This is a genomic window from Carboxylicivirga litoralis, from assembly GCF_025499605.1.
GTDB lineage: Bacteria > Bacteroidota > Bacteroidia > Bacteroidales > Marinilabiliaceae > Carboxylicivirga > Carboxylicivirga litoralis.
In genome coordinates this window covers 173015-230685 of record NZ_JAFMVC010000004.1, presented here as the reverse complement: position 1 = coordinate 230685, position 57671 = coordinate 173015, and the positions used below count along the sequence as shown (strand labels likewise).

The following is a 57671-nucleotide window of genomic DNA, read 5'->3' as shown; positions in this document are numbered from 1 at the left end:
CCCCTGTCTCCTTTGCTTTAGGCGAACAAGCCATCAATAAAGAGGCCGCCACTAATGCTATGTAATATTTCATCTGTTTGTTGTTTTTGATTCATATTTATTCCCATCGCCTTTCAGGCACATGCCCACGGAACTGAAGGAGAATGAAATTTCTTTATTGCTTCCAAACAATGGTTGCCACAGCCTTAGCAGCCAGCTTCGTACTGGTTAATTGCTCACCCAATTCGATGTTGAATGACTGTTCGTTATCACTATCGTTCAATACAATAACAACAATTTCGTTATCCGGCGTCAGGTAAGCCACGTTGGGTAAACTACCAGGCATATTGGATTCTATTCGAACCGAGCCCGGACGTACGTACTTAGCAGCGTGTGCAATGATGTAATAGGCCGGGTTGCGCACTACATTATCACCATCAATGGTTAATGCACCTAAACACTCGGTACAGCCACCGTCGGTATGGGGCTCAAGAGCTGAGTTGGCAGCCAGGTTCCACTCCAACACATTGCGGCACCAGTTACGCGGCGCACCAATAATCAAATTTTTTGTATGCCAAGCCATGTCGTTACCAAAGCTACCAGGCGCGCCAATCCACTGTTCGGTAAAATACAAGCTCTTATCAGGGTGAGCGTTGTGCACCTGGCTCAGGTTACTGATATCACCTCCATATAAATGAAAGGCTGAACCATCGATGTATTGCTTGGCGTCGGCGTCATTCAGGATGGAAATCGGGTACTCTGGCTTATCAGCATTATGGTCGTAAACAATAATTTTGGTGCTGATATTAGCGGCCTTAAAAGCCGGTCCTAAAGCTGTTTTGATAAACTCGGCCTGGTCACTGGCCGGCATATACAAGCTTGGGTTATTACCCGGGTGCAAGGGTTCGTTCTGAATGGTGATAGCATCTATGATAATGCCTTCTTTCTGCATCTCCTGCACATATTTCACAAAATACTTCGCATAAGCCGGATAATACTCTTGCTTCAGCTCCCCCCCTTTAGTGGCTCCATTGGTTTTCATCCACGTAGGCGGCGACCATGGCGAGCCCAGGATTTTAATATCCGGATTAATGGCTAAAATTTCTTTAAGCACCGGTATCAGGTAATCTTTATCTGGTGCCAGCGAAAACTGTGTCATGTCCTCGTCTGTCTGTCCAACTGGCAGGTCGTTGTACGAAAAAGGAGCTGCATCTAAATCAGAAGCACCAATACTGATGCGTAAATAACTTACACCAATATTGTCATCTTCATCATTAAACAATTCGTATAAGAGCTGACTACGCTTGCTATCGCTCATATTTTTCAGATGCATGGCACTACCACCTGTTAAACTATAACCAAAACCATCCATCTCCTGGTATTTAGTCTCGGGAGTAATGGTTATTGTGGTATTGTTATTGGGTTCAACCGGATAGAATTGAATATCTTGTTCGTTAAACTTACTGGTACCATCATAGCTTGATAAACGCATTGTTATATCCATGACATCAGGCACAACTGGCGGTGGAGGCGGTGCTACACTGTCTTCTTTTTTGCATCGGGCTCCCATAAGTCCCAATACAGTGATTAATATAAGGGGAGTGATTAAACTTTTAATTTTTTGATTCATCTTCCTGCAGATTATTAATAAAGGAGCCCGGTGAAAGTTTGTTATACCGGACTCCCACAAAATCATTTATTGTGATACAAATTCATAGGTTCCGGTCGAGTAATCTGGTGCTACAGTGATTGTGACAGCATAATTACCATCGGTGGCGATATTTTTAAAGTTACTCCCCCCCTGGTTTGTCATCGTGCCACTCATCGCTGTTTCATCATCGGCTCCAAAGGATACATCCCAAGGCGAATTGAACTTCGACTCGTGCGTTGCAAATAATTCGGCTGACGCACTGAAGGTATACGGATGAACATAAGTCATCTCTATCTCATAACGCTCATCCCAACCTCCATCGGCATCATCGTCCCAATGGAATAATTTCATGTTGTAATAGTGCCATTTTAATTCGCCGGCGTTGACATCAATGGTAAAACCGTAAGCCTGATCGGTATTGGTATTAAAGGCAGCTTCTCCTTCGCTTAGTTCAACCGTCCCTTCTACTTTATCTCCGCTTCCTTCACCGTTAATTTCAGCAACACTATAATTGATTCCGCTGCCGTCAGCCTCGGTATTGATGCTTATTTGATCTGAGCTTTGTAAAGCCATGTAAGCCGTAGTGGTAAATACGCCATCGCCAACCATACTTAGTTCGTAGCTGTCGGTACCATTCACAAACATATACAAGCGTTGCTCAGGTGCTTTTTCCAGTTTCAAGGTATACTCCTCGCCTGTTAGTGTTAAAGTTACGGTATAAAACCCTGCTTCATCCTGCTGAAAATCATCAATAGCAATGTCGTTATTATTAGCAAAGTCTTCGCCAATCGCCTCATTGGCAGTGCCGGCTTTATGCTTGATGATACCTTCCCATCCATTATTAGCCCGAATGATAAAATTACCTGATTTAACAAAGCTAATATCTGATTGCCAAACTCCCAGCCCCTGGTATTCCAGGTCTTCATCGGCATCCCAGCCGTTTTCAAAAGGAGCACCTATAAGTGACAAAGCATTTAGCTTATAGAAACTGATACTCATGGCTTCAAAGTCAATATTGATACGATAGATACCTTCTTCATCAACCGTAATTGGCTGCCCGTCGCGCACGATGTTACCATCAGTATCCAATCCATAAGCGATGGCATTATCACTGCGGCCATTATAAATCATGAAGCCATCATTGGCAGTTAACTTGGTATATACCTCATATAACTTCAGTTTCTCACCAGCATTATTCTTCAGACGCATTAATTGGATGGCTTTGCTGGTATTATTGCCTACTTCTGTGGCAGCACCAGACAGAAACAGCTTATCATCATCGTAGCGGATGATGGTCATTTCATCATTGTCGGCTGATGTTTTTGATAAGCAGCTGGCCTCAACGCGCCATTGCAATGCTAATTCTTCATCCGGATTAAAACCTGCCATATACAAAGCATCATTCAATTCCAGGTTGGTGATGGTGGCGCTGGTGCTTTTACCACCTTCCAAGGCTTGAAAAGTAATGATTGGATGGCTTTCATCTTTTGCTTCCAATGAATCGATAACGACCGTATAATAAACTCCATAACGGGCCGATGAAACAGCGGCTTCCCAATTAAACACCACTTTTCCATGTGGATTGGACTGGTCGAGTTCTAATTTATTATCCTCATTCAAGGGTAATGCCGATGGAGCGCTTAGCTCCCAGTTACCTTCTGATTGCAAATTACTTTCTTCTTCGCAGGCATGAAGGGTGAGTATGGCCATTAATAGCCATATTATATGCTTATTTAATTTTTTCATGGTCGTCGTAATTTAGTTCGATGGATTAGGCGTTAAGTTGGGGTTTCTGTCCAGCTCCTGTTGAGGAATCGGCAGATAAATTTTATCGCTCGTCATATTGTAATCAATGGCTTGTCCATCGCGCAGATCAATTTCCACCAGGTTATTCATGGTTTCAACCACCACACCATAGCGCACCAAATCATCCCAGCGCTGAGCTTCCTGTGCCAATTCCAGGCGACGTTCCTTCAAAATGGTTTGACGCATCACTTCTTTAGAACTTTTCTGTTCAGCAGTTAAATCATCTAATGACACCCTATTACGGATGCGATTGACTTCATTAGCAGCTAATCCCAGCTCTCCTGTTTCATTAAGTGCTTCGGCCTTTAACAAAACAATATCACCATAGCGCAATAAGTATTGACGGTCGCCACTCGACCATCCGGCAGCATTTTTCCATTTGTAACTAAAGGCAACATTGTTGGGTTTAGGAGTATCGATTGTTGGTTCTTGAATGCCGTAATACTCATCAATCCATGCCACATTTTCGAACAGGATGGTGGCCTTTTTTCGAATCTCATCGCCTTCAGCATCAAAAGCAGCCACTAAATCTTTGGACGGTGTTACAAACTTGCGCCATTCATCACCACTGACAGATGGTGGTAGTAACATCTGAGGGCCCCAGTTACCATCAGAACCAGCTAACCACTGCACTTCTATGATGGACTCCTCATTGTTGTAGTGAGCACCATCGAATAAATGTGCGTAATCAATCAATTTGTAATTCGCAGCACTTTTGTCCACTTCGGCAATGCACTCCAACACTTTATTATACTCCGGTGTTGGCTTTTGTGCATAAGCCTTGGCCATCAATGCCCAGGCTGCACCTGTCGTGGCACGTGCTTTATTAACACTGGCATCGTTTCCATACGTATCGGGCAATAATTTTCTGGCTTCGTCTAAGTCCAAGATAATCTGTGCAAAAACCTCTTCAACTGTTGAGCGGGGAATATTAACACTTCCGGCATCGGTTGATTTGGTTGCTTCCAAAATGATGGGCACACCACCAAACAAATTAACCAGGTTGTAGTAATGGTAAGCTCTTAAAAACAAGGCTTCTCCAATAATTTCATTTTTACGGCTCTCAGTTAATAGGGGATCTGTCACTCCATGAACGCGTTCCATAACTATGTTAGCCTTTAAGATGGCGTTAAACATATTGCCCCAACTTTGATTCACTTTATCGTTAGTGGCAGAAATATCGAGATAATCCACTTCGTAAAACGAAGGGTTGTCACCACCAGCATAGTGGTTATCAGCGCGTACATCCTGAAATTGCACATTATTCCATACGTAGGCATCCGACTGGAATGATTCGTAGGTACCTGTTAAAGCAGCCTCAATCTGACTTAGCTTGTCGTAAGCACTGGCTGTTGTTTCTTCCGATATGGGTTCCAGTTCAAGGAAATCGTCACACGACCAGGCCGATAGTGCGATTAAACTTCCAATTATATATGTTGTAATCTTCATCGTAGTCCGTTTTTTGAATTAGAAAGTAACGTTCAATCCGAAAATAATATTTCGCGTTTGTGGATAGGTGCCGTAGTCGATACCCTGCATGGTATTAGAACCGCCAAAGGCATTTACTTCCGGGTCAAAACCTGAATAATCAGTTAGTGTCAGCAGGTTTTCGCCCGTAGCATACACGCGTACATTCGCTAAGTTTACTTTTGACAAAATGCTCTGTGGCAAATCGTAGCTTAGCGTGATGGTTTTAACACGCAAGTAAGAACCATCCTCGATAAAGCGCGTTGAAATACGTGAATTATCGGTATTGGCCCAACTGGCTTTAGGAACGTCAGTTATATCACCGGGCTGTCGCCAGCGTTTATTAACGGCCAATAACTGGTTTTTAGGATCCGTCATACCTTCCGAATCAATGCGGGTGGCATTCAACATGTCGTTACCATAAGCACCTTCTAAGAAAACAGTTAAGCCGATACCTTTATAGCTAACTGTATTGTTTAATCCATAGAAGAAATCAGGGTTGGCATTACCAATTATGGTGCGATCGTCAGCATCAGGCGTAAAGGTACTTTCACCATTTTTATCAACGTAGTAAGCATTACCGGTAGCTGGGTCAACACCGCCCCAAACGTAGCCATATAAGGTACCTAATGACTGGCCTTCTTCTAAGAGAATGGCTTCGCCCCTTCCTGCAATATTACCCATAGGCAGGCTTTCAACAACTAAATTGGTCACTTCATTTTCGTTAAATGAAATATTGAAGGTACTGCTCCACTTGACCTCTTTATCAATATTCACGGTATTCAGACTGAACTCCAGACCTTTATTTTCCAGGTTACCAATATTTTGCAAGGCCGCACTAAACCCGGTACTGGTAGGCAGCGGAGCATCTAACAATAAGTCACGTGTTTTTCGTAAATAGGCATCGGTTGTTAATTGAATACGCCCGTTTAACACACTCACATCCAAACCAATGTTTGTTTGCTCCGATTCTTCCCATTTCAGGCTGTTATTATCCATGGCATTCGGATATGTTCCCGGCATTAGGGTGCCACCTATTGGATAATTGTTAGAACCCACTGTACCATAATAAGCATAATTGCGAATTTGATCGTTACCAACAATACCCCAACCGGCGCGTATCTTCAGGTCGTTCAGAAAATCAAAGCCTTCCATAAAACCCTCGTGAGAGATGCGCCATCCGGCAGAAAACGATGGAAAATATCCCCAACGGTTATCATCACCAAAAACACTGGATGCATCGGCACGGAAGTTAGCGGTCAACAGGTACTTATCGTCGAAGGCATAATTGAGTCGGCTAATATACGATACATTAGACTTTTCAGACTTTGTATTACCAGCAGAGGCGATGATTGATCCGCCATTGGTTGTTTGAACACCATCACTGGCAAAGTTCTCAGTGGTGATGTAGGCATTCTCCCAAAGGTATTTCTGCACTACATTACCTGCTAATGCTTCAATATTATGCTTGCCCAACTTTTTATTATATGATAAAATATTTTCTGCCATCCAATAGTTGGAACGATCTGTATTGTTGGTGCCAATACCCTTCTTGGCACGTCCGTAGCTGGTACGATACGGGTCTAAGAAATAATCGTATATACCATTACTGTAATCCACACCAAAGTTCGATTTAAAACTAAAATGTTTTAAAAAGTCCACTTTCAGATAAAGGTTCCCTAAGAAACGCTCCTGACGGTATTCGCGGTCGGAACCATCGGTGCTGGCAACCGGGTTCTCCCAGTTTTGAAAAGGGTTGCTGGTGAAAGTACCGTCTTCATTATAAATATCGATGACAGATGGTGTGTTGATAACACCTGTAATCACACCGCCCTGGTTGATGGCGTTGTTATCATTTACGTCCACATCGCGGTATTTGGTATAGGCAATGCGAGTACCTATACTCAGCCAGTCATTGACCTCCTGATCGAGGTTCACTTTAAAGTTGGCACGATCCATTTCAGAACTTCTCACAGCACCAACCTGCTGCACCCAGCCGCCAGATACATAGTAACTGGTACTTTCACTTTTACCACTTAACGATAGCTGGTAGTTTTGCGACACACCTCGCTGAAAGATTTCATTCTGCCAGTCGGTGTTTTTATTATAGCGGTTCCAATCGGTCGATTGGCCCATCTCTGTCATCAAATCGCGGTACTGCTCACCATTTAAAACATCTAATGTATTCCACACTTCAGAGAAGCCAGTATAGGCATCTAATGTAACACGTGGTTTACCTGTTGTACCTTGCTTGGTGGTGATTAATACAACACCATTAGCCCCTTGTGCTCCATAGATAGCCGCTGATGAAGCATCTTTTAACACGGTCATGGTTTCGACATCAGCCGGGTTAATGGAGCGGGTATCGCTGGTTGGAATACCATCCACCACATATAAAGGCTCACTGCCTGCTGTAATTGAATTGGTACCACGCACACGAATGCTCAAGCCTTGCGACGGCTTACCTGAGCTGGATGCAACGCGTACACCTGCGGCACGTCCTTGTATTAATGAACCCAATTGTGTATTCGGTCGCGATTCGAGTTCATCAGCACCAACCAGCGCCACAGAACCGGTAATATCCTTTTTCTCCTGTGTACCATAACCCACGACAATCACTTCGTTTAGACCATGAACATCATCCTGCATCACTACATTGATAACAGTCTGGTCTGCAACGACAATTTCGTTAGATTTCATTCCTATAAAACTGAATACCAGGGTGCTTTCATTGTTGATTTCTCCTGTCAGGCTGTAATGTCCATCAATATCTGTGATGGTGCCATTGGTTGTGCCTTTAACACTAATTGATACACCCGGAATAGCCATTCCTTGCGGATCGGTCACCGTTCCTGTAATGGTTGAGTTTTGAGCCAATGCTGTAAATACAGAAAACATACTCATCAACATGAGCAATGGTAATCGATACAAAGCATTCTTGTCAAACTTGTAAAGATGTTTTTTCATTAAACTTGTTTTTTGTTATAACTTGAATTAATTCCGACTTTCCTGGGGAGGTGGCCGGAAATTTTTCGCGTCATAAAAAGACAAGTTTGAAAAATGAAAAGCGAAAGCGGGTAGTAAAAAAGTGGATTAAATTAGACAATAAAAAAGCCTATGACACTAACAATAAATGCAATAACACTTATGAAATTCCTAAAAAAAGTGGATGTTTTTGGATTGACAGATAGGCTAATTCTTCCACTTTTTAGTAAATACTGAAGGCTATAATTTATGATTTGACCGCATCAATTTTCATAATGTTCTGCTCAAATTCATCGCGATTGCCTTTGGCTTTATTTTTAATTTTCACCCTATAATTATAGATAGTGTTGACCGAGTAGCGCAAGAGTTTTGCAATTCGCGAGCTGTCGTTAATACCCAGGCGGATAAGGGCAAATACACGAAGTTCAGTATTCAACGATTCGTTACTTTTAAGGGTAATCTGCTCATTTTCTTCTAATAAGGCATTTACCTCTTCAACAAAATGGGGATAGATATGCAGGAATATCTCATCGAAATTGTGATAAAACTCCTTAACTTCCTGATCCATAAGCTTGCGCGACTTACTTTGTTTGAATAAGTCCTCAACCTTGCCCGCATTTATTTGCTTACCGATGCCCTTATTCAAAGCATCTAGTTTATCGATGTAGTTAGAACAGATACTTAGGAAATTGGCAATATAATGTTCCTTCACAAGGTTCGATTCGGACAACTCCTCGTTTAGAACATTAAGCGTCTGGTTTTTCTCTTTAAGGCTGTTATTTAAGCTCTTCAGTTGATCGTTAGCATTAACCAATTCGGACTGAGCCCGGTTAAGCGTCTTTAGTTGTCTGTATATGAAATATATGGCGATAAGTAAAAAACCTGACAGGCAACTAATAATAAATAGAAAAGAGCGTAACTTCTTTTTCTGTTTTTCAGCCCTCATTTGGTAGGCCTCATTGATAACCGGTAGAATATTTGATATAAGTGTAAAGCGCAGTCTCGAGTTATAAAAAGATGCATCTTCGTACGCAAATTTAATAAAGCGATAGGCGCGGTTTATATCTCCTTCTTTATGCAACAAGATTGCTAATGTTGTTAATGAAGCATTGTCCTTTACAGCCGATTCAATATCAGAAATGGCTGATAAAATTAGGTATTTCTTACGTGCCTCTGTATTTCCTTCCATTTCATAAAGCAAGGAGCGTTCAAAGGTCACCTGCGAATATTGCCTGGTGCCAGGTTGGGTCAATGCTAATCGCTTATTATTAATCTCCTCGCATTCTCTGAATAACCAGTTATCACGATACTTCTTTTCTTCTAACGCCAAATAATCCTCGCTTCCTTTCTCTAACAAAAGCCTTAATGAATCGGTATAGGTATTGGCAATGCTCCAATAGTTTTGCAGTTTATTGGGTATGGGACTATAAATGCCCAAATCGGTATATACCTTTATGTAGTCTTTAAAGTACGCGATCTGCAGCCGTTGTTCCAGCTCATTGGCTCTTACTTTATTGAGGTATTCAATCGCTTCAAAGTAACGCCCCGAGCTTGCCAATATTTGAGCAATTTTGAGCGTTGTTGCATTACTATATTCTTTGCTGCCTGTCGATTGAGCTAGTTGATGATTTATATGCAGATAATGTTGAGTTGAATCAAAATTAAAAGGTTCGTATTCTTCTATCAATTCATTTAATAAGTAATAACGCTGTTCTGCTGTCGTATTCTTCTTAACCACCCTACTTTTTAAATCCTCTATCCGACGGATGCGCATGGCGTCATAAGCACCTCGGTTTTGCATGGTTGTTTCCAACTCATTCATTAGAGAATCCAATTCGGATGACTGTGCAGACCAACAAACAATAGAAAAGCAAAAAAGGAGTAGATAGCGCATGGTATATTTTAATTACCCAAATATAGAGAAATAGCGAATAACCTAAAAGTTGTTACCTGAGATGCTAATAAAATCAGTTCATCGAATTACAGCAGCTCATCCTTTTAAATCTGAAACATGGAAAAAACCTATTCGGGCTTTTGGGGTAGGATATTGTTGGTTATGCGGCAGCTCCTAATGTTTGAGAGGCATTGGTTTAAAATAGGTAAAGGAGCTAAAACTTATGTTACGACGATTTTTTCTATGCTATTTTTTGTACGAGTAACTGGCTGATATAAATGTAGTGCCATTGGCAAGGGAAATGATGCCAATAATATATTGGAGCATTATCGCAAACCTCATAAAAAAACCAACAACCGCTTCTATTAACGGCTGTTGGTGTATTAAAATAATGCGAGTAAATCTGATTTATCACATGCCTCCAGGATGTCCTCCACTACCAATATTCTTACTTCTTTCAATCGATTGAAGCGCTAGATAATTATCGCCAAATCTCTTCAGATTTTCCATTTCTACATCGTACTGGTCTCCATGGCGTTCTTCATCTTCAACTAAAGCTTCAAATAGCTTTTTAGAAACAGAATCAGCATTAGCAGAACATTCATTAGCCCATAAATTATAGTCTGTGGCACTGCCTTCTTCCATTTCAACTGCCATTGCCAACATATCTTTTACTTCATGTATTTTCTGAACTTTCTGAGCGGCTTCCATTTCAACCTCACCCTTTAAAAACAAAATACGTTCAGCTAGTTGTTCAATATGAATCATTTCATCAATAGCAGTCTTTTTAAATAATCCTGCTAACAAATCATAACCTTGGTCGTCACATTGAAAGTGGAAGTACATATACTGATGCACAGCGGCCAATTCATCTCCAATTGCTTTGTTTAATAATTCAATACTTTTTTCCTTGTTCATATTATCTTGATTTATAAATTAATTCAGCACTTGTCAAATGTGCCTTTTATTTGCACTACAAACTCCCTGATATTAAATCCTTTAATTTGCTTATTCTTAAAATAGTTATTTAGCAGTAAATCCAGTTCTTCATCAACAAAATCCTCAATTATATCACACTCACTGCAATATAAGTGGTGGTGTTTGTCCATTATACCATCATAGCGCATCACGTCTCTGTCGGTTGTAACCCGCTTAATAATCTTTTTTTCGATGAAGGTATCAAGAACTTTATATACTGTTCCAGAAGCAATATTTGGATTACTCTTACGAATATATTCAATAATATTATCTGCTGTAGGGTGACCTCCTATTTTATAGATTGCATCCAATATTGCTATCCTTTGCGGAGTTACTTTCAGACTTTTATCCGATAATTTATTTCTAATTTCATCTATCGTATGTTCCATCTAAAGCATTCATTAAAACAGAGTAAAAGAGGGTGGCCAAAAATAAAGTTTCACGCTAAAAACGCAAAGGATTTCGCAAAGGACGAAAAATCTAGAATAGTACTATTCAGAACTTTGCGCTCTTTGTAATTTTCTTACTTTGCGCACTTTGCGAGAAATAGTAATGTTTTTTGGACACCCTCCTTTTAATGATTATTATTGAGTTAACCTAAGTCAAAGCGGTCTGCATTCATTACTTTCACCCATGCTTTCACAAAGTCGGTTACAAATTTTTCCTTATTGTCGTCCTGAGCATAAACTTCGGCATAAGCACGCAATATTGAATTAGAACCAAAAACCAAATCAACCCTGGTGGCTGTCCATTTCGTTTTTCCTGTTTTTCTTTCAACAATATTGTAAAGGTTTTCAGCAACCGGATGCCATGAGTATTGCATGTCTGTTAGATTCACAAAAAAGTCGTTGGTTAAAACACCTTCTTTGTCAGTAAATACACCATGCTTTGTACCTCCGTAATTAGTACCTAAAACGCGCATACCTCCAACTAAAACAGTCATTTCTGGTGCCGTTAAGCCCATTAATTGCGTTCTGTCAAGAAGCATTTCTTCCGGTTTAACTACATATTCTTTTTTCTGCCAGTTTCTAAAACCATCATGTAACGGCTCAAGAACTGAAAACGAATCTGCATCGGTCATGTCTGCCGTTGCATCACCGCGACCAGGTGAAAATGGAACTTTAATATTCACTCCTGCATCCTGGGCTGCTTTTTCAACCGCGGCACTACCTCCTAGCACTATCAAATCAGCAATGCTCACTTTTTTATTCAGTCCGGCTTGAATTTCAGCAAGTTTATTTAATACTTTATCCAAACGTTCAGGTTCGTTACCTACCCAATCTTTTTGCGGGGCAAGGCGGATTCTTGCTCCATTGGCACCACCTCTAAAATCCGAACCTCTGAAAGTTCTTGCACTATCCCATGCGGTATTAATTAGTTCTGTTGGCGTTAATCCACTATTCAGAAGTTTTGTTTTTAATTCATCAATTTCTGATTCTGAAAGGGAGTAATCTACTGCTGGAATTGGGTCTTGCCATATTAAATCTTCTTTCGGCACATCGGCTCCAAGATAACGGCTTCTGGGTCCTAAATCACGATGGGTAAGTTTAAACCAGGCTCTGGCAAATACCTCTTTAAAATATTCATGGTCTTTGTAAAAACGCTCTGCTATTTTTCGATATTCAGGGTCAACTTTTAAAGCCATATCTGCATCTGTCATGATCGGGTTTCGACGTACATTAGGAACATGGGCATCCATAGGTTTGTCTTCTTCCTTCATGTCAATTGGTTCCCACTGAGAAGCACCAGCAGGACTTTTTCTTATTTCCCATTCATAATCGAGCAATAAATGAAAATACGTCTGATTCCATTTATCGGGAGTTGTTGTCCAGGCACCTTCTATACCACTTGTTACCGTGTCTTCTGCAAATCCTTTCCCCTTAGGGTTTTTCCATCCGAACCCTTGCTCTTCCACATCAGCTGTTTCTGGGTCAGCCCCAAGCACTGATGCATCACCATTTCCGTGCGCTTTACCAACAGTATGCCCACCGGCAGTTAAGGCAACTGTTTCTTCATCGTTCATGGCCATTCTTGCAAAGGTGACACGAACATCATGAGCCGTTTTTAGTGGGTCTGGTTTACCATCAACGCCTTCAGGATTAACATAAATCAATCCCATCATTACAGCGGCAAGTGGATTTTCTAAATCTCGTTCACCAGAGTAGCGACTACCTTCACTTCCTGTTGGAGCTAACCATTCTTTTTCTGAGCCCCAATAGATATCTTTTTCCGGATGCCAAATATCTTCACGTCCACCCGCAAAACCGAATGTTTTGAATCCCATCGATTCATAAGCCATGTTTCCTGCTAAAATCATTAAATCGGCCCAGGAAAGCTTATTACCGTACTTTTTCTTAACCGGCCATAATAAACGACGAGCTTTATCAAGGTTTACATTGTCAGGCCAACTATTCAGCGGAGCAAATCGCTGGTTGCCAGTGTTGCTACCTCCACGGCCATCAGCCGTACGATAGGTTCCGGCACTGTGCCATGCCATACGAATCATTAAACCGCCATAATGTCCCCAATCGGCAGGCCACCATTCCTGGTTTTCTGTCATTAGTTTTCTGAGGTCGTTTTTCACCTCTTCCAAATCTAGTTTCTTAAATTCTTCCCGGTAGTTGAAGTTTTGACCAAGTGGATTGGTCTTCATGTCATGCTGGTGTAAGATGTCTAAATTTAGCGCCTTAGGCCACCAACTCATTACTGAACTATTGGTGTCGGTGTTTGCACCATGCATAACCGGGCATTTACCTTTTTTAGAATGATCTTTCATACTTAATTCTTATTGGTTATATAATTAACATTTTAGAGATGTCAATATTAAATTATCACTAAATAAGAACTGTTCTCATTTAGAAACAACTAAAGTTACGCAATGGTATTTTTGAAGTCAACAAAAACAATGGTTTTTGAACGGCGAGACGCTTTCTTTTTCACTACCAATGTGGCAAGGAGAAACAAAAGCAATGTATCAAAAACGAATAGCCATTTTTTAAGCCAAAAAGCCAAGAGAAACAACAATGTTTTCCTGGCTTTATCAATAAAGTATTCCTGGTCTATACTATATAAGTATCAGACTATTCAGGCATGTAAATAATCTCACCATTATCGAGTTGATAAGCTACCCCAACACGCTTTCCTTTATTGCCGGACGAACTGGATTCATCTGAAGCCTTGTAGGTATCAATCTTCTCTCCTTTTTTGGTAATGATTTCCATGTTTTCCTGTCCGGGATTTTTCACCATAGTAAAATCTTCTTTGGAAAACATCTCTGTCATCTTGTAACGAGCCACCAAAGCCACCATCAGTGCCAGGGCAAATACCATGGCCACATCAAACAGGTTGGAAACAGTGGCCATTGGGTCAATATCTTCTTCTTGTAAAAAACGTTTTGAACGACGCATGTTTTTATTCTTTAAATGCTAATAGCTACCAGCTAATGGCGCTTAGCTATTTTCAGCTTGGTATATAATATTATAAACTGGAAATTATAGGCAAATAGTTAGTAGCTAACTTTTTTTTAGTCCGCAGTCGAGAATTTGCTATAACAGCTTAACAATTACCCCCAACTCTTCCCTTTTCTCTCTCTTCTCACCTCTTCCTTCTGTCTTCTAACTACTTACTACTCTTCTTCAACAGCTCCACCACAAATTCCAGATTATTAATATCGGCAGCAAACCAGCGACGCTTAATCTGAAGGACAATAAATCCAACAGCTCCAATCAGCAAACCTATAACCGTTGTAGCAAAGGCCACCTGCATGTTACTGGCCATTGAAGCGATATCACCCGAGGCCAGACCAACCAGTGCCGGCCCCATCGGAATGAGCGTACCCATCAGGCCTAGTATGGGGCCTAGCTTGGCCAAAGTTTGTGCGCCAGCTAAATCCTTTTGGCACATGATTTCGAAATCATTCAATGCTTTATCGTAATACACCTCATCCGGCAAGCTTTTTAATAGCTTCTTTATATAAATTGAGCTGATCAACTTATCGGAGACGGGTACATTTTCAAGTTCAGACCTAACATTGTTATGAGTGAGTTCATCAAAAACCGAACGCATTTGTTTATTAAACTTCAGTTTCTGAATATACATGCTATAAAACGTACCAATCAATATTAAGGCACGCCCAAAAAACAGCAATAAGAGCACAATAACCGGCACCAATAATCCGGTTGAAATCCAATATAAAACTTTTGTTATTTCGTCCATTTGTTCATTTTGAAAGACAGAAAACTAAAGTATAAACCCAAGGTTCTGTCGTTTATTAATAATTCATTATAAATGCATGATTTGATCCTATCATTTAGCAACCTGCCTTTTTGCAAAACGTTTTAGTTTGATTCGATACCAGAATAAGCCTGAAATTATACCACCCAATGCAACAAACAGAAGCACTAACATTGGCAGTGCTGATAACTCCTGACCAGCCGAATGAATCGGTAAACGCAACATGACTACCGAAAGGATGATACCTCCTATTAACTGCAAAAGGTGTACAATAAATTTCATCTCCAGCTGCAGGTCAAACTCTGGTATCAGGGCTTTAAATCCCCACCCCAGTATGTATAGCACAACCATAGCGATGATAGCAACAATCAAGGCAACAGATTTAAAGTCTATACCATGCACCTGCAGAAAGAAAATACTTTCCAGGTAAAACAACGCAGGAAAGATGATAATGCCCGGTAAATAAATGGAATATCTAAAAAACTTTTTGACCGGTTCATTGTAATGCGCACGAATCAAAAATATACTGACTAATAGGCCGCCAACTGCCTCAATCACCTGCAACACTGTGAAATCCATCATCACACTCGAATTGGTAAGGGTAGCTCTAAATGTTTTATAACTCTGGTCGATGGCCAGATGATGCATAAAATAAACAAAGAGCGCCACGACAAACAGCCATCCCCAAAGCAACCAACGGTTTCGAAATAGTTGCAACTGTATGGCAAATGAGACAATGGCTAATATGAATAGTGTTATAACAATTGTTTGCATTTTATTTTGTTGATAGCTGATAACTAAGAGCCAGGCAGCTTGATTATATCTATTTTAAAGTAATAGTGCACGGCTCACGGTGAACAGTTCACCGTGCACTATACTTTACTTCCTTCGTCGTCGAATAAAAAAGATAATGAGAATAATAACTAGCAATGCAATACCACCAACGGTCTTCAAATCGAAGTTCATGGTCAGGTCTGTTTGCTCTTGCGGATTGATTTTTTCATCCTTTTTCAGCACCATATTTTCTTCCGAGGCTTCTTTTTTAGATTCCCGAACAGTATCAATCTCTTTGGAATAAGCCTGCTGTTGCTCAGCCGGTAATTGCTCACTAATAAATGAACGCAACTTGGCATTATCGCATACAAAACCACTACAACCAGCTTCGTGCTGTTCAACCAACCCGGCATGCAATTCACTCATGGCTTTGATTTGTTCGGCAGAGGCCTTCCACATGCCTTTACGAACTGTTTCCAGCATTACGGCAGTCATCTCCTGCAATGCATAAGGATTTTCTCTTTCGAAGAAATCATGCACACCCAGGTTCAGCTTATCTTCAACATACACATCGTACAAATCATTCCACAGGCGCTCTTCCACCACCGACGGTTTCATCACATTCCAGCCAAAGGTATTGCGGAAGGTTTCAGCAAAGCCATCCGCTGAAGAAGCACCCCCTTTCATATGTTCTTTAATGTAGCGCTCGTTAAGCAAGGTGGTACGGCTTTCCACGCCAATAGCTTCTTTCAATCCCTGAATACGAGGATTGGAGGCATTGCGGAAATCATTGAAATACGACTCGGCATCGTTACCGGTTACCTCATGAATGGCCAGGTTCAGCCCCCCCATAAATTCGTACACATGGTCGAGGCTAAGAGCTCCCCAAGTATTGCTCTGACGCGGCTGTACCACTGCTTCGGTATTGAGCAAGGCCGCTTCAAAAACACCCTCGTTAAATTCACCCCATTCCTTTTCATTGCCGTAGAATGCCCCCATATTATTGATGTAGGTTTGCGCCACCGTTGATGTACTATCCCAACGGTCACTGGCTTCGACCATACCCATAATGGAGGCACCATAATTACCATTAACACCACCAAACACACGTTGCGCCGCAAAAGCACGGGCTTGTTTAGGAGAAAAGCCTTTCTCAATCAGGTGTTTCTCAGCATCAGCAATCCCTTTCGATACAAAATTATTTTCTTTACCTGCTTCGGCAGCCATGCTAATGGCCCGGTTTATCACTGCTAAACGTGAAGCTGCCAAATCGCGCAGCTGACCAGAAGTTTGAATCACCACATCAATGCGTGGACGTCCTAGCTCCTCTTCATCCATTAAACGGATATCGTTTACCTTACCACGTGGAGTCCACACAGGTTCCACCCCTAGCAAATACAATATTTGTGCGATAGTGGTTCCCTCCGACTCAATAAAGGCACTCGACCATAGGGTGAAGCTTACCTTTTGCGGATAAGCTCCATGCTTCTTCCGGTAATCAGCCAATAAGTCATCGCCTAGCTTCTTAGCTACATTCCATGCCTCCTTGGTAGGTGTACTTTCTGTATTAACCGAAAACAGGTTACGACCTGTTGGCACTGTCTCCGGGTTAGCTACCGGGTCTCCTCCGGGTGTAGGCGATGTAAAACGACCGTTCAAGGCATTAACAATACCGGCAAACTCCATTTGCGAACTATTGGCCAGTTCATCTTTTTTGCTCAGGATAGATTTTAGCGTTGCCTCCACATTAAACACAGCCATCGCAAATGCTTTCTCTTTAGGGTCACCTACTTCTTTCTTCTGACTAGCACCTGAGTTTCCATCTACTTTGGGCTTTTCGGCTTTCTTTCCATCCTTTTTTACTCCATGTGGATGACTGGCTTCCTTTTTAACACCGTGCGGATGACCACCTCCATGGGCTGAAGCTTTTGTATTGGCTTCGTTCTGCAGCTTCTGCCAGGCCATAGCGCGTTTTAAGTCTGCTTTGGCAATTAATTGCTTATACATAGCATTGGTCTGTCCTGTTTTAAGCACTTGCTTAACGTAAGCTTCACTTGGTGTGATATAATTACTGCGTACCCATTGTCTGTCGCGTAACTGTTCACGAGTAACACGACCCGCCAACACATCCACTTCAGCCAGGTGATAAGCCAGCTCATCGTTGTGCATCATTAAAATGGTTTCATCCAGTTTTTCTGCTGAATACGGCACACCCATGGTATATAATCCACCTGTAATTTTTTCGTGCGACAATTCTTCCACAAAATTCTGAATGCGAATCATCTCCTCTTCCGTATAAGCCTGACCAGGCAAACTATCTAAGTCCAACTCCTTATGCATCCCTTTTTCAACGATGATGTCTTTCACCGATAAAGCGTATTCGGTTTTGAGTGCGCCTTTGGCCTGCGTATACTGATTCAGCTTATTTGACAGAATCTGCATTTTCTGCATGGCATTGGCTTTAATAAAAGGCGGTGTCAGGTAGGTTTGTGTAGACGCATAACTGCGACGTTTGGCAATCATGCCCTCGCCTACGTTAGAGATGGTGTACACATAGCTGTGTGGTGCAGTGCCAATCAAGGGGTCAGTCCAGTCGTAATCCGACAGAGCAATTTGCTTACCGGGCGTAAACTCCAGACTACCATGCGTACCAAAATGCATCACAGCATCCGCCTTAAAGCCTTTCTGAATCCACAGATATGGTGCTATATAGGTGTGTGGTGGCGCCACTTTGGCCCCGTGCACCAATTCAAAGGTGTTATCACCTAAACCAGGCATCTGTTGGGGCAAGAGCACCACATTACCAAATTTTACGCGGGCAACTGCAATGTATTCTTTACCATCCTGGTACACATCCATGTACGAACCGGGCGCTTTGCCATACCGTTCAACAACGTCCTGCATTAGTTCTTCGGGTAATACCTTGGCGGCCCACTGGTTATAATCATCAACAGCTATCAGCTCAGGCTCACCAGTAGCTAAATACTTATCAAAAGCACCTTCAGCATAAGGTCCTAATACCGGCCCTTTAGTCATAATTTCATTCTCAAAAGAGGGATAATCGGATGGCAGATTACCTAAATCGTAGCCTTCTTTTTTCAGGTGTAACAGCATGTTGTGCAACGATGGCAATACCTCCATGTTGGCTGCCGTCAGTGCATTTTTACCAGGCCCTTTAAAATAGACAATGGCCAGTTTTTTATCTTCATTGGACATTACCTGCAGCTTGAGGTAGTTACTCACCATTTGTCCAAACTTCTTCATCCTATTGGGGATGGCTTTAAAAATCAGAAAGCCTTTATCGTCTTCCTCCTGAGCAATACAAGCGTAAGGCACAATACCGCCATCAAACTCGGGCATGGTGACGCTTTGGCTCAAAAGACCTCCCACCATTCCCTGCCGGTCTTTTAACCAATCGTCTTCACGCTGATGCACTGTTATCGGGCACAAGACCGGTACATTCTGCTGTTTTAACCAGACCGCAATTTTCTTTGCTGAGCCTCCCATCGACAAGCGGCCATGCGGCATGTAGATAATCAGATCGGGTTTGATTTCTTTCAGGTAGTTTAAGCGGCCTCGGAATCCTGATACAGGGTACAGATTGACGCCGCGCCCCTGCATTTCTTCTATCAGGCTATTGAGGTGATCGCGGTTGGCGATAAAAGGCCCCGGTATACTTGTGAAAAAGATAACTTTTTTTTGTCCCTCTTTATGAAAACCGTTTTCCTGAGCATAAGTCTCAAAATCGGCCACCTTCTCATAGGCTACATCTTCGTCGATGTGAAATAACACATCGGATGATACCTCCAGGGGTGCGTCTGGCATTTGTACAAAATATGGTTTTTGAGCCACCTCCGTGCGAATGTAGCACAATACATTGGCGTAATTTTTATTACCGCCATTGTCGAGGTAATCTTTAACGGTTGTTTTAACGCTATCTTCCAGATTGGTTAATTCCAAGCCTTTTGTGGTAGATGATTGCAGATAAATACCTGTTCCTTTTTCACCTACACGTTTAATGTACGCTTCCTGTTCTGTTGTTAGTTTAAGCCCCATGCCAAAGATGAGCATCATATCGTACTGCTCCAGCTTTTTTACTTCGTTTTCATCTTCGTAAATATCTACATCGATGAAATAGTTGTCGACCGAACGGGCTATTTTGGTGGCCATAAACTCAGGGTAGTTGATCAGTGCCACTTTAGTAGGTGCCAGCCATTTGCTCCAGGCCGTGTAGCTGATTCCAATGACTACAATGGCCAATAACAGAGCGATGAGGTATTTTTTATTCATTAGTTATCCTTTATTAAACAGTCAATAAGTTGAAGGCAAAAGGCAGAAGTTTGATACTGCAACCCAACACCTCGCTTTTTCTAATCACCTTTAGGATAGTTGTTCATTTATTTGGCAGTCAATTCATAAGCATTATACCCCTGTCCTTATTTGGGAGTAAGAACAGGGATAATCTAATACTGTTTTTATGCGTAATTTATTCAGCTGCTTCAGTTGGTTCCATTAAAGCATATTCACACTCTGCAATGCGGCTTTGGTCAGCACCATTGAAGGTTTGAAAACTAACAAAACGCAGCTTATACACATCACCATTATTCATTTTTAGGATGTAGAATTTATTGCTGTTTACTGTATACAAAGCTGGAGTAACAGATGTATCAACCGTTTTCCAACCATATCCAATAGTAGCAATATCGGAGCTATATTCTAAGTTATAGGTTTCAACATCAGCTAATGTCATATCTGCAAAAGCACTTGATATTGTAGTAATATCCTCACTATCGGTGTAATCATATACACCTACCTCAATACCTTCTTCGGTATTAATTAAAACCCCTGAAGCAGTAACCGTATATAAGCCATAGCCAGGATACTCAACCTGCATTGCAGTATAATGAGTAAATGCAAGGTCCCAGCCTGTTATGTTAGTTGAAATATTATAGTCCTCATGCTCCGGATCGGCCACCATCGAGAAGTCAGTCCATGAATCATCGCCCATCACACCCATATGTACGGCTTCTTCTTCACCCAGCTTCATAAACGTTTGTTGTGTATGATTCCCGTAGTAGGCACTTTCCTCATCGGTATCATACATATAGTCGGCTTCAAAGGTTTTCATACCGTAATCGATTGGTGTAATTTTCTCATCATCATCACAAGATGTAAATCCTAAGCCTAAAGAGGCTACTGCAAAAGCAAATAGTACCTTTTTCATGTCAATTTTATTTTAAATTATTTATTATAGTTTGTTGAATTTATAAATCAGGTTAATAAAGAATGAGCGTCCGTAAGAGATTGGAGTACCACTCCCTCCGGAATGTGCACCTCCAACATAATTCGTACGATTTACCGAGGTGACATCTAATATATTTTTAACACCCAGTGTGGTTTGTAGCTTATTCTTGAAAAAGCTTTTGCTGGCTGAGGCATTCATAATCTGATAGGCTTCTTGTCTGACTTCGGTAATGACATCACCGCTCAACTGAAAATCCTGAATTTCGCCAGTGTATTTATAGTCAATCGCCAAGGTTACACTGGATTTTCGTTCCTTCCATTTAAGCCCGGCAAACAGGTCGTGCGAAAAATTAAATTCATCGTAACCGCTTTCTTCTGAAACGGAGCTCTGACGCCCGGTCAGTCCGTAACCCAGCCTTAACTGTAGATTATTCTTAAAGCCATAGTTAACATCAATATTTGTTCCGGTCGATTGGTATTCTGAGATATTGTAGTACTGCCAGCCATCGCTATCGGCCACACTTGCCAAGGCAATTAAGTTATCAACCGTGTTGTAATAAGCCGCTACATTAAAGCGCCAATTGTGAATATCGTGTTGAAGCTTATAATCAAATGAAGTGTTCACATTATACGATGATTCAGCTTCTAAATCGGAGTTTCCATATATTTCATGGTTACTGTCAATAAACTCGTAAAACAGCTCTTTTAATTCAGGTGCCCTAAAACCACGCGCAAACGATGCCCGCCAGCTCAGGTCACTACGAATGTTCCATTTGGTATTTAATGAATAAACAACTGGTGCATCGTACTTTGTGTTGTAGGCAAAGCGTATACCCGGCTGCACTTCAAATGAAGGCGTAATGGCGAAGTTCATATTCAGAAACAACGCATAATCTCCCAGCTGTTGTTTTTGATCCACAACACGAGGCCCTTCAAACGTTTCTGAGCTGATATCGACACCACTCTGCAAACTTAGTTTGCCTGGTATTAAAGCCGTACTGTATATCGCCCGGGTCATAAACTGACTGGCCTCTTGTGAAATCACCTTTTCGCGCCATGTTTTTTCCAAATCGGTTAAGGACATGGAATAGCCGTCTGACGAGCGCTCGTATAAATTATAACCTGCTACTACGTCAATCGAGCTATTGCCCCATTTATGGGCCAAGTTAGCTGCAAAATCGAGACGATCGGTATAATAATACGAATCACTCACATTGTATTTGGCATCAAGTATATCACTTTGAACAAACAGTTGATCGCTGTAATAGCCTACTTTACCACCAAATGACAAATGATCTGTTTGATATTGGTAGTTGGCATTTCCTCTATATATTTTTTTGGGCCTCCAATCCATTAAGCGCGACGACTCATCATAATCAACACCACTAAAATATTCGTAACCGCCATCCAGGTTAACTGAGCTATTGCCCAAACGCTTTGAAACACTTCCATTACCCGAGTAGCGACCAACACTTTCGACAAACGCATCCACTTGTGCAGACACATCGTGATAGTTGTTCTTTTTGGTGATAATATTAATGGTTCCGGCCAATGCATTGCTACCGTAGATAACTGACATCGGCCCCTCAATGACTTCAATTTGCTTCACATTGGACATGTTTATCTGGCTCAGGTCGATATTCCCATTTAAACGACCAACAACTGGCACCCCATCAATCATCACTTTAACATTAGAACCACTCATGCCCAACATTTCTATCTGGCTGCCAAGCATCATATCACTTTCAATGCGAATATTGGCCTCCGTCAATAATATCTCGGCCAGGTTAACCGAACCAGACTGGCGTATTTTTTCTTCACCAATCACCTTTACTTTATAAATAGAGCTATCCACAGGCGTTGGTTCACTGGTTCCGGTCACCACCACCTGGTTAATATTAAACACATCGGCTTTAACAGGAATAATGGCTCCATCCTCTATTTCATTTAATTGCATATAAGTAGTTACATACCCAATGGATGAAATGGCCACTGTCCCAACCTTTTCGCCACTATATAGCAGTTTAACTTTCCCTTCGGTGTCTGACACCTCATATACTCTACGGCCATCTGCCAATTCAACACAAATATGAGCACCAACTAATGGTTCTTTATCTGCCGGATCAATTAATTGAATAAGACATTGGTTTGTCAGAGGATTGGGATCAACATCAGCCTGTGCAAATACAACACTTGTGACTGAAAAGAATATTAATACCCAATAGGCTCGGCTCTTAAAAGACATGGTATCCAAAATTGTTTTCATGTGAGGTCTCAAATAAGTAAATTGTCTGATATATTCAGCTTTGTTGGATACTGCAAAATTATGCTCACTCCACGCGCTCAACAATCCCAATTTATTGGTAAATAATAGCTTTTAAGTTGGCGTATTAACAACTGAAACAATTCACAATTCCTATTATAATAACGCCTTAGTGTTATTCATCCCTAAAACTAAGTACTAAGAAATAGGGATACCTATTCCATGGTAATAGATACCTTTACTAACGCAAAACATGGGTGGCACTAGAATTAAACATTTATAACCTATTCGTGTTAGTTAACATGGGAAATATCAATCACATAAATAAAAAACACAATGAAAACTAAACTTTCATTTACACTCTTAATTGGCCTATTGGCTTTAACAGGTTTTAAACCGGATAAACCAGCCTATAAGCTATTTAACGCAGAAGGTAAGGAGGTCAAATATCAGAAGATGATTAGTGATTTGTCCGGAACAGAGATTGTGCTGTTTGGCGAATATCACAATAATCCCATCGCGCACTGGTTGGAGCTGGAGGTTACCAAATCATTATATACCGAAAAAGAAGGGCAAATCGTTATGGGTGCCGAAATGTTTGAAGCCGATAATCAGTTGATATTAGATGAATATTTGATCGGCCTTATATCTGTCGAAAAATTTGAGGCAGAATGCCGACTTTGGAGCAATTACGACACCGATTATGAACCATTAATCCGCTTCGCGAAAGATTCGGCAGTTCATTTTGTGGCCAGCAATATACCAAGGCGTTATGCTGCTGTAGCCAATAAAAAAGGCGTTGATAAGCTTAATGAACTGAGTAATGAAGCTAAACGCTTTATAGCGCCGCTCCCTATTGAATTTGATGCTGATTCGGTATTGATTGCCAAAATGGGTGGTATGATGATGGGTAAAAGTCCCCTGCCGATTGCCAAAGCTCAAGCTTCTAAAGATGCAACAATGGCTTATTTCATCACACAAAATTTAAAAGATGGAAAGCTGTTTATCCATTATAATGGTAGTTTCCACTCCGACGATGATGGAGGCATCCGGAAATATTTACAATTATACCAACCGGGTGTGGAAGTTAAAACCATAACAACGGTTTCGCAGGATAACATTGATAAACTGGACGAAAGCTACCTGAATAAAGCCGACTATATTATTTGTGTGCCATCAGATATGACGAAAACCTATGTGGGGATGAGAAAGCGATAAGGCCAACTGGAAAACCCATTAATACCAGGATGCATCCTGTCGATTTGACGATTCTATCAATATAAATGACGCTTCCTGAGGATATCAGAAAACTAAACAACCGAGGTACAAAAGCCTCGGTTGTCTTTTTTAATAAGGTTATTATTTCAATACACCAGCCGCCTTCAGCATATAGTTGTGTAACTCGTAATTCTTGACCAGTGGCGGCAAAGCCTCTGTTTCGACACCAAACATTGACAGTGTCACAAAATCAGCCGAATGATTCATGCCTGCCCAATACACTGAGATATACTCTTCCTGTATTTGCGCCAATTGACGAAATGGTAAGTTATATGCATTATACAACCCATTATTATCAAATGAAACGTAGGCCTTCAACAGCGTTTTTGCTTCTTCTTCTGTTATGGCATAACCTTGCGCATAATTAATTCGCTCTATAACATTGGCCGGTGTATCACTTGGCTTAATACTATTCAATATCCACTCATTGGTATGTTTAAAAGTCTGGATTAAATTAAATTTCTGATCGACCTTTTTACTTTTTATTAAGCCCGGATTTGCATTACCATGGTCAGTGGTGATTATAACAAGGGTATCATTCCGTTTTTCAGCGAAACGAACGGCCACTTCCACCGCTTTGTCAAAGGCCATCTGGTCGTATAGTAAAGCACCTGTATCGTTGGCATGGGCAGCCCAATCTACTTTTCCACCTTCAACCTGTAAAACAAAGCCGTCTTGGTTATCTTTCATTAAATTAATGGCTGTGTCTGTCATTTCGGCCAATGCAGGTATATTCTCTGTCAGCTCCTTATCAGAATGTTGGTCGAGTGAAAAAGGCAAGCCTGATTCTGAGAATACTCCAAGCACTGGCTGACCGGCTTCCAGCAACTCCATCTCCTTTTTGTTGCGAACCACACTAAAACCCGCCGCTTTAAAGTCCGGGAATATATCTTTCTTATCACTTCGCTTTGTCCCGTCAAAATATTCCTGACCTCCGCCCATCATCACATCAAAACGAAGTTCAAGATATTTATCGGCTATCTTGTCTTGTAATCCACGGTTCTTCATGTTGACACTAAAACCCGCCGGTGTGGCATGGGTAATCGGCACAGTTGTAACACACCCCACTTTTTTGCCAGCGGCTTTAAACTTTTGCAAAATAGGCTGATGCTCAACACCATTGGGTCCCATGTTCAGGGCTCCGTTCTTCACACGAACGCCTCCTCCCCATGCCGAGGCTGCTGCTGCCGAGTCGGTTACCAGCGAATCAGCAGATGCTGTATCCATCAAGGCATGACACACTTTATTTTCACGATAGAGACTCATCCATCGACTTTCCTGTCCATATTTACGTTGCATCAGCAAATCGGTCATGGTAGGGGTGCCAATACTCATTCCATCACTTACTAAAAAGATGATGTTTTTCGCTTTACCTCTGAATAACTGTTTATTCTTTTCAATTGTTGAAATTGTATTGGCACTGGCAAAAGTTCCGCCAATGGCTGCCAACAGGCCAGTGTTTATAAAATCTCTGCGTTTCATAAGTTAAATTTTGAGGTCCAAGTTTACAAATTATAGGCCAACTAATGCGAAGCTGACGTTAATAAGTGATTAAATAATGAGATGAAAATTCAAGAGCCCTATATTAACTCTGCCAACTAGCACACAAACCTATGAAAAATAGAAAATAATAACAGGCACTAAAAAACCAGCCAACAGAATCCATTTTCCTCGGCCTTTAATACTTTTCTTTCCTTTCGACAAAAACAGACCTGAGACGGCAAAGAAAATGAGCGACACCGCAAAAAAATCTGCCATGTATTTCCAACCTTTTACTGTATTGTAATGTAGTCGATGCACAAAATCAATAATGGCATTACGTTGATAGGTTTCATACGTCAATTGACCACTAGATGGCTGATAGCTACCTACTCCACCATCGACAAACAGTTGATAATCGTTCGACCGAACAATTATATTCTTCAAGCTTAAATCGGCATGGTTCTTCTTCCAATAGCTGGCTAATTCATCCTTATCCAGTCCCTGGTTTATAACAATTTGATGGTGGGTAGTTGAATAGGCCGTCATCTTATGATTCAACAACACTCCTGAAACACCATAGATTAAGATGATGCCAACAAAAAAATAGCCCAGGTCGCGATGTATATACCTGAGCCATTTACGTAATTTCTTTTTATCCATGTTTATTTTTAGAAACAAGATTCAAGCATACGATACAGGTGAGTAAATCAGCTACTGTAGCTTATGCTAGTGTACATTAGTTAAGAATGGAATAGTCTGTCCCGTTTACAAAGTAAATCGGGTAGTAATCCTTACCATTCTTTTTCATCCATTCGCGCATTTCATTAATATTATCCATTTCGGCACTGCAATGCTCACCTCCTTCTTCAACATCTTCGTGTTTGTGCGCTGCTTCCACTTTAGCCTGCCACTCGTCAAGGTATTGTTCATCCAGCTTTTTCACCTTCATAACACCTACAACCCGCAACTGACTACCGGTCAATTCTTTGTTGAAACCGTTGATTTGTCCGCCTGCTTCAACGCGAATTGAAACACTTCCGTCTTCTGACTTAAGAAAACAACGACGGCCCGAGTGCTTGCAAACGTGGCTCACCCATCCTTTAAATACCACTTCTTTGTCAATGCTGTTTTCAGCTTTGTCGAGCACTTGTGCCACATCAATCACTTCCGTTTTTTGCACTGTTACATTTTCAGAACTACTGCTCTTCTTTTGTCCACAGGCTACTAATAAAAGTATGGACATCATTAATACGATACTATTTTTCATATCTATCTATAATTTGAGTTAATTTTTTTATGCTATTCTTTAAAAATCAAACACGGTATAAATCCGAATATTCCGCTGATGCCAATCCAAACGATCTCAAACAATTGCATTGGTTTATTCTTTCTTTTGCCAATAAAAACAAAAATGGCTACCAGTATCAGATTGGTTAGCAAAACCCACCATGTAGCAAACCGGACAGATGGCTTGATATAATCGGTATTGCCCGATGTAAACCTCAGCTCTACTGGTAATATATTGGCTAAAGCAAAATCATATTCCTCAGGAGTAAGAAGCGACAAGCTATCCACCACTTCCTTGGTGTCTGCATTCAGTGCATAGCACTCTTTACCTCGGCTTGAAAGCACATTGACATTCCAATACATGGGATTGGCCATTATCATTAAACGTCCCTTATCGCGATTAAAACCTGGTGTAGGAATGGTTTCAATGCGGTAGTTATCCGAGGTCATCAGATACACATTGTTTTCGTCATCAAACACAAAGGCATAATAGCTTCGATCATCGGGTTCCTGTGTAGAGATATAAACAGGGTTGATGGTCGCAGGAAAGTTGGTATTCTTTAAAAAGGCTTTCCCATTCACCATCTTCAGGTGAAATATCTGCCCATCATTGTCAATGATGAAATAGCCTTCATCATAGGGTTTACGAGTACTTGGGTTACCATAGGCTGCACGCGCCGGGAATTGAAAGTCACTGGTTTCGAAGGCGCGCATAAAACGTTCTGACTTTTCTTTGTCCACCCCATTGGTTTCCGGATTAATAAATTCAATCTTATTCTTAAGACGAAAAACATCACCTGGCATTTCAAGCCTTACACGGCCCGAGAAAGATTCAAAAAGGGTATAAATTGGAATCGATGGCGTGTTTTTATCCTTGGCATTATAACGATAAAAAAAGGTTTTTGAATTCACCTCTTTCAAAGTGATAGTTCTTCCGTTTATTGAATCAGGAAGGCGGCCATCTGACAAAAGCTGTCGGTAATAAAAGAATGGCAAGATACTATCGAACTCAGCCTCTGAATATCTTTGATTGGTTTTAACATTGTAGCGAATCAATCGTTCTTCCTGTTCATCAAAATCAATGGAGCAAAAAGCCTCTTCCACCGACGAGTAATAAGTAAAAGCATTGCTTCCGGAGCTATCGCTTAGTAAGTGATAGAAACTGGGAAGTAGCCAAGCCAGGATGATACTGGCCAAAATGATGATTGTATATCTGATTGGTTTCATTTTCTATTAATTATGATTATCTGACTTTGTGCCGATTAGTATTAACTTTCTATTCGTCTTTAATCTTACATCCTGTATCAATTGCTAATCTTGTGTGCCTTCCTTAAAACGTTGGACTGATAAAAAGCCGAAAGGAAAAACTGCTATTAAAGTGACTAGCAAAATGTAAAGCACCGGCTGATAAGCAGATGGCACATCTGACAGAAAAAACAAATAAACAATGGCAATGCCAAGCAAACCATTAAAAGCGCGCCGTTTCCAAACCGGCTCAAGACAGACCATTGCCACAAATAAATAAGTTATAATACCGGCCATGTACCAGGGTGCAATCGTTTTTAAAGTACTAGAGGTAAACTCATAAGGAAAATTAATGGTTGAAAAGACCAATAATCCCACCAATTGTAACAGGTAAATACCTAACAATATGCCCAAACCATAACCATACATTAACAGTATCACCTTCCGCTCGGGCAAAGGCAGATGCAGACTTAACTTTATACGTTTTTGAATAACCTCGGGAAAGTACTGTGCCATACCCAGACAAAGCGCTGCCGCTATTGGGAAATATTTTAAACTGCGAAACAAGAACTGTTTCCGGTTAACAACGACATCCCACAAGTGCTCCATACCAACCATACGAAACGAACGCCCCATCTTCAGCATAATGTAGCCAAGCAGAATAATACCCACAGCAGCAATACCCAGTGTGAATAAACGTGTTTTTTTCCATTCTTTATATAATAGTGCTTTTTCCATTGTCTAGTATTTTCCGGTTAATCCAATAAAAGCTTCTTCAAGGCTGAGGCTTTCTTCTTTAATATCAGTTGGGTTAAATCCAGTGTAAGTCAGGATGCGAGCCAACTCATCCTTCTTTTCAAACGAGTAGAATTCCGTATTGCCTTTGATGGTCACCGGATGAATCACTTGCTTTATATCCTCAAAGATTTGTCCGTTACCACTAAAACGGAAACGTTTAAATGATTGCAACAATTCGGCAACTGGTTTCTGAAACAGAATACTTCCATAATCCATAATCATGCAATCATCAATCAATCGTTCCATATCCTGAATAATGTGTGAAGTCACAAATACCGTTTTGCCTTCGGCACGCGCGTATTCGCTTAGGTAATCAACAAATAACACACGGTAGCCCGGGTCGAGTCCCATGGAGAAATCATCCAAAATCAGAAGCTCTGGATCCTGCGCCAAAATCAGCCCCAGCGCCACCTGCGACTTCTGTCCGCACGACATTTGCGATAGCTTCTGTTTCGGGTCTATCTTCAATAGCTTCATCAATTCCCAGTAAGCTTCTTTTTTCCATTGAGGATAAAAAGCCGAATAGTACTTTTCAATCTCGTGGATATTCATAAACGGATACTGCACATGCCCTTCAATCAGCAAACCTACTTTTTGCTTGGTTTCAGGTGACAGGTTCGATGAGTTTTCACCAAACATCAGGCACTCACCACTTCGCGGTTTCAGGTAGCCATTAAGAATATTAATGGTTGTGGTTTTACCGGTTCCGTTTTTCCCCAATAAACCAAGAATACGGCCTTTGGGTATTTCAAAATTTAAGTTCTCATAGATACAGCGCTTGCCATAATAATGAGTAAGGTTTTTACATTGTACGATTGGTTGCATAATTGTTTTTAAAATGATAAACCTGCCGAAACCGACAAACTAATAAAATCACCTTCTAGATATTCCAGATTAAATGGCTTAAGGCAAGAGCCTTTAAGCTGTAAATAAATGTCCATGTTTTTGCTGTAGATATAATCAGCACGCATTGTCGCTGATGTTGTCAATTGCCGGGCTGTTAAATATTCTTTTTCCTTATAAAGTATATGATCCAAGTTGTCAGGCTGTTCGGTACTACCCGAAAATGGAATATAACTCCCATCTATAGGTTCTCCACCTCTTCCTTCTTTATAACCTGAAGAACAGCCAATTGTAAAGGCAGTTTTTTTATTAATAATTGTTTTTGAGATAGAAAAATTAATTTCTGACCATGTAATATTTTGTTTTCTGTAGTAAGGGTAATAAGATGACTGACGTTGTATATTACTATAGCTATAAGCTACTTGCAGTTGCCAGGGCGCTTTAAAATAGTTATCACCCCATAATAAATTATATCTAATCCTGGTGTCATAATGTTGTCTTTTTAGGCTTTCCTTTTCGCCTATATATGTTACTAGCTGCAGCCCTCCATCGCTTGTTGATTCCTTGAAAATCTGTTCGTTATTATTAAGGTCGTAGTAGCTGGCAGCTCCTGAAATGATATGGCTTGTTGTGTTATTAAGAAAATTGAATTGTGTCGTCAATAAATAATTTGTTTTCGTATGTCGGAAGTATACAATGCCATTGTCGCCATCGTTTCCGAATTGTCCTTTCCCAGTTTGGCATGCCAGCTCAATAAACCAAGTAGAGTTTTTATCAAAGTGATAACTATTTTGTATGGCTAAACCATGTGTTATATCCACCCAGGGTTTATGGCTATCAGTTTTTAAAAGTCCCTGTTCGTCATATACGTGAAAAACTCCCATAAATGTGCCACGATCAACCAAGGCATAATGATCGATATTAGCTTCTCCTTCCTGAAATATTTCCAGGTTTTCAATATAACGCAAGTATTTATAGGAAATGCCTAATTTAATCTTATCAGATAGTTGGTAGATTAAGCCACTGCTTAATTTTAAATCTAAAATATCATTTGCATTACGCATATCTTTTAACTTGGCAAAGCTGATAGTTTGGTAGTCTACCTTTGTCCCAAGTGATAACCTTGAACTTACCAGATAGCTAATGGCTCCTTTTAAATGATATTGTTCTATTTGTCGTTCTCCCTTGGCTTCTTCATCTCTTTCAATAAAATTAAAAGGCATCCGGTACGGATAAAGAAAAGATGTGCCTGAGCTGTTATCTCCTTTATAATAAGCATAGGAGGCATAGCCATGCACCACTGTTTTATTATTTAAACGATTGTAGGATTGGGTAGAAAGCCCGGCATTGTAATATTGATCAGGAGAATAGTAATTTACAAAATCTCCTTTACCATAGTTATAATAAGAATTAACGTTTAACAAGATACTGTCTGTCACAATGCCCAATAAAGAAGGGTTCGTACTTTGTAATTCACTATTTAACTGTGTGAACCGTTCCATGTACATTGTTTTCTCCTGCGCAAAAAGTAGGCTATCCCATGCCAGCAGGCATAGGATAGCGATACTATATGTGTTAATTTTTAGAGACATATGATACCGGATATAGGTATTAGTTTCTTAATGATGACTTCTGACGAAGGTGGAAATCATTAGAGGAGTTATTAGTGTCCATAAAAATAATTGTTGCTCCATTGGCCATTGAAGCCTCTGCATCAATACCTGAAGGATCGGTAGTACCATGTTTGGTTTCTACATCCACAGTACCCAACGAATAGTTGTATACCAGCTTGTCGCTGTTACCTTCGATAGCTTCGGTTGCCTCCTGGTCTACATTACGATATAATGTGTAACCTTTTCCTGTTTCAAGGTAGATGTGACCGGCATCAATTTTAGGATTTAGGCGCTTTTTGTTCTTGCTTTCATAACCTGCACGGAATGCTTCGATAGCATCAACCGTCCACTCTGCTGGTACCTTCTTACGGGGGAACATATCGTTACCCTTCCAATAATCGTCACCTGTTCTGTCGCTGCCATAAGCAAATGGATCATCGGCATAAAATAAAAATAAAGCAGGTGAGCTTTTGCTGACAACAGCTGCCGTTCCAGGACCATATTTAACAGCATTTAAATAATGTGAAGGGTCAATGTTAGCCGAAGGTGCAGGGTAAGTTAAAGCGTGTGTGTATACATCAATATCGTAGCATACATAGTATTCACTTTTTGATAAGTCAACACTCTGACTGTGTGTTTGTGTATGGTCGATACCACCCGAAATGGCTAATACCAATTCTTTTCCTGGCTCAAGTATGGTTTGATGTGGGAAGAAGAAATACCCATAAGCAGCAGGTGTCCAGTCTTCTTTAAACCAATATGCATCATCATCGCCATCGTTAATCTCTGAACTCATGCTGTTTGAGTTTGTCGACATAGAACCTAGGCAAAGATTTTGTAAGTCAACATTCTCCATTGAGTTGTTATAAACAACAATGTAATTTCCGTAGCTGTACGTATCAGTTCCATCATCGGTTGGACATCCGCCGTAGTAAATTTCTTTAATAATCAGCTGGCTTTTGGTGCTAGCTTCCATTTCAAGTGTAATAACTGATGTTTCGTCCCATTCAGCAGTAATTACTTTGCTCATCAAGGCATTGTAAGCAGTTAGTTTTCCATTGCTGGCTCTGGTCTCTGTAGAGCTAAACTCATAAGACCCAACTGGCAGTTGATAGCTTACCGAACCCGTATCATCGGTTTTTAATTCGTATACAATAGCTCCATCAGTAGCTCTGGCTTTAACACTCACTCCTGCTTTAAGTTCTACCCCATCAGGGTAGCTAAGTGTTATTTTCACATCATTAATAACAGGTGTTTCATCATCGTTATCACAAGCATATCCTGCAAACAAAATTGCCATAATGGCAAGAATGTTTAAAAACCTCATCTTTTTCATTTCTATTTATTTATTAATTATTTGTTTGATTTAAATTTTAATATTTAGGCCAATTCCATAGGATAACTCTGGTATATAGGAGCTATTTAACAGACTCACTTCTGTATTAGTCTGTTTGTCTTTAATTTTAGCCATGTTGTTTAGAAAATTACGCGCGTAAAAACTGAGTCTGAAACGCTTACCGATTTCTTTGGATATATTAATGTTAGCGGAGAGATAGGCACTTAGTGCATCTTCTAGAAACAGGTAATCAAAGTTTCTGGTTTCTACCAGTTTGCTTAAATCGTTGTAGAGTGTTCTGTCATTCTCATAGGCCCAGTAAAACGTTTCACGGAAAGAAATTTTTGTTTCCATATCATCAAAGGTGGTATAGTACAAGGGATATGTACCAACAAAATTCTTTCCTTCATAAATACTGCCTCTGTCAGGCTTGGGGATATAACCTTCTTTAATATCCAACTCAAAACTGCGTTCTCCACCCGGCATCTCCGACAATAGTTGTTTTGAGTTGATTAAGCAGGCTTCAACCTTAAGTGTTACAACTAGTTTTAATCTCGGGATGTGCGTAATAAAGTTGGCATTTGCTCGTAAACGTTTTGTTTTATATCCATTAGCTACTCCGCTACCTCCATAATAGTAACCAATATATTGATAGTGGCTTCCATCACTCATCAAGTGGTTATCGCCTAATGAAACTGCTTCAATTTTATGGTTGAGGTGTTTATAGTAGTAATAAGTACCGTCGAGGCGAACTGAAGTATAAAGCGGTTTAATTTTTCCAAAGTCGAGCACCCACTCCAATCCATAGCGCTTAACTGGTGAAGCATTATCGCCATAGCTTACCGACTTAAACGAACGTTTTTCTTTTTTGTCCAATTCTTCATTAGGTAATGTTCCCGTATTATCTATTACAGTTACAGCACCTTGCTGATCAATGGAATAACTTCGATGTTCAACAGGAATGGCAACATCAGCCAATTGATGCGGTGTAGTTAGGTAGTAGGTAAATGGAATGAATTGATTTGATTCGGTATAGCTATTTTTAGTTACAGTATTAAAGTAACATAATGAAAACCGTATGTTACGGTATTGTCCTTGTATTCCAATTTCATATTTGCGCGACTTTTGCCATTTGAGATCATCATTTTTAGCAACTTCACCAGGTTGTATGTAATAAGCATAATAAGTCGATCCATCGGCTAAGGAACCAGGAACAAAGGCCAGTTTTTGAGAGTATGAAGGCCTAATATAAAGCATATTGAGCGAAGGAAGTTTTACACTTTGCCCCCATCCGCCATGAATACTTAGTTTCTTAAAGCCTCTATTCCTTGGCTTATTAATGAATGAATACCTGGCATTAAAGCGAGGCGACAATGCATTGACATTATCATATAGAGAATTCTTAATTAGTGTGTAATCATTACGTAGCCCAGCTGTGAGATGTATCTGTTGCTTATTGTTAGAGGTGTATTTAAAACTCTCTTCAACAAACAAGGCTACATTATGCAAATAAGGTTCATTCTTGTACTGGTATTCGCGCCAGGTAGGCGTATAGAGTTTATTGCCATAATATACTCCCTTGCCCTCATTGCCTGAAGCACTGTAGTTACCACCAATTTTAAACTGGCTGCTTATGCTTTTCCTTTTATGGTTTTTCTGTATTTTTAATCTGACGTCATAATTAACCGGCTTGCTATCTACATACGTTGTTTGATACCAATGCCCACGATCAATCAATTGCAAAGGTGAAAACTCTTGTCCTTCAACATATGGCTCGCCAACAAAATAACCTTCCTCGGTACCATGGAAAGCAGCACCTCCACTTGAGGAGCTCTCTTTATCGTATTCCTCCGATTGATTATCATTGTAATTGATATTGGCCATCAGATTAAGTTCCGATATCAAGTGCAAATTGGGATTCCAGTTGAAGTCAATACCTCCCCTTAGATTAAAGGCCTTGTACTTTTTGTAAGTGTCTTTAAAGTTATCTGGATCTTCTTTATCATTTCTTCCACCAATATTGCCTGCAATTGTAGAGTTTATAATTAGTGGCTTATGTTTATTTGCTCCAAAAACTTTTTTATGCCGAAATGTAAAAGCATTTCGCTCATAAGAATTGTATGGCGAAACAATATTGCTAACAGAATTGGTATAATTGTAACTCACATTCAGCAAACCACCATTATTACCAATTTTAAGTCCTTTTGAAAGAGCTACTTCTTTTTGGTATGGGTTCGTGCGTAATTTAATAGACAATGGCTCAACTCCTTGTTTGGTTGTTATCTTCACTAAACCAGAAGTTAAATCACCATGTTCAACCGATGGGATACCTGCCATTATATCTACCTTGGCAATATTATCAGGAGATATAATCCGTGTATCTACACCTTTTTCTGTCCCTATTTCGCTTACAATAGCTCCATTGCTTGACATTCTAATGCCATCTATTTCTAGGGCCGTACCAAAGCTTGGTCTGTCTTCTTCACCCTGTTCACTTCTAATGGCAATTCGCCCTGATGCTTGAATAAGATTGTTGCTTCGGGTTTGTCCTCCTGGCAGTAGAGATGTTAATTCGGCAATGTTGCTTATTTGGGCATGCTCAATGGCTTCATTCTCTATCGTATATGATGTAGTCAGATCATCATCGATTTGTATAGGCGTTACGGTTACTTCATTTAATCCCAACGATAATACCTCCATTTCAAAATGATGAACAAACGAATCATTGTTAACCCATATTTCTTGTTCAATGGTTTTATAGCCCAAACAAGTTACAGCTATATTATATATTCCCGGGCGAAGATGCTTTACAGAATATTGCCCCTGTGCATTGGTAACATCCCATTTGTTAAGGTCTTTTAAAACAACCGTAGCCAGCTCAATTGCTTTGCCCGAATGCCTTTCTATGATAGTGCCCTTTAATTCTAAAATTGAAGAGGTTTGTTGCCCAATTGCATTTATCGAGGAATCAATCTCACAAATATAAACAGCCGCCCTGCTTGCATGATCAAGCAAGTAGCCTTTAGTACTATTGTGCGAATACGATATTTGCACAAGCATAAAAAGTATTACACTTGTGAGCCCCTTTCTTCTCATTCGGATGTCGATTAGTAAGCGCAAAATTAGTCGTAGCAGGTATGAGCATCAATCGTTATTTGTTATGAAAAACAACCCAACCTAAGCAAAGGAGGTAATTTGTAGAACAAACCCATTAAGACTTGTACCACTGAGCAATAACGACTTGATTAGAAAGTTTGAGCAGCGAATCACTAATATTGATTAATCACTATTTATGAGTATGAGCTATTTTTCTAGTGACAAAAAAGAATTTTCTTTTCTATAAGACACTTGTTTTATCACATTTCTTCCTTAGCACACTTAAACCTCAACAATATATATCTAGTAATTGATCAGATAAAGGTTGTTTTGTAATTGGTAACCAATCTGGAGTGCAGCTTATCTTTCGGCACCTTCATTTTTAAGTCATAAACTAAACCTAATAAAGTTGACAAAGTGAACTATTTTACCATTTTCAATGATAGCTCTTCAGATAAGGTATACAATTCGTTTAACACTGTTAACGCACTTGTGTCGCAAACAGAGGTTGAGTTTTATGTCATTTGTTACATAAGATTACTGAGGCGTACCTTATAGGGTACCTCAGAATACTTTCGTTAGGTTACCCAATGTGTAACATGAGACTATTATTGAAGGCTATCTGCAGTTCTAAATTCAGGGCGGGTTTTAAATATCTTTTATTAACTCTTTAGTACTCAATTTACCATCACATTGCCATATATTGAATAAAACATAACCAATCATCTCTGCTTATATTTTAGTCACTTCCTGTTGATTGGCAATTTTGCAACAACGACTTCTTTTGTTCTTCTTTTCTTTTTAAATAACGCTCACATTGTTGCATACGATCATAACCCAACATGGTGCCCAATATAAAATCTTCTTCGTCGGTAAAATGATTCAAGGAAGTATGACCAAACGATTCAATAATTTGCACACACTTGTCATTTCCAAAAAATACATTGATTTTATCACTGTTGACCATCTGCAGATAATAACTAATACCTTTTCGATTTAAAAGCTCCTCTGTTTTAAATCGTTCCTTAATATTCATGGTATGAAGAACCAGGTTTCTCAATCCTTTTTTATATTCGTAAACATGGTGCATTAAAATCTGCATCTCGGCACTTTTGTACTCATCCAATGTGATTCGCATTCGATCTGAGTTATCAGCCTTCATTTTTACAATGTTTTTCAGTAAAATGCCCTCTCCCTTCATACTAAGCAATGATTTATATTGTTGAAAATAAACAACAAAAAAAGTGATAGTAACAAGGAGAAACAATCCCTATTAATTGTGATTTTTCCTAGTTATTGAAACTACTATTCTCAATATTATCACCTATTTCCTAAATTAAATTATCCATGCATTAGATTCAGAATTTATTCTTATCCCTTAACATTTTCAGGTTTTATCAAATCATTCATAACTGCATAAACAGTTAATCCAGCAATGGTTTTAATTCCAAGTTTTTCTGTAATATTTTTTCGATGCGAAATCACCGTATTAATACTGATAAATAACTTTTCCGCTATCTCTTTGTTGGAATATCCTAAAGCTACCGCTTTAAGCACATCTACTTCCCTTTCACTAAGTAAATCGGAATTGCTTTCGGTGTTTTCCTCATTATCATCATAGAAAAAGCTTTGAAATTTCTCAAGTACCTGCTGTCGCGTATCTTCTTCTAATATAAATAGGGCATTAGTCTGACACTTACAACAGTCATCGCAAACAACTAACAGCTTTATATCCTGATTTATTGCTTTTAGTTTTAATATTGACTCATTCATATCAGGGTCGAGTATATCTTGGGCAACAACAGCAAACTTAATACCCTCAACATCTTTTAGGCATGACATGGTCGAAATAAACGTATCAGCCTCATATAGGTCTGGCTCAATACCAATTACACTAAGTATTGTTTTTACACCTAAGCGATGAATAAAGTGCTTATCTGCAATGCACACTTTAGTTTTATATAATTCACTCTGTTTCACTCGCTTCTAGTATTTGTTGTTCTAATAACATGACTTTTGGAACCAACACTTTGTCTTCGATGCGTGAATGGTCTTCCAAATCGGCTTCTAAGCGAAATAGTTCTGTCAGTAATTTCTGACAAATCTCTTTACATACAATTGGCGGGAGATGTCGTATTATTAAATTTTTGAGGTCGCTGAGTTTAAGCTCCATATTTTCATGGTGTCGAGCATAATGCTCTATCGACTCTTCTTTTATCTTGTGTACAACATTAGCAGTAAAGTTCCTATGCTTTAGAGTTTCTTCCAAAAATGAAATGTAAGGAAAAACAAGGGTATCTTCTCGGTTCAGATGATTCACTAACTCTGCTTTATACTCTGAAAAGAAATTACTTAAAAGCTCAATGTTTTTTAAGTTTTCAATGGATACCTCCTTCTTAATTTGGGCAATATATCCTTCAATTTCCGGTACTTTTACATTTAAATAATAAGCATGAGTATTTGATAAATAATCGACTATAAGTGACGCCTTGAAATTCTGAAGCTCTGCATGAGGAAAGTATTCGTGGTTATGATATGAATTAATTATTTCAAGAAAAAAACAAACGTTAATTTTATAATCATCACACACTTCTTTAACCGTTTTATTACTAAAGCCAAAATCAATACCAAACCTGCCAATTATTGGTATTAATCGATAATCCAGATGGATGACATCTGCCATTTTTGTTTTAGGAGTGAAGGGTAAGTTGTTATTCATTTTGTATTCTTGAATCATGGTACAGCTTTATTTTCAGTTAAACCATCAACACTAGAGGCATTTAATATTTACTAACTTAAAATAAAACAATTTCACCCAGTTGAAATAATAATTAAGAAACTGCTTAATTTTTGTTTTTGTGATTTATTTTGAATGAATTATGTTCTCAGATGAAGCAAAACTGATGCGAATAGCATCGCTATTTAAAGAAGTTTTGCAGAAATATGAGGACTTAAGTCGTCAAAATAAACCGAAGGATAAAACTTAAACAGTTTCTAAGTTTATACCTTATAATTAATGAGCTGCAATGTATGTAAGCAAACGGTATCGTAAAATCCCCATTTGTTATGATTTTACAAACCACCCCATGCAGCAAATGTTGGTTAACAGCATGGTCAGCCAATATGAACATAAAATAGACTATGAACCCTGAAGTAACAATTATGTTTTAACGCTGAAATTACGACAGCTAATCAAGTCATAATGACGCACTTATACGCGAGCTACCTGTCAATTTTTCAGTTTCTTTTTAGTCTTAAAAAAAGTACTTCTTTGTATTGAATTGAAAATCAATAAAAAATAAAAATCACTAAATGACATCCTCTAACATTGGCATTTAGTTTGAACTATGCCTGGTGAGATTGTAAAAATTTGTTGAACTAAAATTTTGGAGGATAAAATTATGACACTTGCCAAATTATCAAACAACTGGTTTCCATCAGCTCCTTCAATCTTCGATAGATTTTTTGATGGAGAATTGATGGATTGGAATAGGACTAACTATTCCAGTACAGACACTACTTTGCCAGCAGTTAATGTAAAAGAAAACGACAATGAGTTTTTAATTGATGTTGCTGCTCCGGGCTTAAAAAAAGAAGATTTCAAAGTTAATTACGACAATGGTCGTCTAACTATTTCGTCGGAAAAGAAGAATGAAAAAGAAGAAAAAGACAGTGGAAAAATTACCAGACGCGAGTTTAGCTACCAGTCTTTCCAACGCTCATTCACCGTTTCGGAACATGTAGTTGATGCGGAAAAAATTGGAGCAAACTACGAAAATGGCATCCTTCACATTATACTTCCTAAACGTGAAGAGCTTAAGCCAAAGCCAGCAAAGCAAATAGAGATTTTGTAAATACCAAAGGGCAGAACCACTCTGCCCTGTTTTAATAAAGAAAACTCTTAAAGTCACCTATCCTCGAGGCAAGCCCACGGGGTATTTCTGCATTCGCAGAAAACCGAGTTTTCTTTATTAACCCCTCAGACCGATATAAATCGGCCATCTCCCCTGAAATTCAGGGGAGAAATAACTGCCCCCGAGGCAAGCCTCAGGGAATCATATTGATTGAACCTTTATAACGTATCAACCATGTTTGAACTATGTAAGACTGTATTAAATGGAGTTCACGAAGACAAAAACCTTTTTAGAAAGGAATTGATTAAATCACTGTCGTGGTTAAATTCCGAAGAGCAAATAAAACTTCAAGCTTGGGTACGCGAAAAATTTGGGCATGAACATGCCGATGTGATTGATGAAATACTTGATACAAAGTACCAGTTTGCTTCATAAGCAAAAAAACTCCCGGTCGAGTAATCAGCCGGGAGTTTACTTTCAAAGTATATTCTAACAATACACTTCAACATCCATCGTGGCTGTTTAATTTTAATCGAACTCGGGTTAATAAGCAAGATACTTGATTTCATAGGTTGATTGAGCTTAATTTAGAAATCCCTATATTGATAAAATCAAATATCGGTTTAAATATGGTTTTGTTATCTGCTAATATTGACCCTGTTGTTTCCAAATTTGTGCTGTTGTCGGCCATCATTATTCTTGTTGGTTTTGTGCTTCGTTTGCTCAAGCAGCCGTCCATCGTCACCTATATGATTGTTGGCGTTATTGTTGGTCCTCTTGGTTTCGGGGTTATTACCGATGAGAACTTAATTACCAACCTTGGTTCGCTGGGTTTGGTTTTACTATTGTTTTTTATCGGCATGGAGATTCATTTGCCCAATTTAATAGCCAATTGGCGGGTATCCATACTTGGTACAGCATTGCAGGTTATCTTCAGTATAGCCATTATTTGGGCTTTGGGATTCTATCTTAACTGGAAAATGAACCAGATAATAATGATTGGCTTTGTAATCAGCCTTAGCAGTACAGCAGTTATTCTAAAACTACTGCAAGAGCAAGATGAATTACAAACCAAATTAGGACAGAATGTATTAGGTATACTTTTAGCACAAGATATCCTCATTGTTCCGATGCTTATCATTCTTGGTTATCTTGGTGGCAAGCAACCCACATCGGCTGAATCCATCAAGCAAATAATAGGTGGTATTATGATTATCAGCGTCATCGCTTATATTCTGAAGAATAAAGAAATCAAACTACCGTTTAGAACCGCCATTGCGAAAGACCATGAGATGCAGGTATTTGTGGCCTTTACACTATGTTTTGGTTTTGCATTGCTCACGGCGTACCTGGAATTATCGGCAGCCTTGGGTGCCTTTATTGGTGGAATTGTCTTATCATCTGCCAAGTCAACTCAATGGGTACATGATAGTTTGTCGGCTTTTAAAGTATTTTTTGTAGCCTTGTTTTTCGTATCCATTGGCATGCTTATCGACCTTCAGTTTATTTATAATCATTTATTAACGATAGGTATTTTAGTGACCTTAGTGCTTATAATTAATAGTGGCATTAATGCTTTGGTGATGAAACCTTTTTCGGAGGATTGGAAAACAAGCATCTATGCCGGTGTTATGCTTTCGCAAATTGGTGAATTTAGTTTCATCCTAGGTTTAATCAGCTATCAATCAGGCATTATTCACGACTATGCTTATCAGATTATCATTAGCACTATAAGTCTTACACTTTTACTGAGTCCGTTATGGATTAGTATTGTTAAAAGGTTCTTGTATCGGAGCTAAATCTTTTTAATTGTTGGTGACCAATTGTTGTGATTTTGGTCTAATTAGAAACAAATAGATGATTTATGCCTTCAAAAAAAATAGCCGTCCTGCTACATTCTTCAATAGAAAACACAGCTCTTCTTGAATACGCCGGTTGTTGTGCAAAAAATATTAATGCCAAACTCTGTATTATTAGTACCAGTCCCAAAACGAATAAGCAATCGGCATTGCCAGGCATGAAGCATAAGCTCCGGTTAATCGAAAGCATTAATGATATTTTTAAATCACAGCCTTTATCCTTTGAGATCATCATCACCACGTCTCAAAATACCAAAAGCCTGGCAAGCTTTTTTAAAGAACATGATTTCAGTCGTATAATAATTAATGAAGCTAATAAAGAACTGACGCACACTTTTGCTAAACAGTATCACCTTCCCATTGTCATCTTCAAACAGTACAAAACTGACAGCAATAACTGTTGCTCCAACCCACTTCTGAACAAGGCATAAAAAAGCCGGTAGCTTTTCTGCGAAACTACCGGCAAGTATGAGCAATTTATCACAACGGCTTCAATCCAATAAGTGGTACACCTATTCTCTTTCAGCCTCCTTTAAAAAATGAAAGCGCACGTTTGTTTTTGAGCCTTTATCTCTTTTAGGCGTTTTAACAACTTTTTTCTGTGCAAACTCACGTTTTAATGTTTTTGACATGACCAAAAAAATAATAACAATTAATCTAAACCTTTTCTGTGCAGTAGCCCTAATAACGATGCTTCTTCAAGCATTTTGACTACTGTTTGTTATTTTAGACTCCAACATTTAAAAGAGGTCACCTACTTTAGACGTATTTTTATTAAAATTTTTAACTTCATGCCATGAAGACTCCAAGCATTCAAAGCTTATTAGATTATATCGATGATGGCGCTTTATGCATCAATACTGGGGGCCAGATAATGGCCAGTAATGGCCAGATTGAAGCACTATTGGAGATTGATGGCACTGAACTCTTCAACAACAACCCTTATACGAGATACCTTCAGGAACAAATTAAAAGCCATCGGCAAAAAGCCATCAAGCACTTTGAAGTATGCATAACCAAAGAAGACAATAGCCGGCTTGTTTTACAATGTATTGCCAACGACGATGAAGTGCTAATTCTCAATAAGAATACCGAAATAATTGAAGCTGACTCTTTAAGTGCCATCCTCGAAGGACAAGAAAATGAGCGTCGTCGATTGGGGCGTGAGATTCATGATAGCATTGGTCCTATGATGTCATTTATACGTTTAAACCTGGATGCTGTCATCGAAAAAATACAAGATAAAAGCATTGGACAGCACACCGAACTGGTTGAAAGCATTAGTGAAACAGTGGATAGCATCACATCCGATTTACGTACCTTATCACATCGTCTGGTGCCCCGCACACTCGATGAATTTGGTCTTTACTCCGCCTTTAACAGTTTGGCTTTTAAACTGAATCATTCAAAACGCGTTCATATTGAGTTTTATTCTAATATGGATGTTGACGTTCGGTTTGACAGTGAGCTTGAACTCAACCTTTACCGTTGTGGGCAGGAGCTGTTATATAACGCCATCAAACATGCCAGGGCCAACCAGATTTTAATCCAAATAATCCGCCATAAAGAAAGCATCATTTTGATGGTTGAGGACGATGGAATAGGTTTCAACCACGAGATTAAAGATACAAACCATGGTATTGGCCTTACCAATATAGAAACCCGCACTAAACTTCTGAATGGTGTTTTTTCGCTCGATAGCGTGCCTGATAAAGGAACAGTGGCCAGTATTGAGATACCCCTTAATTAAACAACAATGGAGAAGATAAATATACTATTGGCCGACGACCACAAAATTTTTAGAGAAGGCATTAAAGAATTGTTGATAAAAGAAAAGGAGATTAACAGCATAACTGAAGCTTCTAACGGTTCTGAAGTTATAAATTTAACGAGCCAGCAGCTATTCGATGTGATTATTCTCGATATCGATATGGGAAGTCCGAACGGTATTGAAGTAACCCAACAACTTATTGAGCGACAACCCGATGTTAATATTCTTATTTTATCGATGCTCAGCATCCCTGATTTCATCCTTCAGGCTTTGGAATCGGGTGCCAAAGGGTATATACTCAAAAGCGCTGGCAAAGACGAGCTATTGACAGCCATTCGTTGCGTTGCTAAAGGCGACAGCTACTTCAGTAAAGAGGTTTCCATTAGCCTGATGGAACAAATACAAAAGAATAAAACCACTAAAAAAAGGAAGTCAGACATTCCTTTATCGAAACGCGAAATAGAGATATTGAAATTAATTAGTCAGGAATATAGCAACCAGGAAATTGCGGATAAATTGTTTATCAGCATCCGAACAGTGGATACTCACCGACGCAACTTGTTGGAGAAATTGGAGATAAAAAACAATGTTGGCCTGGTGAAATATGCCATCTCCAAAGGCCTGTTAGATAAATAAAGAAAGCTCTTAAGGTCACCAATCTCCGAGGCAAGCCCACGGGGCATTTCTGCATTCGTAGAAAACCGAGTTTTCTTTATTAACCCCTCTGACCGATATAAATCGGCCATCTCCCCTGAAATTCAGGGGAGAAAAAAGCTGACCCCGAGGCAAACCTCAGGGAATCATATTGATTAAACCGGGAATCGTTTCAATTCCCGGCCTTGCTAAAGAACAGACTTACTTTTAATAATAACTGCTGGTTTTATTGTTTCAAATCTTAAAGCATTCCCAGTTCGAGAGGGCTATTATCCCAGAACAATCGATTACTCTGAATAAAACTAAAGTTAAAGAACGACGCATGCTGTAAGTCTATGAGCTTGCCATTTTTTGCAATGACTTTTACAGAATGCTTTTTTGTATTCAGCTTATTGAGTAATCCTCCCGGATTAAGCCTTGTAGCCAAACTCTTATGCTCAAAAAACCAATTGCCATAATTATCAATATATGGTTTTAATGACGCATCGTGATTCGCAAAACGCACCTCTAGTTGCATGTGTATATCATTGGCAGCCACATTACCAAACAGGGTTTTATAGCGTTGTATAAATGTCCTGCGCAAATCATTCTCGAGATAAAGTAAGGGCGACGACTGGCTGCCATAATCACCAAAAAACAAAGAAGTCCGGTTATAAATAATAAGCACCGTCAGCGTATTCGATTCCTGAAAAGCCATGTCAAATACTTTATGAAGTACCTTGCTGTTGACATGGTTGATATCGCATAGAAATAACACCTTATCGTTCATATGCTTTGTTTTTAACTTTTTGAACATCGTTTTAGTAAGCATATTCGCATGATTTACCCACTTTCTGACGGGCGCGCATCAGACGCATTTTTACAGCACTTTTCGAGATATTCAATTCTGTCTGAATCTCTTTTACCGAAAAATTAGATAAGTATTTGAGTTCCAGAATTTGCTTATCCTGATGAGGAATGTCGTTTAATGCCTTAAGCAGTTCCTGCTCCCTGTTTTCACGTGCTACCTGGTCCTCAACATCTTCGTGTGAACTCATTTCAACGCCCCAAATTATTTTTTCTTCCAACGATTCATAATGCACCTGTTTTTCTTTTTTCAAGGTAGAAACACAATGGTTGTATGTAATAGAGTACAACCAGGTTGAAAACTTTGAATGACCTTTAAAAGAACTTAACGCTGCAAAGGTCTTCATAAATATATCCTGGCATAAATCAAAAGCATCATCTGTATTACGGGCAAAGGAATAACACTTATTAAAGACCTTTAAATAATAACGGTTATACAATTGCTCATAGGCTGTGCTGTTGCCTTGTTTTAGCTCCTCAATTAAGACTTCGTCGTTTTTTTTGTTGATGTCCAATTTTTTCATCTTTCATTACATCTAATCGTTTTATTGATGATGTAAATGTAGCTGGTCAGGAAAGTGAAAAATAGAGTAGAAAAGCAGATTTTTATGCTACGCCAAGCACTTAGTCATTAGTAGGAATTATGAGTAAACCTACGAGAATCTCGTAGGTTTAAAAATGAACTAATGCCATTATTCAATGGCTTGATGACTCGAAGCCGTTACAAACAGAATATCTCCCAAATCATCGTAGCCGGTAAAAACTTCACTACCGCTGTGTTTAATTTGTTCTTCCATAAAACCAATAATGGTTAAACCGGCGCGCATCGAATGCTCATGTATCATGGTTTTCACCGATACGTCCTCTTTTAAGGGTAAAATCTCAATGTTTGACATGGTAATGGGTAATCGGCCACTCTGCACCAGGTTTTTAATCTGCTGGCGCGTCAACTCCACCTCATCTTTTTTACATACACTAAAAATCTTGACGTAACTCTTACGCCAGTCAGGATGTGACAAAATGATGAATCCCAGTAAAATCATCAGGTTGGCATTCAGCACATCGGTGGGTTTAATCCAAATGTGAATACCGTTCTTAAAATGTGTGTTGGTATCCGAATCGGAAAATACACAAATATCAAGGTTACCGGCACGCGTTAAGCTAATATTATCCAGAATGTCACTGATAGCCTCAGAGTTTTTTCGTTTGTAATCAAACACCACCATATTGTTTTCCATACCACTGATGCTGGGGCTCTGAATAGCCTGTGCAATGGCACTTGTATAAGAGGGCGATATCATGCAATCGAGATACAGCGAGCTTTTATTATCATGCTGGTCTTCAATCAACTGTTTAACAATTGATTTTGCTTCTTCGTTCGTAGCTTTTGAATAATAGCCTTTGAGGTAGTGAAAGTAGGTACCAAAACCATGTTTGTATGAAATCCATTTTAATAAATCGAACACCTTGCTTCGCGAAAAAGAGTTGGTGGAGATACAAATGGCTGATGGTCGCCATTCTTCAGCGTCTACTGATTTGCTTCTGTTTTTTTGCAGGTACAGCTGAATACGTCGACTCAGCTGAAACAAAGCACCTGAAAAAATATTCTGCAATCCGCCTCTTTCTTTATGCACTGAGTTAAGGTACAAGTAGGTTACTATAATTACAGCACAGGCCAACATTGAAAAGAAGGCACTGATTTTGAACATGATCCACAACGACAAGACAAAGCCACTTAACGAGATCAACCAGTGCGATTTAAATTGAGGACGATACGATGGTGAGGCGCCAAAGTGATTGAGAAACGAAATCAGACATAACGAGCCATAGGTAATCATGAAAAACATAGAGATGATTTGGGCCACAAAATCAACTTCACCCAGCAAGACAAAAAAGAAGGCAATGGTCATGGTCACAAAGGTGGCATTATAAGGCTCGTTGGTTTCACCTTTGCCCCTGGCCAGCCATTTGTTCAGTTTTTTGGCCGGCCAACACTTATCCACCGATAAAGCCTGCAAGGTGCGGGGCGCTACCAAAACAGAACCAATAGCCGATGAGATGGTGGAAGCACCTAGCCCCAACGGAATAACCAGACCGCCTAACAATGCCACGTTAGCCATTGACAATTGATTAGAACTCATCTCCTCGGGCGTTAAGGAAATGGAAAACTTATAAATGATGGCAATGTAAATGAGCATACCAATGATCGTACCCAGCAGTGTTCCCCTTGGTATCGATTTTTTGGGATCTTTTAAATCACCACTTAAACCAACACCAGCCGTCATACCGGTAAAGGCCGGAAAACAGATGGCAAACCAGATGAAGAATTGGTTTTTATTGCTGAACACAAAATTAGTACTACCAGCACCCTCTCCAACAGATGGTTCACCGGCAAAAAACAATGCCAGCGATATAAACAAAACCGCTACAACAATATATAAGGTCTTCACCCCTAAATCGGCTCCTTTTTTAAGAATAAGAACACCTAATAGCAAGAGAGCTGGTATACTAATCACCTGACGAGGCAAGTCAATATTATAACTATTCTGCATCCAGGTGAAGAAAGGCGCAAAAGCTTCGGTGAAAGCTATAACATAAAAAGCCACACTGATGGCTTGCGAGAAATACAAAGCAATACCAATGGTAGCACCAATGTTTAACCCAAAAGAACGGGAAATAATAAAATACTCACCACCACCTTCAACCCTTGTATTTGTGGCTATCTCGGAAATAGCTAAGGCAGTTGGTATGGTTATGAAGTGCCCCAGTAATATGATGGCGAATGCTCCAAAAAAGCCTAAGTTACCGACGGCCATTCCAAAGCGAAGAAACAGGATAGCTCCTAGTATCGTTGAAATAGCGGTTAGAAATACCGGTGCGGTACCAAATCCTTTCTTTTTGTGTGAAGTATTCATGTTTTATAATCATTAGCAGGTTTTGTGCTCTGACCTGCCATTTGTTAATACCATTTTTTACGCTTGAAATACACGAGCATCCCTATGGCAATCATAACCATTACCCCTATCATAGCCGGATACCCCTGTCGGAAACCCAATTCAGGAATATACTCAAAATTGGTTCCGTAGATACCCGCAATAAAGGTCAGTGGAATAAAAACAACCGAGAAGATGGTTAAGACCCGCATAATATCATTCAGTCGACTACTGACCTGTGTATGATAAATACTCAACTGATTGGTTAATATCTCCTTGTAGTTATTTAATGAATCAATAGCTTGCTGAATATTACTTTGCAACTCCCGGAAGAAAATCTCCTTTTCCTCTTCGATGTAATCCGACTCTAATTTAATAAGATTCAGCACCATTTCTTTACAGGGAACAATGGACTTGTGCAAATAAATAAGTTCTATTTTATAGTGGTTAATATCTGCCAGCATTGAATTATCAACGGTGCCTAAAACCTTTTCATCCAGCTCCTCTACTAACTCTCCAAAGCAGCTGATGGCATAACTGTAATTATCAATAATGACATCTAAAAGTGCAAACAGTAAATAATCAGAGCCCAATTGTCTGATTTTTCTTTTCGGGTTCTTCAAGCGTTCCCTCACCGGGTTGAACACATCGCCTCTTCGCTCCTGAAAAGTGATTAACTGCTTATCTTTTAAAATAAACACAATATTCTCGTTATCAACCAATAAATCATCTTCATTGAGTATACGAATTAACTTCAATGATACAAACAAGCAGTTGTCGTATTCGACCACGCGCGGCCGGCTGTGTGTATTTAAAATTTCAGAAATAACAATGGACTCAATATCCAACACCTCCGACACCTTTTGCATCACATTGGTATCGTGCAGGCCATAGATATTAATCCACGAATTTCCTTGATTAATAAAAGCTGACAGTTTTTCAACTTCATCAAACCCATCCTCAACCAGAGTCTTACTATCATAGTTATAGGCCTGGATAAAAACACGTTCGGTTTTTTGTTCTCCCCTGAATTGAATACTATCGGGCGATAAACCTATATGCTCTTTATTGCTTTTTAAAAATCGGGCCATTAATTATTGATCATTTATAATTCCACACATTTTAAGAAAGTTGCGCACCATCTTCATTCCATCTTCTCCTGATACCTCAGGATGCGATTGAAAACCATAGATAGGTTTTGATTTATGTCGGATGATTTCGGTAGCGCATGTTTCGGAAATAGCCAGACTCTCAAACGAATCGGGTAATTCGGAAACAAAGAATGAATGACGTTTAACCAATGACACCTCCTGTTGGGTCACCCCTTCAAAAATCGGGTCTTCGGGCTTTGTGATTTCTATTATTTCTTTTTTACCATGGTATTCCGGCAACTTTTTAATGCGTCCGCGATGCGCCACAGCAATAATTTCGTGCCCGAGGCAAAAACCTAAAACGGGCACGTTAAAATTCTGCATGGCCACAAAATTCGACGTCAGGTTGAGTGGTTCATAAGGATTACCTTTGCCACCCGACAAGATGATTCCTTTTATTTTGGTTTTGGCCGACAATGTAATAGGCTGATTATGGTCAAAAAACACATAATCAAAATCCTGCTCAGCCAGGTATTGGCGCTTAAACTTCTTTATAAAAGCACTTTGGTTATCTATGATTAAAAGCATACTATAACAAACAATTATGTTTCTGAATAGTTTTCATTATCCGACAGGTATTCAACATCGCTATGCTTGTTGGCATATTCTTCCTGTACTTTAGGTTTTAAATTAAAGTTGCTGTCAAAGTCGTCATCTTCATCCATTATTTCAAGCGCCATATCAACAGACATGCGCAGCATATACACTTTTTCGTCAGTCTCAAAACGAAGCGCTGAAATTCGCTGGCCTTGTTTGTCGTTGAACCAAATCAAATATTCATGAAACCCATCGGGGTAAACAAGCTTTAACTGCTCCTTCAGTACGGTAGGTAATTTATGGTAATCCATAATTACTTTTGGTTTACTAATCAGCATATCCATCGTTTTAAAATTTTTACCAATTTAATAAATATGCGAATACCAATGGCGCTACAATGGAAGCATCTGACTCAATAATAAATTTTGGCGTGCTTACATTTAATTTACCCCATGTTATTTTTTCATTAGGCACAGCACCCGAATAAGAGCCATAGCTGGTTGTTGAGTCGGATATCTGACAGAAATATGACCAAAACTTTGTTTTAGACTCACTTAAATCCTGCGATAGCATTGGCACTACACATATAGGGAAATCGCCTGCAATGCCACCTCCAATCTGGAAAAAGCCTATTCCATTTTCTTCAGTATTTTGCTGATACCAGGATGCCAAAAATGTCATGTATTCAATGCCACTTTTCACCACTTTAGGCTCCAACTGCCCTTTGATACAGTAGGAAGCAAAAATATTTCCTAAAGTTGAGTCTTCCCATCCGGGCACCACAATTGGTATATTCTTTTCTGCAGCGGCCAGCATCCAGCTATTGGCCGGATCAATTTCGTAATATTGCTCCAGATCACCTGACAACAAAAGCTGGTATAAATATTCGTGCGGAAAGAAACGCTGATTGGTTTCGTAGGCATCGCGCCATAAATTATAAATGTGCTTCTGAATACGTCGAAAAGCCTCTTCCTCAGGAATGCAGGTATCAGTGACCCTATTGTATCCATTCTCGAGCAATTCCCACTCGCGGGTTGGTGACAAATCGCGATAGTTGGGAATGCGCTTATAGGAATTATGGGCTACCAGATTCATCACATCTTCTTCGAGGTTAGCACCAGTACAGGAAATAATGTGTACCTTATCCTGACGAATCATTTCTGCTAAACTCCTTCCTAATTCAGCCGTACTCATTGCCCCAGCCAGCGAAACCAGCATTTTATTCCCTTTGTTTAACTGCGCTTCATATGCAACAGCGGCATCCACCAGGCTGGCGGCATTAAAATGCTTGTAATGCTGTAGCATAAAGTTCGAAACAGAACCTTTATTTGTCATTGTATTTAAATTTATAAGAAAGTAGTTTGTAATAGAGTTTTGCTGCTAAAAAATCGGGTGCTTTATCATTGATATTAGGCGCTAATTCAACCATATCAAAGCCAAGCACTGTTCGTTCTGAAAATAGTTTCTTTAAAAACTTTAAAGTCGGATACCACAGCAATCCACCAGGTTCCGGCGTTCCGGTCGATGGCATAATTGATGGATCAAACACATCCAAATCAATGGTCAGATACACTTTGTCGCCCATTCGTTTAATAGCCTTATCCATCCACTCTTCACTACCCACTATGTCCTCAGCATAGAAGCATTTCTCACGGTTAATATATTTTAATTCGGATGCATCCATGCTGCGGAGTCCTACCTGAATCAAATTCGTGGTTTTTGACGCCTCATGCATAGCACAGGCATGGTTGTATTTCGACCCCAGATAATGAGGCCGTAAATCGGCATGGGCATCGAGCTGCACCACTGTTAAATCGGGGTATTGTTCGCTAAATGCCTTAATAATGCCAATGCTTATGGAATGCTCACCGCCCAAAAAGGTCAGAAAGCGCTTCAATCCCAATTGATACTGCACCGATTTGTAAATACTGTTAAACATTTTATCGGGAGTTTCTTCATCTATAATTGAAGGCAAAATATGGATACCCTCTTTATAGACACAGGTATTGGTTTCAATGTCATACAATTCCATATTATGTGAGGCTTCGAGAAAGGCTCTGAAACCATTATCAGCGCCTTTTCCCCAAGTGCTGGTTCTGTCATACGGAATTGGCTGCAACAGCACCTTAGCATTCGGAAAGGAAGCATACCTTTTTTCAATGTCAGCAAATGTCTTCATTCAATTTTCACTAACTAATAATTAAACTTTTGCAGGAGCCTGGTATCCCAGTATTTTAAACATTTCCTGGGCCGACTGCTCCTCGCGGTACACATAATGTTTGTAATTACCTTTATCGTCACGGTCAATAATTACATGCTTAGGAGATGGTATCAGGCAGTGCTTAATACCGCCATAGCCACTGATTGAATCCTGGTAAGCTCCCGTATGGAAAAAACCGAGGTACAGTGGTTCTTTGTCCTTCTCACCATACTGAGGTAAAAGAATCTCCTGGTTTAAATCTTCTGAGTTATAATAATCAGAATGGTCACAACTTATGCCACCAATATTTATTCGTTGATACTGATTATTCCATTTATTAATGGGCAACAGGATAAACTTTTCGTGAATAGACCAGGCATCAGGGATGGTATTCATCAGGCTGTTATTAATAATGTACCATGTTTCAGAGTCGTTTTGTTTTTTCTGCTCTAACACTTCAAAAATGATGGCGCCGGCTTCACCCACTGTATATTTACCAAACTCGGTATAAATATCAGGTTCAGGAATGTTTTCTTTGGTGCACGCCTCCTTGATATTTTTTATGATTTCGTTAATCATATACTCATAATTATATTCGAAACCCAAATGGTTACGAATTGGAAACCCACCACCTAAGTTGAAGCTGTCTAAGGACTCACATTCCTTCCTCAGGTCGACATACAAGCTTAAAGCATTCTGAAACTGCCCCCAATAATACAGCGTATCTTTAATACCTGAATCAACAAAAAAGTGCAACATCTTCAATTCGATATTCGGATTGTTTTTAATGCTTTTTTTGAAAAAATCCATTAGTTCATTGTGCGGAATGCCCAGCCGCGAGGTATAATAAGCCGATTGCATCTCCTCATTAATAGCCATGCGTATGCCCACCTTAATCTTGGTTTTAAGCTTTAGCTTTTTCAAGCGTTCTAACTCGGTAATGCTGTCCAGTATCAGTATCGAATTGTGAAAGCCATCAGCCTGTAAAGCCACAATTTTCGACAGATACTCCTGCGTTTTGTAACCATTATGAATAATCTTGCGATTTTTATCAAGCTTATTTAAATCCGCCAGGTGACGAATTAAATCAATGTCGTAAGCCGAAGAGGTTTCGAGGTTAACATCGTGCTTTAGAGCCTCATTAATAACATGGTAAAAATGGTTACACTTTGTACAGTAACAATATTCATATTTGCCGGTATAACCCTGATTTTTAATCGCCCTGTTAAAAAGATTGCGGGCTTTTTTAATCTGGTCACCAATCTTCGGCAAATAAATCAGTTTAAAAGGTGTTCCGTATTTATCAATCAGGTGTTTTAACGACACCCCGTGAAAAGTCAGGGAACTATCTCTCAAGTCGAACCCTTCTTGTGGAAAGTAGTAGCTCTGCTCGATTAATTCGAAATAAGTATTCTTCATTTTTAGTTCAATTCTTTCTTAATTGGTTGTTTTTGATAGTGAGTAAATATCTTTTCTTCGGTCGTTTAAGTTGGTTACGCTGCCGTAGCTATGGATGTCTCTAAGCAAGTCCAAATCCAAATCTGCAATTAATATCATCTCCGTATTAGGCGTTGCTTCGGCCTTCACTCCATTGGTTGGAAATTGAAAATCGCAGGGCGTAAAAACCATCGACTGCGCATATTGGATGTCCATGTTGTGAACATTGGGAAGGTTGCCAACACTACCGGCTATCACCACATAGCATTCGTTTTCGATGGCACGGGCCTGGGCACAGTTGCGCACCCTCGAATAGCCATTTTGCGTATCCGTTAAAAAGGGCACAAATAAAATTTCCATCCCGTCATCGGCCAGCAGTCTGGATAACTCCGGAAACTCAATGTCGTAACAGATTAGGATACCTACCTTTCCACAATCGGTATCAAAAGTCCTAATTCCACTTCCTCCCTGAAGCGCCCACACTTTCTTTTCATCGGGCGTTACATGTAATTTCTCAAAGCGCTCGATACCGCCATCGCGTTTACACAAATAACCAACATTATACAGCATGTTATCCACCATTTCGGGCATACTTCCGGTTATAATATTGATATTATAGCTAATAGCCAGTTGTGACATAGCTTGCGTTACACGTTCGGTGTATTTTGCTAGTTCCCTGATAGCATCGGCTTCGCTTAAATGGTTATAAGCCGCCATTAGCGGGGCATTAAAAAACTCGGGAAACAAAGCAAAATCACTTTTGTAACCACTAAGTGCATCCACAAAATACTCAGCTTGCTGGAGCAGCTCCTCAATTGTTTTATAAGGGCGCATCTGCCATTGAACCAATCCTGTTCGTATTATCTTTTTTTGAATGGCAGCCTTCTTTCGTGGTTTTTCGTAAAACACATTGTCCCAGCGCAATAAAACGGCATACTCTTCCGATTCCACATCGCCCTTTAAATAGTTTTTTAGCAAGCGAATGGGGTGAAAATCGTTTGATAGCTGGAAATTCAGAACCGGATCGTGTATCTCTTTGGTTCGAACTCCGGCAATGTACTGTTTGGCCGTTATTTTATCTGAGTATTTGTGGAAGTTAGGAATTCTGCCACCAAATAAGATGCCTTTAAGGTTGAGCTTTTCGCACAATTCTTTTCGGTAATCATACAGGCGTCGTCCCAATCGCAAGCCCCTAAAATCAGGTTTAACAAATACATCAATGCCATACAATGTGTCGCCATCATCGCAATGGGTATCAAATGTATAATTGCTGGTTATATCAGTATAAGTATGATAATCATCCAACTCAGATGAACTCACTATAATGGACAAGGCACATCCGGCTATTTCATCATCTACCTTTATCACCACCTGTCCTTCGGGGAATATTTCAATCAATTTTGCTATTTTTTCCGACGACCAATAGGCATTATCCAAAGCATGATAGGAGCTAATCATCACCTGTTTTAGTTCGGAATAATCATTGATATTCAAATAGCTTAACTGAACGTTACGTATTTCTTTATCCATTTTTGTAATCCAAAGTGTTTTTAAAACTTTCTCTTTTAGACACAAAAATGTGAATAGGTAACACCATTAATTCAGATTTATATTTTTTAAAAAACAACTCACGGTTCTGCTTGTTAATTAAATATTTAGACAACCAATAGAATACCATATCTGTTTAAACAGCAAATAGATTCCTATGATTGATAGCTTTAAATCAGCCCTACAGTCCTTTAACCACCTCTTTACAAACTCATTTGTAGATATTGTTCACTGCCGTCTGGACAGTATTGATAAACTAGGAACACAGATGGAGCTGATTGCAAAAGGGTACCAGAAAACTATTGCACGCTTAAAGTCGAAAGAAGCAGACTATGACCGGTTCCTGAGTGAACATCGCGCATTTCTGACACAGATTCTGACCTTTAACAATGCTAACTACTTAATGGGCGAAGAGTCAGCTACAGAAAAAGCCCTGAAGCAATTTTTTGAGACGCGAAACCAACTCATCAATTCTTTGCCCAAAACCATTATTGATGCGGAATGTGAAGAGAACCGCACAAAAAACTCAAGTGACAGCTGGATAGTTGGCAAAATCAAATTCTTCAAACGCATCCGCTTTAAACTGAAATTATTGTGGCACAAGGATAAAGCAAAAGTTCAAATCAACAAGAAGCTCCCACTAAAGTACTATTTGAGCAATGAATTATATTTCAGTGTCAATCCTGAGCTATGGCCCTTTATCGAGGAACTTTTATTATTTGAAATAGAGCTCATTAAGTTTTATCAGGCTGCGTTTAACACCATTCATTTAAGCTATCCGCTCAACTCACCGACTAAAACACAGGAAATAGAACTCCAATTAAATGCTTTGCTCGATAAATCGACCGAAACGAAAGCATTTGTCAGTAGTTATAAAAAGCAGCTTATACAGCAAATTGAAACCACCTTATCGCTTAAGCAAAAAGCCATAGATGAACACTATCCTAAACTCGGCACCTGGGAACATAAGCGACTGAAGGAAAATAAATTACGGGTCAACAAAAGACTCAAAAAGCGGTCATCTCAACAATTAAAGCAATTGCGTTCGTGGGAGATTGCCTTATTTGGCTTATCCGAAGACTGGAGTTTTGATGCTGATATATTCATGGTCATCAATACCGCCATAACCACATTTAATTCAAAGCATAAACAACGTAATATTGCTGCCATTGATAAGGTGAGTGAAGACGTTCAAAACGCCGTCAAAACCATTGATAGCATTTACCAGACCATCAATGAGGAAGCGGAAAGTAAAAGCATCAGTGATTGTCAAACAAAAATAACTAAGGTTTTATCAAACCAAAGCTTATTTCTTTCTCGGCTCGACCATTCTCAATCGGCACTATTTGTTTTGAATACTATTGAACAGCAAATCATTAACCAAATAAACAATACAAATCACAAACGAAATATTCTTAACAATCCTGTAGAATGGGACAAAATACAACTATCCGATACCACATCTGTTTTTTTGAAAGATTTGCTTCAATTCGAGATACAACCGGCGTTTTCGGCTCAAATAGGTCAACTGAAGCAAAGTGTACTGCAGCAAATTGCCTTGTACGAAGATGAGTTATCCAACATTCTGCATGTATCGGATTACAATTTTGAAACCTTATTAGCGATCATTAACGCTGAAATAGAGGAAGACTCACAAAGCAATCGAACCGAGGTATTTAATGAAGGTAAAGTAAAGGTACTATCTAAGCTCGAAGAGATCGTTGAGCAACTTGAAGCAATAAAAAACACCATTGAAAAAGATGTTGAGAGCAGCACTCAATTACTTATTGATGAACTGTTAGAGCTAACCGAAAATGAAAAATTAGGCGCTTTAAACATTCGCATTATAAAAGCCAAAGCCATTCGTCAATCTTCCAGGCTGAAGGTGCTATTAACCGAGAAAATCACCCAATGCTACCATTTCTGCCTGGTACAATGGGACTCTCTAAAAACGAAAGGATTTAAACTCACCAGGCAACTCTCTAAAATCTATTCTCAGGAAGAGGTAGAGGCACAGATTAATAACGAAATATCCATTTTTCTGAGCGAGATTGCCGACACCACCAATAAACTACCCTATTTATATCAGCGGCTGTTTAAACTGGAGGCCATTGACGAGGGCTATCTTTACCATAAGCGCACAACAGAACTCGCCGATTTTGAGAACGCCTACCGCAATTGGCAAAAAGGCCGCTATGCCACGCTGGCCATTGCCGCCGAAAAAGGCGCGGGTATCACATCGGTAATACGTTATGCAGTAAAAGATAAAGACCTACCCATTACTTCGATTAATTTTCAAGATTTTATAAAAATATATCAACCCGATGAATTTGTGTTTACCCTGGCTGATAACCTGGATTTAACACCTATGAATGAAGTGGCTCTCTTGATTGATGAATTAAACGCCAGAAAGCAAATCATCGTTTTGGAAGGACTTCAGTTTGCCTACCTCAAAAAAGTAGATGGCTTTGAAAGTTTAAAACTCTTGTTTGAAATCATCTCAAAAACCAACAAATCAATTTTTTGGATTTGTACTTCCACTCTTCATGCCTGGAACTACTTAAACAAAGTTGTTTCCATTGAAGAATATTTTGGGCACGTTATTAAGCTGGGCGATTTCTCAAAAGAA

General features: G+C 39.5%; 45 protein-coding genes (2 of these 45 running past the window's edge). 8 read left to right on the top strand and 37 right to left on the bottom strand.

Annotated features, from left to right (window positions below):
• The 15 genes from J1N10_RS06145 to J1N10_RS06075 form a co-directional block, all read right to left on the bottom strand.
• Positions 1–73, bottom strand: the beginning of a protein-coding gene (locus tag J1N10_RS06145) for a glycoside hydrolase family 30 protein (protein WP_262325805.1). 1394 nt of this gene lie to the left of the window's left edge; the window shows 73 of its 1467 coding nt (coding positions 1–73); it begins with the start codon at positions 71–73; its stop codon lies off the left edge, out of view.
• 81 nt (positions 74–154) lie between these two features.
• Positions 155–1609, bottom strand: a complete 1455-nt coding sequence (locus J1N10_RS06140; RefSeq protein WP_262325804.1) for a glycoside hydrolase family 30 protein — start codon at positions 1607–1609, stop codon at positions 155–157.
• Between the two features lie 66 nt (positions 1610–1675).
• Entirely contained in the window at positions 1676–3376 is a 1701-nt protein-coding gene (locus J1N10_RS06135; protein ID WP_262325803.1) for a SusE domain-containing protein, read from the bottom strand.
• Positions 3377–3388: 12 nt separating this feature from the next.
• Positions 3389–4885: a RagB/SusD family nutrient uptake outer membrane protein gene (locus J1N10_RS06130; RefSeq protein ID WP_262325802.1), complete on the bottom strand. Its 1497-nt coding sequence runs from the start codon at positions 4883–4885 to the stop codon at positions 3389–3391.
• 18 nt (positions 4886–4903) lie between these two features.
• Positions 4904–7870, bottom strand: a complete 2967-nt coding sequence (locus J1N10_RS06125) for a SusC/RagA family TonB-linked outer membrane protein (RefSeq protein ID WP_262325801.1) — start codon at positions 7868–7870, stop codon at positions 4904–4906.
• A 265-nt stretch (positions 7871–8135) separates the two neighbouring features.
• Complete coding sequence (locus J1N10_RS06120; RefSeq protein ID WP_262325800.1) at positions 8136–9710, bottom strand: DUF6377 domain-containing protein; 1575 nt, start codon at positions 9708–9710, stop codon at positions 8136–8138.
• Between the two features lie 483 nt (positions 9711–10193).
• Positions 10194–10700 (bottom strand): ferritin-like domain-containing protein, encoded by a 507-nt coding sequence (locus tag J1N10_RS06115; protein ID WP_262325799.1) that lies wholly within the window; start codon positions 10698–10700, stop codon positions 10194–10196.
• A gap of 23 nt (positions 10701–10723) precedes the next feature.
• Positions 10724–11149 carry a Fur family transcriptional regulator gene (locus tag J1N10_RS06110; protein WP_262325798.1) on the bottom strand — a complete coding sequence of 142 codons (426 nt, stop codon included), beginning with the start codon at positions 11147–11149 and terminating at the stop codon, positions 10724–10726.
• Positions 11150–11352: 203 nt separating this feature from the next.
• Positions 11353–13536: a catalase/peroxidase HPI gene (katG, locus tag J1N10_RS06105; RefSeq protein ID WP_262325797.1), complete on the bottom strand. Its 2184-nt coding sequence runs from the start codon at positions 13534–13536 to the stop codon at positions 11353–11355.
• A gap of 304 nt (positions 13537–13840) precedes the next feature.
• Entirely contained in the window at positions 13841–14167 is a 327-nt protein-coding gene (locus tag J1N10_RS06100; RefSeq protein ID WP_262325796.1) for a DUF2149 domain-containing protein, read from the bottom strand.
• Positions 14168–14378: 211 nt separating this feature from the next.
• Complete coding sequence (locus J1N10_RS06095) at positions 14379–14975, bottom strand: MotA/TolQ/ExbB proton channel family protein (RefSeq protein WP_262325795.1); 597 nt, start codon at positions 14973–14975, stop codon at positions 14379–14381.
• Positions 14976–15065: 90 nt separating this feature from the next.
• A complete protein-coding gene (locus J1N10_RS06090; RefSeq protein WP_262325794.1) occupies positions 15066–15767 on the bottom strand; it encodes a hypothetical protein in 702 nt (233 codons plus the stop codon).
• Positions 15768–15872: 105 nt separating this feature from the next.
• Complete coding sequence (locus J1N10_RS06085) at positions 15873–20057, bottom strand: cobaltochelatase subunit CobN (RefSeq protein ID WP_262325793.1); 4185 nt, start codon at positions 20055–20057, stop codon at positions 15873–15875.
• Between the two features lie 196 nt (positions 20058–20253).
• A complete protein-coding gene (locus tag J1N10_RS06080) occupies positions 20254–20991 on the bottom strand; it encodes an HmuY family protein (RefSeq protein ID WP_262325792.1) in 738 nt (245 codons plus the stop codon).
• A gap of 24 nt (positions 20992–21015) precedes the next feature.
• Positions 21016–23277 (bottom strand): TonB-dependent receptor plug domain-containing protein, encoded by a 2262-nt coding sequence (locus J1N10_RS06075; protein WP_262325791.1) that lies wholly within the window; start codon positions 23275–23277, stop codon positions 21016–21018.
• Between the two features lie 333 nt (positions 23278–23610).
• On the opposite strand from J1N10_RS06075, the gene J1N10_RS06070 reads away from it, so the two are divergent.
• A complete protein-coding gene (locus J1N10_RS06070; protein WP_262325790.1) occupies positions 23611–24492 on the top strand; it encodes a ChaN family lipoprotein in 882 nt (293 codons plus the stop codon).
• Positions 24493–24633: 141 nt separating this feature from the next.
• Here the strand turns inward: J1N10_RS06070 and J1N10_RS06065 are convergent, their stop codons facing one another.
• The 12 genes from J1N10_RS06065 to J1N10_RS06010 all read right to left on the bottom strand — a co-directional run bounded on the left by J1N10_RS06065 (position 24634) and on the right by J1N10_RS06010 (position 38989).
• Positions 24634–26034, bottom strand: coding sequence for an alkaline phosphatase (locus J1N10_RS06065; protein WP_262325789.1), 1401 nt, complete (start codon positions 26032–26034; stop codon positions 24634–24636).
• Positions 26035–26163: 129 nt separating this feature from the next.
• Entirely contained in the window at positions 26164–26694 is a 531-nt protein-coding gene (locus J1N10_RS06060) for a PepSY-associated TM helix domain-containing protein (protein WP_262325788.1), read from the bottom strand.
• A 76-nt stretch (positions 26695–26770) separates the two neighbouring features.
• Positions 26771–27301 carry an asparagine--tRNA ligase gene (locus J1N10_RS06055; RefSeq protein ID WP_262325787.1) on the bottom strand — a complete coding sequence of 177 codons (531 nt, stop codon included), beginning with the start codon at positions 27299–27301 and terminating at the stop codon, positions 26771–26773.
• A gap of 32 nt (positions 27302–27333) precedes the next feature.
• Positions 27334–28548 (bottom strand): DUF4857 domain-containing protein, encoded by a 1215-nt coding sequence (locus J1N10_RS06050; RefSeq protein WP_262325786.1) that lies wholly within the window; start codon positions 28546–28548, stop codon positions 27334–27336.
• A gap of 84 nt (positions 28549–28632) precedes the next feature.
• Entirely contained in the window at positions 28633–29304 is a 672-nt protein-coding gene (locus J1N10_RS06045) for a hypothetical protein (protein ID WP_262325785.1), read from the bottom strand.
• Positions 29305–29307: 3 nt separating this feature from the next.
• Positions 29308–30189: an ABC transporter ATP-binding protein gene (locus tag J1N10_RS06040; protein WP_262325784.1), complete on the bottom strand. Its 882-nt coding sequence runs from the start codon at positions 30187–30189 to the stop codon at positions 29308–29310.
• A gap of 8 nt (positions 30190–30197) precedes the next feature.
• Positions 30198–31709, bottom strand: coding sequence for a DUF6850 family outer membrane beta-barrel protein (locus J1N10_RS06035; protein WP_262325783.1), 1512 nt, complete (start codon positions 31707–31709; stop codon positions 30198–30200).
• Between the two features lie 109 nt (positions 31710–31818).
• Positions 31819–33156 (bottom strand): DUF4876 domain-containing protein, encoded by a 1338-nt coding sequence (locus J1N10_RS06030; protein WP_262325782.1) that lies wholly within the window; start codon positions 33154–33156, stop codon positions 31819–31821.
• Positions 33157–33186: 30 nt separating this feature from the next.
• Positions 33187–36252 (bottom strand): TonB-dependent receptor, encoded by a 3066-nt coding sequence (locus tag J1N10_RS06025; RefSeq protein ID WP_262325781.1) that lies wholly within the window; start codon positions 36250–36252, stop codon positions 33187–33189.
• A 739-nt stretch (positions 36253–36991) separates the two neighbouring features.
• Entirely contained in the window at positions 36992–37453 is a 462-nt protein-coding gene (locus J1N10_RS06020; RefSeq protein ID WP_262325780.1) for a DUF2023 family protein, read from the bottom strand.
• 170 nt (positions 37454–37623) lie between these two features.
• Positions 37624–38232 carry a response regulator transcription factor gene (locus tag J1N10_RS06015; protein ID WP_262325779.1) on the bottom strand — a complete coding sequence of 203 codons (609 nt, stop codon included), beginning with the start codon at positions 38230–38232 and terminating at the stop codon, positions 37624–37626.
• Positions 38219–38989 carry a hemerythrin domain-containing protein gene (locus J1N10_RS06010; RefSeq protein WP_262325778.1) on the bottom strand — a complete coding sequence of 257 codons (771 nt, stop codon included), beginning with the start codon at positions 38987–38989 and terminating at the stop codon, positions 38219–38221. The genes J1N10_RS06015 and J1N10_RS06010 overlap by 14 nt, the downstream gene beginning before the upstream one ends.
• A gap of 664 nt (positions 38990–39653) precedes the next feature.
• Between J1N10_RS06010 and J1N10_RS06005 the strand changes: the two genes are divergently transcribed.
• From J1N10_RS06005 to J1N10_RS05980, 6 genes are all read left to right on the top strand, one after another.
• A complete protein-coding gene (locus J1N10_RS06005) occupies positions 39654–40106 on the top strand; it encodes an Hsp20/alpha crystallin family protein (RefSeq protein ID WP_262325777.1) in 453 nt (150 codons plus the stop codon).
• Positions 40107–40340: 234 nt separating this feature from the next.
• Positions 40341–40541: a hypothetical protein gene (locus J1N10_RS06000; protein ID WP_262325776.1), complete on the top strand. Its 201-nt coding sequence runs from the start codon at positions 40341–40343 to the stop codon at positions 40539–40541.
• Between the two features lie 194 nt (positions 40542–40735).
• Positions 40736–41905, top strand: coding sequence for a cation:proton antiporter (locus J1N10_RS05995; RefSeq protein WP_262325775.1), 1170 nt, complete (start codon positions 40736–40738; stop codon positions 41903–41905).
• A 65-nt stretch (positions 41906–41970) separates the two neighbouring features.
• On the top strand, positions 41971–42396 hold the full coding sequence (locus J1N10_RS05990) for a hypothetical protein (protein WP_262325774.1): 426 nt from the start codon (positions 41971–41973) through the stop codon (positions 42394–42396).
• Between the two features lie 365 nt (positions 42397–42761).
• Positions 42762–43715, top strand: coding sequence for a sensor histidine kinase (locus J1N10_RS05985; RefSeq protein WP_262325773.1), 954 nt, complete (start codon positions 42762–42764; stop codon positions 43713–43715).
• 6 nt (positions 43716–43721) lie between these two features.
• Positions 43722–44372: a response regulator gene (locus J1N10_RS05980; RefSeq protein ID WP_262325772.1), complete on the top strand. Its 651-nt coding sequence runs from the start codon at positions 43722–43724 to the stop codon at positions 44370–44372.
• Positions 44373–44631: 259 nt separating this feature from the next.
• On the opposite strand, the gene J1N10_RS05975 is transcribed toward J1N10_RS05980, so the two are convergent.
• The 10 genes from J1N10_RS05975 to J1N10_RS05930 all read right to left on the bottom strand — a co-directional run bounded on the left by J1N10_RS05975 (position 44632) and on the right by J1N10_RS05930 (position 55024).
• Entirely contained in the window at positions 44632–45159 is a 528-nt protein-coding gene (locus tag J1N10_RS05975; RefSeq protein WP_262325771.1) for a hypothetical protein, read from the bottom strand.
• 31 nt (positions 45160–45190) lie between these two features.
• A complete protein-coding gene (locus J1N10_RS05970) occupies positions 45191–45760 on the bottom strand; it encodes an RNA polymerase sigma factor (protein ID WP_262325770.1) in 570 nt (189 codons plus the stop codon).
• A gap of 168 nt (positions 45761–45928) precedes the next feature.
• Complete coding sequence (locus tag J1N10_RS05965) at positions 45929–48151, bottom strand: APC family permease (RefSeq protein WP_262325769.1); 2223 nt, start codon at positions 48149–48151, stop codon at positions 45929–45931.
• Positions 48152–48195: 44 nt separating this feature from the next.
• The gene (corA, locus tag J1N10_RS05960; RefSeq protein WP_262325768.1) at positions 48196–49260 is read right to left on the bottom strand and encodes a magnesium/cobalt transporter CorA; all 1065 of its coding nucleotides are present in this window, start codon (positions 49258–49260) and stop codon (positions 48196–48198) included.
• A gap of 3 nt (positions 49261–49263) precedes the next feature.
• Positions 49264–49848 carry a glutamine amidotransferase-related protein gene (locus J1N10_RS05955; RefSeq protein ID WP_262325767.1) on the bottom strand — a complete coding sequence of 195 codons (585 nt, stop codon included), beginning with the start codon at positions 49846–49848 and terminating at the stop codon, positions 49264–49266.
• A gap of 14 nt (positions 49849–49862) precedes the next feature.
• Positions 49863–50195, bottom strand: a complete 333-nt coding sequence (locus J1N10_RS05950) for a hypothetical protein (protein WP_262325766.1) — start codon at positions 50193–50195, stop codon at positions 49863–49865.
• Between the two features lie 19 nt (positions 50196–50214).
• Complete coding sequence (locus tag J1N10_RS05945) at positions 50215–51192, bottom strand: deoxyhypusine synthase family protein (RefSeq protein ID WP_262325765.1); 978 nt, start codon at positions 51190–51192, stop codon at positions 50215–50217.
• The gene (gene speB, locus J1N10_RS05940; protein WP_262325764.1) at positions 51182–52036 is read right to left on the bottom strand and encodes an agmatinase; all 855 of its coding nucleotides are present in this window, start codon (positions 52034–52036) and stop codon (positions 51182–51184) included. Before speB ends, J1N10_RS05945 begins: the two co-directional genes overlap by 11 nt.
• 21 nt (positions 52037–52057) lie before the next feature.
• Positions 52058–53476 (bottom strand): type III PLP-dependent enzyme domain-containing protein, encoded by a 1419-nt coding sequence (locus tag J1N10_RS05935; RefSeq protein ID WP_262325763.1) that lies wholly within the window; start codon positions 53474–53476, stop codon positions 52058–52060.
• Between the two features lie 18 nt (positions 53477–53494).
• Positions 53495–55024, bottom strand: coding sequence for a carbon-nitrogen hydrolase family protein (locus J1N10_RS05930; RefSeq protein WP_262325762.1), 1530 nt, complete (start codon positions 55022–55024; stop codon positions 53495–53497).
• A 175-nt stretch (positions 55025–55199) separates the two neighbouring features.
• On the opposite strand from J1N10_RS05930, the gene J1N10_RS05925 reads away from it, so the two are divergent.
• On the top strand, positions 55200–57671 hold the 5' portion of the coding sequence (locus tag J1N10_RS05925) for a hypothetical protein (RefSeq protein WP_262325761.1). 507 nt of this gene lie beyond the right edge of the window; only the first 2472 of its 2979 coding nucleotides appear in the window; the start codon lies at positions 55200–55202; the stop codon falls past the right edge of the window.

Bases quoted from the DNA above. Each gene is read 5' to 3' on its own strand.
- J1N10_RS06005 (WP_262325777.1), top strand. From the start codon at position 39,654: ATGACACTTGCCAAATTATCAAACAACTGGTTTCCATCAGCTCCTTCA.
- J1N10_RS05965 (WP_262325769.1), bottom strand. From the start codon at position 48,151: ATGAATACTTCACACAAAAAGAAAGGATTTGGTACCGCACCGGTATTT.
- J1N10_RS05955 (WP_262325767.1), bottom strand. From the start codon at position 49,848: ATGCTTTTAATCATAGATAACCAAAGTGCTTTTATAAAGAAGTTTAAG.
- J1N10_RS06020 (WP_262325780.1), bottom strand. From the start codon at position 37,453: ATGAAGGGAGAGGGCATTTTACTGAAAAACATTGTAAAAATGAAGGCT.
- J1N10_RS05990 (WP_262325774.1), top strand. From the start codon at position 41,971: ATGCCTTCAAAAAAAATAGCCGTCCTGCTACATTCTTCAATAGAAAAC.
- J1N10_RS06125 (WP_262325801.1), bottom strand. From the start codon at position 7,870: ATGAAAAAACATCTTTACAAGTTTGACAAGAATGCTTTGTATCGATTA.
- J1N10_RS06130 (WP_262325802.1), bottom strand. From the start codon at position 4,885: ATGAAGATTACAACATATATAATTGGAAGTTTAATCGCACTATCGGCC.
- J1N10_RS06140 (WP_262325804.1), bottom strand. From the start codon at position 1,609: ATGAATCAAAAAATTAAAAGTTTAATCACTCCCCTTATATTAATCACT.
- J1N10_RS06035 (WP_262325783.1), bottom strand. From the start codon at position 31,709: ATGGAACGGTTCACACAGTTAAATAGTGAATTACAAAGTACGAACCCT.
- J1N10_RS06100 (WP_262325796.1), bottom strand. From the start codon at position 14,167: ATGCGTCGTTCAAAACGTTTTTTACAAGAAGAAGATATTGACCCAATG.
- J1N10_RS05945 (WP_262325765.1), bottom strand. From the start codon at position 51,192: ATGACAAATAAAGGTTCTGTTTCGAACTTTATGCTACAGCATTACAAG.
- corA (WP_262325768.1), bottom strand. From the start codon at position 49,260: ATGGCCCGATTTTTAAAAAGCAATAAAGAGCATATAGGTTTATCGCCC.
- speB (WP_262325764.1), bottom strand. From the start codon at position 52,036: ATGAAGACATTTGCTGACATTGAAAAAAGGTATGCTTCCTTTCCGAAT.
- J1N10_RS06040 (WP_262325784.1), bottom strand. From the start codon at position 30,189: ATGCAACCAATCGTACAATGTAAAAACCTTACTCATTATTATGGCAAG.
- katG (WP_262325797.1), bottom strand. From the start codon at position 13,536: ATGAAAGATCATTCTAAAAAAGGTAAATGCCCGGTTATGCATGGTGCA.
- J1N10_RS06115 (WP_262325799.1), bottom strand. From the start codon at position 10,700: ATGAACAAGGAAAAAAGTATTGAATTATTAAACAAAGCAATTGGAGAT.
- J1N10_RS06045 (WP_262325785.1), bottom strand. From the start codon at position 29,304: ATGGAAAAAGCACTATTATATAAAGAATGGAAAAAAACACGTTTATTC.
- J1N10_RS05985 (WP_262325773.1), top strand. From the start codon at position 42,762: ATGAAGACTCCAAGCATTCAAAGCTTATTAGATTATATCGATGATGGC.
- J1N10_RS06090 (WP_262325794.1), bottom strand. From the start codon at position 15,767: ATGCAAACAATTGTTATAACACTATTCATATTAGCCATTGTCTCATTT.
- J1N10_RS06065 (WP_262325789.1), bottom strand. From the start codon at position 26,034: ATGAAACGCAGAGATTTTATAAACACTGGCCTGTTGGCAGCCATTGGC.
- J1N10_RS05935 (WP_262325763.1), bottom strand. From the start codon at position 53,476: ATGAAGAATACTTATTTCGAATTAATCGAGCAGAGCTACTACTTTCCA.
- J1N10_RS06085 (WP_262325793.1), bottom strand. From the start codon at position 20,057: ATGAATAAAAAATACCTCATCGCTCTGTTATTGGCCATTGTAGTCATT.
- J1N10_RS06070 (WP_262325790.1), top strand. From the start codon at position 23,611: ATGAAAACTAAACTTTCATTTACACTCTTAATTGGCCTATTGGCTTTA.
- J1N10_RS05980 (WP_262325772.1), top strand. From the start codon at position 43,722: ATGGAGAAGATAAATATACTATTGGCCGACGACCACAAAATTTTTAGA.
- J1N10_RS05970 (WP_262325770.1), bottom strand. From the start codon at position 45,760: ATGAAAAAATTGGACATCAACAAAAAAAACGACGAAGTCTTAATTGAG.
- J1N10_RS06080 (WP_262325792.1), bottom strand. From the start codon at position 20,991: ATGAAAAAGGTACTATTTGCTTTTGCAGTAGCCTCTTTAGGCTTAGGA.
- J1N10_RS06120 (WP_262325800.1), bottom strand. From the start codon at position 9,710: ATGAATGAGTTGGAAACAACCATGCAAAACCGAGGTGCTTATGACGCC.
- J1N10_RS06060 (WP_262325788.1), bottom strand. From the start codon at position 26,694: ATGGATAAAAAGAAATTACGTAAATGGCTCAGGTATATACATCGCGAC.
- J1N10_RS06095 (WP_262325795.1), bottom strand. From the start codon at position 14,975: ATGGACGAAATAACAAAAGTTTTATATTGGATTTCAACCGGATTATTG.
- J1N10_RS06050 (WP_262325786.1), bottom strand. From the start codon at position 28,548: ATGAAACCAATCAGATATACAATCATCATTTTGGCCAGTATCATCCTG.
- J1N10_RS06055 (WP_262325787.1), bottom strand. From the start codon at position 27,301: ATGAAAAATAGTATCGTATTAATGATGTCCATACTTTTATTAGTAGCC.
- J1N10_RS06075 (WP_262325791.1), bottom strand. From the start codon at position 23,277: ATGAAAACAATTTTGGATACCATGTCTTTTAAGAGCCGAGCCTATTGG.
- J1N10_RS06110 (WP_262325798.1), bottom strand. From the start codon at position 11,149: ATGGAACATACGATAGATGAAATTAGAAATAAATTATCGGATAAAAGT.
- J1N10_RS06010 (WP_262325778.1), bottom strand. From the start codon at position 38,989: ATGATTCAAGAATACAAAATGAATAACAACTTACCCTTCACTCCTAAA.
- J1N10_RS05975 (WP_262325771.1), bottom strand. From the start codon at position 45,159: ATGAACGATAAGGTGTTATTTCTATGCGATATCAACCATGTCAACAGC.
- J1N10_RS06135 (WP_262325803.1), bottom strand. From the start codon at position 3,376: ATGAAAAAATTAAATAAGCATATAATATGGCTATTAATGGCCATACTC.
- J1N10_RS06025 (WP_262325781.1), bottom strand. From the start codon at position 36,252: ATGAGAAGAAAGGGGCTCACAAGTGTAATACTTTTTATGCTTGTGCAA.
- J1N10_RS05950 (WP_262325766.1), bottom strand. From the start codon at position 50,195: ATGCTGATTAGTAAACCAAAAGTAATTATGGATTACCATAAATTACCT.
- J1N10_RS05995 (WP_262325775.1), top strand. From the start codon at position 40,736: ATGGTTTTGTTATCTGCTAATATTGACCCTGTTGTTTCCAAATTTGTG.
- J1N10_RS06030 (WP_262325782.1), bottom strand. From the start codon at position 33,156: ATGAAAAAGATGAGGTTTTTAAACATTCTTGCCATTATGGCAATTTTG.
- J1N10_RS05930 (WP_262325762.1), bottom strand. From the start codon at position 55,024: ATGGATAAAGAAATACGTAACGTTCAGTTAAGCTATTTGAATATCAAT.
- J1N10_RS06000 (WP_262325776.1), top strand. From the start codon at position 40,341: ATGTTTGAACTATGTAAGACTGTATTAAATGGAGTTCACGAAGACAAA.